Here is a 57,671-nt window from a genome sequence, read left to right on the forward strand (position 1 = left end):
ATACTGTCGTCTAGGATTAAGGTGTCAACATGGGAGTCATTGCGCGCGTCATAGCGGTCATACTCATGAATGGTGTCATTACCTTGACCTTGTCCCCAATGATAGGTGTCATTGCCTTGTCCGCCGGATAGCGTGTCATTACCGAGGCCGCCATGTAGAATATCATTGCCGTAGCCACCGTAGAGAGAATCTTCTCCTAAACCGCCATGAAGCACATCATCACCAGAACCCCCGTTAACAATGTCGTTGCCCTTGGCTGCGAGTATTATGTCATTTCCTGAGGCTGTATTTATGGTATCGTTATTGTCGGTACCCGCTAATATATCGTTACTATCACTCTCATTAAATGAATACTCAGTCGCAAGTTCTGAGTTTTTGTATTGACTGACCATATCTGACAATAAAGTGGTAACGCTATTACTATGTTGTAAGGTCACCATGTTTCGGTATATGTCGATGAAGTCAGCAACACCTGAACTAGCTTGCTTTGTTACATGTAGCTCAACTGCTTGCTCAAACTTACTCAAATCATAACTAAAACCTGATTCGGAATAATTAAGCTCTATAGTGTCTAACAGCGGCTTTAAGCGGGTTTGCGCTGCTAAGCTAAAATAAATACGGTCTTCTATCGATTGGTAAGATGTATCGATGGCATTATCTACCATTTGGGTTCGGTTGGCTCTAACTTGGTTGGTGAACCAAGTTGAATTTTGAAAGCCTTGTCCCGGAGTATACTCTACAGAGTCATATGATAATGAGCTTGATGTGCCATAAACATTTTCTAAATTGGCGCCAAATGCTTGAATGATGGAAGCTTTGATAACTTGAGCATTATTTTCTGCCAAATTTGGTAAATTGATTGCAGCATAAATTGGCGTGATGTATTGGTTACTGTTCGTATCAAAGTATCTTGGTCCCAACTGTTGGTAATGAGTCATGTCATCATTCCATTTCCAACCGCCATTTTCATCTGTATACGGTGTTGAGTGAGCTGTTTGTTTTAAGTCCAATATACGCTTGCGCCAAGTGTCGATATGTGAGGTATCACTCCACGCGACAAGTACATCTTGGATAAGGGCTTTTTGTTCATCTCGTGTTTGAGCATGGCTGAATGCTTCAACTTTATCAGCTAATTCCTCACTGAGTGTTGCGGCTTGGCGCAGATCTCGTAAACCATTGGCACCGCTTACTTCAGGTAATGCTGAAGCGCGTTCGCCGACTTCAATAGGTTCGATATGCTCTGAAATAATGGTATTTTGAGCAAAAGCTAGAGCGGAAATATGACCTGTTTCACCTGAATGCCAAGTAAAGGTACTATCAAAGTCAAAGCGGTTACCATTTTGTGTTCGCGAGCTTGCTATAGCGTCTAAGTTGATGGACTTGATTTGCCATTGCTCTAGGTTTTTTAACTCTGAAGCTTGGCTGATCCCATCGGAGTTAATGTCTTGCCATATCTTTAAGTTAGTATAGATACTATCTTGCGCATCTATGATGCCATCGCCATTGTCATCATATTGGGTGAGCGCAGCAAAACCATGCCGTGCCGTTTCGCCTGTTTCATTATTAACAACGGTGTTATCACCGAATAGTTCTCCGCCATTGTCAATGATACCGTTACCATTGAGATCAAGAACAAGTAAGCCATCATCGGCGGCTACCCAACCAGTTGAACTCTTAATGCCATTTTTATTATGATCAAAAAGAACACCAGCATCGAGACTAAGGGTATTAACTCCATCACCATTCAGATCAAAAATCAGAGGGTCAACAGGGCGAGCCGCATCTTGAATATCGGAAAACAGATCAATGAGGTTTGACCATATTGAATCACTAAAGTCACTGACCGCATCGCTCATTGCGTTAAATATGTCTGAAAATGAATTTTCAATTTGATTTAAGTTATTGTCTAACCATTGTCCTACATTATCTAGCCCATCAGAGACATCTGCCATAATCATATCAACAAGGGTATTGATGGCGTTTTGTCCGCCTGCATTTAGGAAGTCGATTAATTTGTTTCCAAGGCTACCACCGAGGTACCCTCCTGCTAGTCCTGCGATAATTGTCGCAGGCACGGCTGCAACACCCACAAAAGCAAGTGTTAAACCAATACCAGCCCCTAAAGCGGCACCAAATAGTGCCCCTGATACGGCTTTTTGTAGGGTTTCTCTTGTTGCCTCTGGTGTTGAGGTATCGCCTACCAATACGCCGACCAATACTGAACCAGCAACACCACCAAATGGCTTTGTAAACTGTTTTACGGAATCTAACATGCTCGCCGTGGTTGAGGATTTCATCGCATTCGCTAATGAAACTACATCAGATGAGTTATAGCCCAAGCGTCTTAACGAATCAGCTTCGCTATTTAAGTAAGAGGCGATACTAGCAGCTGTGGTTGGAGCTATCACTTCAGTTCCACTGGGTGCATGAGAATTAAAAGTACCCGTACCGTCCCATATTTTATGGATATACTGTAAAAGTTCATAGTAGGTAAAAGTACCAGTAGGTGTGCTGGGTTGTGTGTTCATAAAAAGTTCCTTCTCAATTTAATAAGATGCATATTATTCATTTTTGATTTAGTAATTTATACAAGATAGAAGTGGTGAAAACATGGATGATTGCTAGCAATCCAGCGTAGGTAACTATGGATGCTAAAAATGCACGTGTACCGAATACCGGGTCGGATATGCCAATGTAGCAGTAATAAAACACAGTGGCTATAAAAATGACGCCAAAGGCTTTTCTAAAAATTCTAGAGTGATCACAAAATATTTGCATGTAAATCAAGGAGGTTGGTGCAATAGATAAAGTAATAATGCTAAGCAGCCACCAACTGAACGTGCCTAGCAAGTACAGTATGATTGCGGCGGTAATAACAACAAAAAAATACCAGTTATATATTTTGTGTTCATTTCTTAGAGAGTGCTTTATCATAATATCCCTTTGTTATCGTGACTATATTGTTAGTGCTTGAGCTCAAGTAACCTCTGGGCTGTATTTATCTGATCTATAGTATTTATTTACTATAACAGCTCAACCGTTGTGGCTGTTTTCCTATGTAGTACTTGTGCAGCAGTTAATCTAGCCATTAGTGCTCCTTACTTTTATGCTTGTTGATGACATATTGCCCATCAATTTTGATGGCTACGATGTAGCCACAGTGATTATTTTGATTACAGGTTTTTGATTCTATGGTGAGCATATCGTCAGGTTTTAAGTGGGCTATGCTGTCGATATCATCATGAAATGCGTTCCATGTTTTGAGAACGTGATCGACATATCCATGAATTTCTCCACTGTAAATATTGGTAGGCCTGCGATAAGAGTGATACATCACTTGATGCGTTGTTAAGCTTCGAGTATCTTCCGGGAATAGTAACAGTGGCGAAAAAAGAATAGCCGCTAACACTAAAAACTTAATGAACTCTATGATGGTTTTTTTCATACTAACGCTCCCTCGCACCTTCATCGATATGTTGAATAATGGGTGACAACAAAAACTCGATAATACGGCGTTGGCCTGTTTTTATTTCTGCTGAAACCGTCATTCCTGCACTGAGTGGTACTGTTTTCTCCTCTACCAGGATTGTTTGTTTATTGATGGCCACTTTGACAGGAAAAATCAGACCAAGTTGCTCATGTTCAACCGCATCGGTTGATACATCAACCACAGTACCTTCTATAACGCCGTAGCGTGTAAATGGAAAACTCTCGATTTTTACTTCAGCAGTTTGGCCAATATACGCAAAACCTATGTCTTTGTTGAGTAAGCCGGCTTCGACAATGAGTTCGTCGTCAGCTGGCACGATAGTTAGGAGTTGCTGAGCCGGTGTGACAACCTCACCAAGTGTAGTTAAAGAGAGTTTTTCAACAGTACCTGATACAGGAGACACTAAATCGTGCTGCGCGGCTAAAAATTGATACTTGGAAAACTCCTGCTGCAACGAAGCGGTTTGTTGTAGTAACTCGCTTAGCTCTAATTGGGTATTTTTAATCAGCTGCGTAGTGTGTGTTTTTTGCTCTTGTTCGGCGCTTACTATACGATTCTTTAACGCGGTAATATTGGCAGCTTCAACAGGTCGCTGTTCACGCATTTGTATCATTTGCTGTTTGAGTTCTAAATAGGTGGCGCGGGCGACGAGTTTATTATTTTGTAGAGACTCTAATGCATCGGTGCGCTCTTTAAGCAAGGGCAGCACATTATCAATTTGTTTAAGCTTTGCTTGCGCTCCGATTAGTTCGGAGCGCAGCTGCTCAATTTGTGATCTTAAACCCGCTTGCTCATTTTGATATTGATTGAGTTCTGCATTCAATAGTGCTTTATGTTGGGCATTGAGTTGTATATCGTCCAGCTGAACCCCAATACCTACATTATTGAGTAAGATACGCTTACGAGCGACTTGTTGTTTTAGTTCTACCAGTTGCTCTGTGGTTTGTTGTACATTGGCTTTTGCAATCGCGGGGTCGAGGGATACCAGCAGTTGGCCTTTGTGTACCTTTTGCCCTTCACTGATATGAATGGCGGTCACTACACCCGACTCTAAAGGCTGAATGATCTTCACTTTTTGTTTTGGGATTAATTGACCTTGCGCGGTGGCAACTATGTCAATTCTTCCTAAACAAAGCCATATAATAGTCAAACACAGTAATGTCATCAGCGCCCAAATAATTGCCCGAGCGCCTTTGGGTGGAGGTGCCGCCTGAATTTCAAGAGCAGGGGCGAGAAACTCTAGCAACTGTTTATCGATAGCTTGCTTGCTCATGATGGTTGCCCCTGAATGTTTGGCTTCGTTACGTTGTTATCATGCGTGTTTTGCAAACGCATCAAATAGGCGTATTGCCCGTGTTGCTGGATCAATTCATGGTGGTTGCCTTGCTCCACAATTCGGCCTTTATCTAAAACGATAATGCGATTTGCGTGGCGTACTGCGGATAAACGGTGTGCGATAATAAACACGGTTCTTCCTTTGGCGATACGCGTCATGTTTTGGCTAATGATGCGCTCAGACTCGTAATCCAGCGCACTGGTCGCTTCATCGAATATCAAAATACGAGGGTTGGTCAGCAGTGCGCGCGCAATGGCAATACGTTGGCGTTGTCCACCCGATAAGCTAGAGCCCTGTTCGCCTATTTGTGTATCGTATGCCTCAGGCAGGGCACGTATAAACTCATCTGCTCCTGCTAGTTGTGCGACCTGTATTACTTGCTCTAATGGCGCTGACGGGTCGCTCAGTGCGATGTTTTCCCTCACTGAAGCATTGAATAAGAAGTTCTCTTGCATGACTACGCCAATTTTGGGTCTGAGCCAACTTGGACTGACCAAGCTTAAATCAACGTTGTCGATCATTACCCGGCCCGATTCGGGCAAATATAAACGCTGGAGGAGTTTGGTTAAGGAGCTTTTTCCAGAGCCTGAACGGCCAACAATCCCCACAACTTCACCCGCTTTAATGTCCAAATTAATATCAGCTAGCGCATGAGGGCGGTTTGGCGCATAGCGAAAATGAACATGCTCAAGACGTATTTTTCCGGTTAATTGTGGAAGAGTGAGGTTGCTACCAGTCCCCGTTTCTGTGGGTGTATTGAGTACATCGCCGAGGCGCTCGACAGAAATTCGCGCCTGTTGGAAATCTTGCCACAGATTTGCAAAGCGCATGATGGGCGCTGCAACACGTTGTGCCAAAATGTTAAATGCGATGAATTGCCCGATGGAAAGGTTGCCATCGGTTACGGCAATGGCCCCAAAGTACAAAATCAATAGCCCAGTTATTTTGGTAATGTAACTAGATAGTTGGCTGTAAACATTATTCAGTTGAAAGGCTTTAAAAGAGACATTGACGTAATCAGCCAGTTTTTCATCCCACTTGTTACGCATTTGAGGCTCAACAGCCATTGATTTTATCGTTTCTACCCCGTGCACTGATTCAACTAAGAAGGAGTGATTTTCAGCACTGCGTTGAAACTTAGCTTCGAGTTTTTGTCTCAGTGTAGGGCCAAATATTAATGCAACCAAAAAGTATAAAGGCAAGCTAGCCACTACAATCCAAGTCAGCGTTGGGGCGTAATAAAACATGACCGCAAAAAATACCAAGGTAAAAAACATGTCGAGTATGACAGTCAAAGATGAGCCAGTCATGAACTCTCTGACTGTATCGAGCTCTTTTATGCGAGCAACGGTGTCGCCCACACGGCGCGCTTTAAAATAGCTTATGGGCAGTTTTAGCATGTGCTGGTAAAGCTCACTACCTAGGCTGACATCAACGCGATTAGTCGTATGACTAAACAAGTAAGCGCGCAGTGCCGTCAAAAGCACTTCAAAAGTTATGATGATAAAAAAACCAATGGCCAGTACATCGAGTGTGGTCATTCCCTTGTGGACCATCACCTTATCAATCGCCACCTGGAAGAAAATAGGGGAAGCCAACCCAAGTAACTGAATAAAAAATGACGCCAGAAGAACATCGGTAAAATAGCGTTTATATTTAGCCAATGCAGGAACAAACCACTTAAAGCCAAACTGAGTCTGGCTATTCAGTATGCTTGAACGCGGAGTGAGTAAAAGCAGTTCGGGTTGATAAGACTCACTAAATTGCTCAAATGAAATAAGTTCAGGGGCTTTATTTTGGTTGATATCCTGTATCAGGCAAGTGTTTTTGTCGCATTTCGCTATCACCACAAAATGGCCATCTTGATGTTGAGCAATAGCAGGTAGCACATCATTACCGATCTTGTTGATGGGCACTGATTTAAACTTGGCTTTGAGGCCTAAAAACTTGGCTGCGCGTACAATTTGTATATTTAGTAAGTTAAGTTTCTCCATCTCTTGATGAGCGAACTCTTTGTGTAACGCATCCATTTCCACTGGTTTTTGATAATACCTCGCAATTAAAGCTAAACAAGACAGCGCGCTAGCAAATTGATTTGATTGAGATGATTCCATAGTTATTGCCTATATTTTCGGCGTTGTTGCATATCAAGCTTTTGTGTAGATATACTTTTGGCTCTAAAATGGGGAATATATAGGGAAGTATTAACTTGGTAAATAACAAGAAAAAAATTTTCTTATTATAGGGCGGTTATTTTGTGTTTGGTTTAAGGCTGCATCAACTGGTCTTAAACTCTATCTCAATTTTGTTCTCCACCAAGCTTGCGCTACAAGGGGGGTATGAGCGTGTTGTTTTATACACGCGGTCAAAAATATGTATTTCAACACCGGGGTTCAGGGCTTGGTTTGCAACCAACTTAGTGTTATCGAGCAAAGCACTGAGGTTTTTTTCAAGATCTGACATTTTCTGTTCTAGGGTATCGGCTTCTTGGCAATAGTGCATTTGCGTGGCACCGATTTTAGCCATGAGCTGTTTTTTCTTGTCTGCGTCTTTGACTTGATCCGCTTTTTCAATAGTTTGCTGTAAGGTACTTAGTTGTTCGCTGGTTTTGGTCAGTGCTTTGAGGCACTCATCTGTCTCTTGGGTTATTTCAACACCTCGGTGTGCAAGACGGATGGTCATTTTTGCACCAGACTCGGCGCCTATTTCACCAGCAATGATCATCTGCGCATCTAATACTTCACCGCCAAGTAATTTCCCTTTGGGGTTATCGTTTGCTCCCACTTGCAGTAGTCGCTTTGCCTTGATAACGCAGTGGTTACTTTGTTTACTGATGAAAATGTTATCAGCTTCGATGTAAGCGTATTGGCCGTGAGATAAATGAATGTCACCACCAGCAATAAGGCGGCAGGTTAAGCCTTGGTCATCATTTTGATGGTCAAGGTGGCCGATTGCGGCTTGTTTCACATCTATGTGCCCGCCACTAATAAGTTCACCGGATTCGACCGAGCCCATTACAGTGATATCGCCCTTTGCTTTAACCTTCATACCCGCAGATACATTGTGTGTGACAACCACGCTGCCACTGAAATCAACATGACCGCTGCGCACGTCCACATCGCCGATGGTAAATACGTCATCAACGCGCATACCGTTTTGAATATCAGATGGGCAGCCAGCAATACTCGCTATAATTTCTTGGGGGTTATTTGCCGAAATCTCAGCACCATCACCTGCGGTTAGCTCGAAAGTATCTCCATCTTTTGCAGGAATGCTATCTCCTGTTACTGTGAAACCTTCTTTACCTGGGGTAGCGGGTTGTTTAGATGCTAAAACAGTGCCCGGTGAGACGCTGGCAAGTTTGCCAAAATCGCGCATATCCACAGAGCCATCTTCGCGTAGTTTGGGTTGCTTGAGTCGCTCACGCAACGTGGTGACATGAGCTACGAGTTTTGCTGCTTGGCCATCAATGGGTGGACGGCCTTGTGCGATTATGCCTTTTACTTGTGAACCTGGTGGCATTTCTAGTTGCTTTTGAAGCACTTTTTCAAGATAAGCTCGTTTATAGCCGCGACTAACTCCTGCTTTTATGATTTCTTTCTTTGCTTGCTCCACAGTGATCATATCGCCGCCTTTGGCAGTGATCAGTTTGGCGGTAGCCTGCATTTTGTCTTCTGAAATTTCGACAAAAATTTGCGCATTCACTTTTTTAGCAACAACAAGGTGTTTTTCTGGGAAGTCGCTTTTAAAAAAAGCATTAATAGAATCGTGATCAACTTCACAATCGGCAAAAGGAGATTGCTCTAGCGCTTCAATAATAAAAGCGGCATTTGGTGGATTAAGCTGAGCAACATCTAATAGGACGTTTCCGTTATGTGCCAATTTGAACACGTTAGTCACCCTTTACTCTTAATGGCCAGAAAGCTGAACCGAGACAAAAATCAATCGTAATACTTACAGAGTGCTTAATAAATAGTATAGAGTCAAGTGCTTAAGATCAAAGAATGGACATAAAAAAAGCCACGAATGCGTGGCTTCTTCATGCTTATGGGTTAGTTTGTTGAAGGTAATTCCATAATACCGTCAATTTCAATTTGCGAGCCTTTTGGTAACTCTTTAACACCAATGGCCGCACGAGCAGGGTAAGGTGTTTTAAAATGTTGGCTCATAATTTCGTTCACAGTCGCAAAGTTACTTAAATCCGTTAGGAAAATATTCACTTTCACCATGTCTTGTAACTTACCGCCTGCGGCTTCGCACACTGCGGTAAGATTTTTGAATACTTGCTGTGCTTGTTCGGCAAAGTCATCTGAGATCATTTCCATGGTTTCTGGCACTAAAGGAATTTGACCTGAAAGGTAAACTGCCGTGCCGACTTTAACTGCTTGGTTGTAAGTACCGATAGCAGCAGGTGCCTGATCGGTAGAGATAATTGCTTTGTTCATATTATTAAATCCTATTTCTTACGATATACGCGTTGTACATCTGGCATGACACGAATTCGGCGCATAATGTTGGCAACGTGAATTCTGTCTTTTACTGTGATGCCTAAATCTATCACGTATAAGTTACTTTCTTTTTCATCAGTGGCTATTTCAACAATGTTTGCTTGTGTTGTTGCCACTACGTTTGTAAGTTTTGCCAATGCACCTTGGTGGTTGATGATTTCAACGCGCAATGCGGCAATATATTCTTTCTCAGGGTTATCTTCCCATTTTACGACAAAGTATTTGGAACGCTCATTTTCCCAGCCTTTGATATTTTTACACTCTTGGCGGTGTACATTTAGGCCTTTGCCTTGGCTTACATAAGCAGTAATGGCGTCTCCGGGCACTGGGCGACAACATTTTGAGTAGTTAACCAGCATGCCTTCTGTTCCGATTATGGCGGCCTTCGCGCGTTTTGCAACGTTTTCTATGCCATCATCGGTCTGTAGTAAGCGTTTCGCGGTCAGTACGCTCATGATGTTACCGGTGCCAATCTCTACGAGTAATTCTAGCAAGGTGCCGAGTTTGTGCTCTTCTAGCACTCGGTCGAGACTTTCTTGAGGAATATCATCGAGTTTTTTCTCACCCAATGCTGAGTCGAGCAAGCGACGGCCAAGCTGGATGGCTTCTTCTTGATGCTGGCTTTTCAGGTAATTACGAACACCTAAACGCGCTTTACCTGTGACGATAAAGTTGAGCCAAGTGGCATTTGGATGTGCGCCGGAGCTAGTAATGACCTCAACGGTTTGGCCGGTATCTAAGGCTTTACTGAGCGGGTAAGGCTTGCGGTTAACACGCGCACCTACGCAGGTATTTCCTACATCGGTATGCACAGCATAAGCAAAGTCGACGGCTGTCGCACCCATTGGTAGCTCTACGATACGACCATCTGGCGTAAATACGTAAATCTCTTCTGGGAATAACTCGGTTTTAACGTTTTCCACAAATTCAAACGAAGAACCCGCGCTTTGTTGTAGCTCAAGTAAGCTTTGCATCCACTGACGAGCGCGTTGCTGCGCGGTGTGGCCTGCGCTATCACCAGCTTTTTTGTACATCCAGTGTGCAGCGACCCCTTTATCCGCCATATGGTCCATATCATGCGTACGAATTTGGATCTCAACAGGAATACCGTGAGGGCCGACCAAAGAGGTATGCAACGATTGATAGCCATTGGTTTTTGGTACCGCAATGTAATCTTTAAAGCGCGTTTCAATGGGTTTATATAGGTTGTGGGCCACACCAAGCACACGATAACAGGTATCTAAATTATCGACATTGATCCGAAAGGCGTAAATATCCATTACTTCGTTGAACATCAGTTCTTTGTTCAACATTTTTTTGTAAATGCTATATAGATGCTTCTCACGACCACTGACTGAGGCTTTGATACCAGACTCTTCTAGTCGAGATTCTATTTCAGTTTGAATATTGCTGATGACTTCTTTGCGGTTGCCTCGCGCTTTGGCAACTTCCGATTTTAACGCGCGATGGCGCATCGGGTAGAGGGCTTGAAAACCTAAATCTTCCAGCTCATTTTTAATATCGTGAATACCCAAACGATTCGCAATAGGGGCAAAAATTTCCAACGTCTCGCGGGCGATACGGCGGCGTTTGTCTGGACGCAGCGCACCTAGGGTGCGCATGTTGTGAGTTCGGTCTGCTAGCTTGATCAAAATCACGCGGATATCTTGCGTCATGGCCATGATCATTTTGCGATAATTTTCGGCTTGAAATTGCTTTTTGTCTTTAAAGCTGAGTTTATCGAGTTTACTAACTCCCTCAACGAGTTCTGCGACAGTTTCACCAAAAATTTCAGCAAGGTCTTGCTGACTAAAATCAGTGTCTTCAATAACGTCATGCATCAATGCGGCCATGAGCGTTTCATGGTCAAGGCGCATTCCCGCTAAGATCTGTGTTACCTCAACAGGGTGAGTGATATAGGGCTCGCCACTAGAGCGAGTTTGCCCTTCATGGGCTTCACGCGCCACCACATAGGCTTTTTGCACCAGCTCTACATCTTCGGGTGACAAATATTCAGAGATCTTCTTCTTAAGGCCTTCAAAAAGATACATTCACACTCCAGTAATTCGGTGAAGTTATCGATATGTAACGAATATACGATGAATTGACAGAGAAACCAACGGCTAGTCGGGACTTTATTTTTAGGTACGGTTTTTGTTGAGCCATAAAGCAACAATGCCAGCATAAATGCTGGCATTGTTGTTTAAACCTAGACAGTTTTAGTTGTTGCCGCCTACGATAGCTGCAACAGCTGCAAGTTCAGCAGCTTCTTGGTTTTGCTGTTCTTCACGGTCGATTACATCGAGTGAAGAAGTATTAACAAGACCTTTTTCAATTTCACGCAAAGCGATAACCGTTGGCTTATCGTTTTCAGCGTCAACCATAGGATCTTTTCCACCTACAGCGATTTGACGAGCGCGGCGCGCTGCTACCAAGATTAAATCAAAACGGTTACCAATTGCATCTACTGCATCTTCTACAGTTACGCGAGCCATCGAAGCACTCCAAAGTTAAATTCATTTGCAAAAGGCTAGTTTACTGCACGAGAGCCTATTCGCCAAGTGGGTGGTTAAAATTTATCACCAATTTAGCGTAAAAGATCTTCAATTAACGGCGCATAGCGAATTTTCTGTGCGCCTAATTCCATACGAGCCGCCATAACGATGTGTTCAAGTTGGCCAAGCGTGGTATCGAAATCGTCATTAATGAGTACATAATCAAACTCATTGTAATGAGAGCTTTCAGACTTTGACTGCGCCATACGAGATGCAATTACTTCTTTTGAGTCTTGTCCGCGGCCGTTTAAGCGATTTTCCAGCTCTTCTAGTGAGGGCGGTAAAATAAACACTGTTTTTACGTCGGGTACTAGTTTGCGAACTTGCTGTGCGCCTTGCCAGTCAATATCTAGAAATACGTCAATACCACTGTTTAGTTGCTCTTCAACCGCTGCTTTTGAGGTGCCATAGTAATTATCAAACACCTTTGCCCACTCAAAAAAATCGCCTTGTTCAACGAGTTTTTCAAATTGCTCAACGGTGACGAAATGGTAGTGTTCTCCGTCATTTTCACCGGGTCTAGGGGCGCGAGTGGTGTGCGACACAGACATTTTGATATCTGAATACTTTTCTAACAACGCTTTTATCAAGCTCGATTTACCAGCACCTGATGCTGAAGAAAGAATAAAAAGATTGCCGCGAGTAGTCACTGTCATAGGTTGTTGCTCATCAACTAACTGGTGGTTGACACCAATAAATTAAACCAAACGCTTATTCTAAACGTTAGTGCGTGACGATGCCAGCCATAAAAGAAGTTGAAGATAGTGCTTGGAGCTTAAACTCTATTTTGTGAATTTTTTGGTTTGTTGCGATTGGGCTTAATGAAGTGGGAAACGCGGTTTCGGTTAACTACTAATTATCCATTTATTAACCATCAGATGTTCTGAGTGGCTGTATTTATTATTGGTTATATTTAAATTCTTTTAATAACAGTTTTTTTATATCCAAATTGGGTACGCAGGGGAGAGCTCTGTTTTATAACTAAGATTCAGATAATTTTGTATTCATGTATATTAATTGTGACAGGTACGGGGCTGTTTTTAATATTATTTTGTTGTTTTTTTGTTGGGCTGTGATAGTTTTTTATGTGGCTTAAAAGCCAGGATAAAAAAATAAAATTTGTAAAAAGGAACAACACAATGCAATTCAAAAAAACTGCGCTGTATAGCTCAATGTTAGCTGTATTGCTTCCAAACGCAGCACTCTCTGCGGAAGATACTCAACAGGTAGAAAAAATCGAAGTAACAGGTTCAAGAATACTTCGACAAGAATTCGAATCAGCCAGCCCTATCGCATCATTCGACGAAAGTGACTTGATCGCATCGGGTGTAGGTAGTGTTGATGAGTTTTTGAAAAACATTCCTTCTTTTACCGGCTACCAGATGGGTGGCAGTACCAACAACAATAGTGATCAAGGTCAGAAAAAAATCGACTTACGTGGTCTTGGTTTTGAAAGAACACTGGTACTTATCAATGGTCGTCGTCAAATTGGTGATGTAAACGGTGATGGTGCGGTTGACTTAAACGCCGTACCTATGGCGTTGGTTAAGCGTATTGAAGTACTCAAAGATGGTGCTTCAACGATTTATGGTACCGATGCGATTGCTGGGGTAGTGAATATCATTCTTAAAGATGACTTTGAGGGGGCGGAAGTTTCTATTTCATACGGCGCGGGCACGGAAGAATGGGATGCTGAAAATAAAGGTATTGCATTTACCTTTGGTGTTGCTGGTGACCAAGGTAACATCGTTGCATCACTAGAATACTCAAAGCAGGGTGAAATTAAACAGCTAGATCGTGACTTTGCAGCGAGAGGTATTTTCCCTGTATTAAACGAAGATAAAAGTGCTTTTATTTTAGGCCCGTCGGGTTCATCAAACAGTCGTCGTATTCGTGGCGTTCCCGGTTATCCGGATGATGGTTTTATCGTTGATGAACAGACAGGTAAAGTGCGCATTTTCGAAGGTGATAAAGATTTTTACGATTTCTCACCTGTAAATGCGTTGATGCAGCCTAATGAAAAGTGGCAATTTGGTTTAAATGCCAAAATAGACGTATCAGACACAGTTCAAGCATTTGGTGAAGCGCTCTATACCAAACGTACCTCGCAAGAGCGTTTGGCACCGGATGCCTCGTTTGGTGTGACGAATAGTTACATTAGTAAGCTAACTGGTGAAGAGCAGTGGAATGACTTAGTGCCAGCTTCTAACCCGTATAACCCATTTGGTGTAAACGCTGATAACGATTTTGGCGTGTCAAATGAAGCGGTGCGTGTTAATCGTCGTTTTGTTGAATCAGGTGGTCGTTTATTCCAACAATCTACTGATACTTTTAGAATCGTATCAGGTTTTAAAGGTGAGTTTTCAGATAGCTTATTCTGGGATGTATCATACACCTTTGCGCAAAATGAGAATATCCAAAACACGCGTAACTATCACCGCCTAGATAAGTGGGAAATTGCGGTAACACCAGAGCTGTGTAATGCGGATGCGGCGTGTAAGGCGGCAGGTGTATTAAACCCGTTTGCACCATACGGTAGTATCTCGCAAGAGCAAATGGACTTTTTAAGCGTTGGCTCATTAAAGAACCTCTACTTTGGTCAAATGCAATTATGGCAGTTTAACCTATATGGCGATATCAACGCCGATATCTTAGCTGGTGGTCCGATTGGTTGGGCACTTGGTTACGAAACCCGTAAAGAGAAAGGGTCATTTACGCCGGACGAATTTGCGTCAGAGGGTTTAACGACAGATGGCGCATCAGCACCACAATCAGGTAGTTTCTCGGTCGATGAAATTTACGGTGAGTTATACCTGCCAGTATTAGATAATTTGTCTATCAGTACCTCAGCACGTTACTCTGACTATGACACCAGTGCCGGCTCTGACTTCAACTACAAAATTGGTTTTGACTGGAATGTGTTGGATGGAGTTAAAGTACGTGGTGGCTTCGCGACGGGCTTTAGAGCGCCGAATATCAGTGAGCTAAACCAACAAGATACTTCAGACTTCCCTGTCGCAGAGTCACTGTGTGAGTTTGCATCGGCAATCCCAGGTCAATCTCAAGTACGTAACGATATTTCACAAACGGTGCGTGATAACTGTGCGGCAATGGGTGTATCACCAGCTGAATTGGGTTTTGCGTGGCAGTCTACTTATACAACAAAAGCGCCAACGGTGGATTTAAAACCTGAAGAGTCAGAGTCAATCACCTTTGGTGTGGTGTATCAGTCACAAGCGATTGAAAACTTAATTGTGAGCGTTGATTATTGGAACATCAGTGTCGATCAGTGGATTGGTGATATTCCATATAATGATTTATTTTCACAGTGTATGAACTCGGTCGGTTTATCTAGCCCTGCTTGTAATGCGTTCCCTGATGGCAAACCTTATGATGGTATTTTCCCGGCGGACGCAGAATCGGCGTTTGGTAACCTAGGCAAAGTGGAAACGGACGGTATTGATTTTGAAGTTCAATACGGTTTGGAGGCGCTTGAAGGTAAGTTTGACTTCTTATTCTCGGGTACTTATGTCATGAGCCGCGAAGAAAACTGGCCAAGCCTTGGCTTCCAGCGTGATGTTGTTGGCACTGCAGATGGCTTTGCGGTATTCCCTGAGTGGCGTACGAACACCACATTACGTTATAGCCGCGATGACTGGAGCGTTGCGTGGGATACAACTTATATCGATGAAACAACGGATAAGAACCGCCCTGCAAACATCACCGCGGACAACATCGCAGATGCTGTGCTCTATCATGACTTATCTGCAAACTACAACTTTGAGTCTGCTTCTGTAAGTATTGGTATCAACAACTTATTAGACAAAGAACCCCCGTACTTCCACAGTGCGTTTAACGCGAACACTGAGCCAGGTGTTTATGACGTGATTGGTCGTCGTCTATTCGCTAACGTGAAGTTTAACTTCTAATTTAAGCGGAATTTAAGACGAAAAAAGAGTGGCGTTTGCCACTCTTTTTTTTTGCTTGTTAAAGGTAATGACACATTTACTCGTCGGAATAGGCTTTACCTTGTTTTATCCACTGTGCGGCCGGTTTGCCTTTTAAGTGGTGGTCAAAGTACTCCATCATACGAATTGAGAAGTCCACTTGATTTGGGAACTTTTTCAGATGATGTGGCTCGCCTTCGTATTGCAAGAATATGGCATCTTTATTGTGGCGACGAAGCGCGAGGTAGTATTGAATACCTTCTTGCCATGGCACAGCACCATCGTGATCACCAAACATAATTAGGATAGGTGTGTTGACCTTGTCTGCATAGAAGACCGGTGAATTTTCAATGTATAACTCAGGTGCTTCGATTAGTGTTTTCCCAATACGGCTTTGCCCTGTTTCGTATTGGAACTGACGTGCTAAGCCTGATTTCAATCGAATACCACTGTAAGCCGAGGTCATGTTAGAAACTGGTGCACCAGATACGACCGCTTTAAACATATCGGTTTGTGTCACCATAAAGGCGCTTTGGTATCCCGCCCAAGAGTGGCCTTGTAAACCAATTTTATCTGGATGTGCTACACCCATATCAATCAGCTTTTGTGCTGCATTGATCATGGTTTGTGTTGATGAACGACCTGGATAGCCAATTTCAAATCGAATGTCTGGTAAGAATACTGCGTAGCCATTTGAGGTGAACATTGGGAAGTTAGGCCTATGATTTAACTCCATTTTTGGGAAGTCATACATACGTTGACTCATGTAGCGATAGAAGTAAATTACAACAGGTACCTTATCGCCCTTTTTGTAACCTGCAGGTTTGATCAGTACGCCTTGTAAATCTTCACCATCATAACCTTTGTATCGCACCAATTCTGGTTTTTCGCCCCATGCAAATTGCTGAGTTTGAGGGTTTAAATTGGTCACTTTTTGTGGCTTTTGAAATGCTGTGTTGGTGTGCCAATAGTCGGGAAACTGATGATAGGTTTGTTTGGTAAAGATGAGTTTGTCAGACTCTTTTGCCTTTTTAACTAGAGTAAAACGCGCTTCGCCGCTTAATACCGCGGTGAGTTTATTATCAGTCAATGACAAAGTAGCGACATGGGTCTGCTTGTTAGCCAAGTTGTGTGCTTCAAGCAACAATCTGTCGTCACGGCTAAAACCGAGTTTATCGTCGCCAAGTTGTTTAACACGGTATTGGGTTTGTGTTTCTTTACCTTGCGTTAAGCGCGTTGCTTGTTGCGTTTGAACATCAAAGGCCCAAATATCGTATTTAGAGTAAACATACACAACGTTGCCATCTAGCTGCCAACCCGCAAAGCCATAACCAGGTTGTGGTTGCGGGTAGTCGTGTCTATCATCGGCGAAGATTGCGTCTTTAACAGCTTTGCTGATAGCCGATTCGCTTTGCTGCGCTAAGTCTTTTAGCCAAACTTGCTGGTTTTTAAAATAAACCGCATGCTTACCTGTTGGTGACAAACTTGGCTTAAATGGAGATTCTTTGACAATGAGTTGCTTTTTGCCACTTGTAGCGCTGACCGCGTAGTAATCGTCATAAAAGCCTTTATACATGATCTGTTTTAGGTAAGGCTGGTCATTACTCGCCAGCAGAAAGTTGGCCTCAGTATTTAGGGTAATATTAGGCAGTGAGTCATCGCTCAGCTGGACAACTTGTTCGCCATTAATGTGATAAACGGCTTGATAATGGCGATGCTTATTCACATCTTTCCATGATTTTGCCTCACGAGTTTTTATTTCTGGGTCGTTGTTGTGCCAAATTTGTAGGCCCTTTTGTGCCCGGATCACATCAACATCGGTTAATGAGTTTTGCGCTTCGTATTTAAGTTCTTTTGGTTTCGCTGCTAAAGCCGGACGGTTTTCAAAATACAGGCGCTCACCTTCTTTGGACCATTTTAAAGAGGCAGTTTTACCACTTTGCCAACCTCGTTGGTGGACAATATGCTGGGTCTTATTTTCATTGATATGCCAAAGTGTCAGTTGGTAATTTCTGCGACGCTTATCATCATTAACGTAGTTACTTTGATAAAAAGCCACCCTTTGCCCCTTAGGGTGCCACGCGATTTGGCTCACCGTTATACCGGGTTCGTCAAACAAAATATGCTGCTTAGCAGTGTCTAGTTCAAGATAAGTGATGTGGTTTTTCGCCCCGTCGTCACTAACGGTATTAAACAAAATGCCGTTAGCGGCAGGACTTAGGGCATATTTTGCAACATTGTGAATGCGCTGAACCGCTTGGGTTTTGAGGTTCACCACGACTAAGGTATAAGCTTTATCCCCTTTGTCTGATGGAATGCTGACTTGCTCTTCACGGGGAGTTTCTTTACTTTTTGGCTTGTCTTTTTTATCAGTGCTTTTTTCGCGATAAGCTAACCACTGGCCATCGTCAGAAAGCTGATAGTCACTAATGTTCTCAAATGTGTGTTGTTCACCCGTACTTGTACTAACGAGGATTAGGTTGGTAGGCAGTTTTTTTTTGGCCTTTTTATCAGCGGTTTCTTGTTCTAATAATGAAGCAGGCTGCTTAAATGCCACCCAGTTTGCTGACTTATTAATGAATGGCTTGGTGCCTCTGGGGATTTGTGCAAGTAGCTGGTTGGTTTGTAAATTATATATTTGACCAATCGAGTCACCACGATAGGGCTGAGCCGATAAACTGAGGAACTGACCATCCTCGGATAGCACGGTGCCTCGTGCATACTTATAATCAAAAACATCGGTAAATTTTAGCGGGGCTTTGCCGGCAACGGCGGAGCCCGCAAACAGCATGCTTGCAGCAAGCAAAGAATAAGTGGATTTCATTTTTTAACTTTAGTTATGGGCCATGTTAGGGTTTTAACATGGAAGTAAACTTGCCTAAAGTTGCTTGCGGCAAATGTCTAAGATAGAGAGATAAAAGGTGAAAACATACGTTATCACCTTGTTTAAGATAGGGGTTAGGCGAGCCAGATCTTTTGTAGTTCGACCCATTGTTTTTCAAATTGACTGCTGGGTAATGCCTTAAAATCGCTACGAACGAATTGATTCATTTTGCCTTCAACATAAGCCAAAAATAAGTTAGCTAGTGCACTTTCCTCCGTCGCAAAGGCTTTACCTTCACGAAGTTTGCGTTCACGCAGGACTTGTTTAAATTGTGTTTCAAGCTTTTCAAATAGGCTCTGTACGCGTTCTCGTAAACGTTCTTGTTCACCTTGTAGCGCATCGCCAGTCAAAATACGGGTGATCCCAGGGTTCTTTTCAGCAAAGGCAAGGAGTAGCATCAAAATATTATAAATACGTCCTTGGGTTTCTTTTTCATTTTCTAAAATGAGGTTGATACGCGATAGCAAAGTATCTTCTATAAATTCTATCAAGCCTTCGAACATGCGAGCTTTACTGGGGAAGTGACGGTAAAGTGCTGCTTCAGATACACCCACTTCAGCGGCCAATTTTGCGGTGGTGATGCGTTGACCGGGGCTAGTTTCAAGCATTTGTGCGAGAGATTGTAGTATTTGCTCTTTGCGATTACTGCGTTTAGTCGCTGGCATGAACTTTCCTTTCGTTATCGTTATTATGGTCAGTGCAAACCCCAAGCAGCTCACACTTATTTGCTCGGGGCCTTATGTTAATGTTTTATTCAGCTTGGTGCTAGTATTTTAAAGTGGCTGAAAATAATACATTAATAATCAAAGCGCTTTGTGATCTCCAACATAACATTTAGCGCGAGTTCTTGTTTATTTGCAACAGGAAGCGCAATACTGTCGTCTTGCCAAAATAGGGTTAACGCATTGTCGTCAGCATTAAACCCAAGCCCTTCTCTTGATACATCGTTCGCGCAAATCATATCCAAGTTTTTATTTTTCAGCTTACCTTGCGCATATTGCTCTACATTTTGCGTTTCGGCGGCAAAACCAACTGTGTAAGGACGTTTATTGGTGAGTGCGGCTACTTCGGCAATGATGTCGGGATTTTTAACCATAGTGACAGTGATATCTTCACCTTGCTTTTTAATTTTTTGCTCACTCACTTGTGAGGCTCGATAGTCTGCAACCGCTGCACAACCGATAAAAATATTAGATTCTGGTGCTAATTTCAGCGCGGCATCGCGCATTTGTATTGCGCTCTCAACGTTAATGACATTGGCACCAGCTGGTGGTGTAATAGTGACCGGACCAGAAATAAGATTCACTTTTGCACCAAGCATCAGTGCGGCTTGAGCAAGTGCGTACCCCATTTTTCCTGAGCTGTGATTGCTGATAAAGCGCACGGGATCGAGCGCTTCGCGAGTTGGGCCAGCCGTGATAGTCACTGTGGTATCTGCCAAAACGGTGGCAGGTTCTGGCGCTAAGCACAACTCGACTAATTCATGGGGCTCTAACATTCGCCCTGCACCAACGTCGCCACAAGCTTGTTCTCCTTGACCGGGTCCCCAAATTTTTATGCCACGAGCAGAGAGCGTTTTTAAATTAGCTTGTGTGGCCGCATGCGCATACATTTGTTGGTTCATCGCCGGCGCAACTGCCACTTCTGCTGGTGTGGCGAGCAATAATGTAGTGAGCAAATCATCGGCGATGCCATGTGCCATTTTGGCAATAATGTTGCAACTGGCTGGTGCAACTAAGATCAGATCAGCCCATTTGGCAAACTCGATATGCCCCATGGCGGCTTCAGCACTTGGGTCTAGCAATGAATCTGATACAGGTTCGCCAGAGACGGCTTGCATGGTTAATGGGGTAATAAAGTGCTTCGCAGAGTCTGTCATCACGACCTTGACGGTACAGCCTTGCTCTTTCAAACGTCTAACCAGTTCGGCACATTTGTATGCGGCGATACCACCACTGATCCCTAGCACAATGTTTTTGTTTTGTTGGCTCATGCCCTGAAACCCAAGTTTTATTTTCGAGGCTATAAAGATAACACAGCATGCTTGGTGAGGGGAGTAACCACAGGTTTTGAATAATCAAATTTGCTCACTACACTTAAGATAAACGGATAATCACTCTAAGGATCGGAGATGCAATTACACACACTGCCTGTGCATGCACGCCCTCGTGAAAAGCTGCTAACTCAGGGACCATCAGCTCTAACAGATGCAGAGCTACTCGCAATTTTTTTACGTACTGGTATTAAAGGAATGAATGCCATTGAACTTGCCCAGTCATTGCTTGTGCAAAGTCATTCATTGGAAAACTTGTTTAATGCCAGTTTGGATGAGTTTTCAACGTTTAAGGGGTTAGGCGAGGCGAAGTATGTTCAGCTACAAGCTGTGTTAGAGCTCAGTAAACGTTATTTAAAAGAGCAGTGTCTACGAGACACCATATTCCACAGTCCACAAGCTGTGAATGATTATTTAACGATGCAGTTGCGCGGGTTAGGTCATGAAGTATTTATGGCATTGTTTGTAGATAATCAAAATCGTTTGATAAAAGATGAGGTGTTGTTCACCGGTACAATTAATGCTGCCAGTGTCTATCCTCGGGAGGTTGTCAAAGCGGCTTTAAAGTATAATGCCGCGTCGCTTATTTTTGCTCATAACCACCCATCGGGTGTTGCTGAGCCCAGCCACGCAGATAAATTAATCACCAAAAAACTACAAAATGCGCTGGCCTTAGTTGATATACATGTGCTCGATCATTTGATAGTGGCAGGTAACCAATGTATTTCATTTGCCCAGCGTGGGCTAATTTAGCGAGTTTAAGGCAACAAAGTTGTAAAAAACATCACTTTGCGCGCTTTTTTACAAATTAGTTTAATTTAAATGCAGTTTTTGCTTTCCTAAGGGGCTTTCGATCATTATAATTGGCCGCTATCAAATTTACACATGAGCTGATTAGATAGGATCAGATCCTTGATCTCTGCCTGTAGATGCTGTATAAAGAGCGCCCTCTGATTTACCCCGGGGCAACGCAGTTAAGGTCCAAGGGAAAATTAAGCTCGAGCGAAGTTATTGGAGATACATAGACATGTCTAAAGTCTGTCAAGTTACAGGTAAGCGCCCAGTGGTAGGTAACCACCGTTCACACGCGCGCAACGCTACTAAGCGTCGCTTCCTACCTAACCTACAAACACACCGTTTCTGGGTTGAAAGCGAAAAACGTTTCGTTACATTACGTACTACTACTAAAGGTATGCGTATTATCGATAAAAAAGGCATCGACGCGGTATTAGTAGATATCCGTGCTCGCGGCGAAAAAGTTTAAGGAGCTGAATCATGCGTGATAAGATCCGTTTAGTTTCAACTGCTGGTACTGGTTATTTCTACACTACCGACAAGAACAAGCGTAACATGCCTGAAAAAATGGAAATCAAAAAGTACGATCCTAAGGTTCGTAAGCACGTGGTTTTCAAAGAAGCAAAAATCAAGTAATTTTGCTTTTACAGAATACTAAAAACCCAGCCTCGGCTGGGTTTTTTGTTTTTATTGGCTTTAAAGACAACAGCTTAGTTGAGTACCAGAGCATGTATATCACCTTGTAGTGGGTTTAACTGCACGAATATAAGTTGTTGTTCATCACTGGTGATATGGTACTGATGTACAAAGCCTTCGGGCTCACTCATGACTAGCTTTTCGACTTGGCGGCCTAAATGATATTGCCAGACACCTGAGCCTTTCCTATAAAAGTAGATACTGCCATTGACAATTTGCCAGTTTAGCCAGTTGATATTGCTGAAATCTTTAATCAACATCTGTTCTTTGCCAGAGTTTAAAGTCCATAATCCTGCTTGATTACGCTTACTAAAGTAAAGCTGATCATGATAAAAATAGCCACTATACCCGCCATGGGTGGTCAGTTTTTGGTGTAATGAGGTCTTTTTATTGTATTGCCATAGCTGCCATTGACCTGATTTATTGCTACTGTAAACAATATGATTTGGATCCGACCCATAGTTAGCAGCGTATGCTTGGTGTTCACTGCCGATAAGTCGCTTTAGGGAGGCATGGTTGAGGTCATATTCATAGACGGCACCGAGCTTTTCGAACACCATAGTTTGTAATGCTGAGTTGATATGGTAACGAGAGAACCCAAATTCAAATGGGATGTTTAACTGCGATAACTTTTCCCCCTGATAATGCCAAAGCGTGTGCTCTTTTCCCATATCAGAAATAAAAACAAGGCCATCTTGGTAGCTCCGTGGTAAACGATTCAGAGCGGCGTTATTAAAAACATTCGTTATTGTTTTATTGCCCAAGTTATAGCTTTTAATTGACGAGCTAGCATGATATTGGCTAAATAATATCCTGTCTTGCATATCACGGTCGATAACTGACATTGATTCAATCGGCAAGCTCAGCTGTTTAATTAATTCAGTTTGACCGGTGTCATTATTCAGTCGGTAGATCTTCTTTTCATCAGCAAGATACAGTGTATTACTTATGGCGCTCCAAGTGATTGCATTGACCATGTGTGGAGTGGGATAAACAGCGTGTGTGTCAAAAGTGTTGCCATCAACAAGATGTATTTCTGTGGTGTTTGACTCAGTATACCGAACATAAGCGATAAGATTATTTTTGGGGTGTGCAGCCAGCAAAAAGTCCCCTCTCATTTGTGCATACTTGAGTGGCAGTGAAATTTGTTGTCGTGTTTTTGAGCCCAACATGAGTTTATAAATCACGTAAGGTGACGCGTTATTGACTCTGGCACGGATAAAAATGGCTTGCTCATCGGCTTGCCAACTCAGTTTAATATCCTGCATATCAGAGCAGGTAAAAATAGGTCGTTGAGTGTCAGAGCGCAGCTCATATTGCATTATGTTACAGCCCTCATTATTTTGGGCGACCCACATAATTGATGTGCCCGAGGGACTTAGGCTAGCAAAGGTTAAAGACTGAGAATCAATAGGAATAATTTGCTCTGAGTTATCTGTGAGAGACTTTAAAATTAGTCTTTTAGGTTGGTTATGCGTCGGTGAAGATATAAATAGTAATTGAGCGTTCCTACTGGCGCTAAGATTCCTTTCTAAACCATCGTAGGCCGAGATCCGTTCAAGTAAAACTGTCGTTTTAGTCACGCTATCCGATTGAGTTAGATTAAATAGATAGAGTGTTGCACTTATCATGATTAACACAGGGAGCAGCAAATACCGCTTATCTAATGTGCTTGTTTGAGCGTGCTTTGTGTCATCGGCAATTGGTTCAGCTTCAAAGCGAAGCTGATAGCCCAATTTGGGCTTTGTAACAATAAATACCGTATTGCGTTGGAGCTGTGCTAAGTGTCGTCTCAGTTTAGATACTGCTTTGTTTATTGCCCCATCAGAAACAACTTGTCCTTGCCATGCTAGGGCGATTAATTCATCTCTAGACAGTATCGTCTTGTGGTGAGTAATGAACGCTAGCAGTAACTCGTAAGACTTTGCTTCTAGCTGAATCGTTGTGCTTTGGAAATTCAGCGTGCGGAGTTGAGTATTAAAAACAATTCCATTTATTAAATAATTCATCTTCAAGTTTTTGATTATTATATTTTTATTTTTGGTAAGGAAAAGGTAACGATAAAATCTGCAAATCGTTATGCACCAATTTAGCAAGCAAATTAGGGTAAGGCAAAGTTAAAGGAGGAAATTATAATGAGGCTAACTTTTACCTTTCTACTTGCGATAGGGTTGTGTGCATGTGGCAGTAGCAAGTCGAACAACACAAATAGCACCGAGCCAATGACTTCTGATGTCAGTAGTGACGAGCTATCGGCTAACACGACAAAGGTCGTCTCTAGGCATGGTCGCCACTATCGGATTGCTTTTCCTAGCGTTGGATTTGATAAGCATAAGGCATATAAGTTGCTCATTGCGTTCCATGGCTCTGGTGGAACGGCCGAAGGAATGCAGCAAATGACGGGCTTTGAACTGCTCAGTGATGACTATATTGTTGTTTATCCTAAATCGAAAGAAGTAGAGTGGGATGATGGATGTGGTTGCAATGTGGCACATCGACTTAATGCCCAAGATGTAGAGTTTGTTGTGGATATCGTCAATGAGATGCATGGCGAATATAATTTACTTGAGGGAGAGAACTACGCTGTCGGTTTTTCTCAAGGTGGGTTATTTAGTCAAAACATGATGTGTAAGCACAATGAGCTATTCAAAGGGGTTGCAAGTGTTGCTTCACCCATGTCTAAACAGCTGGCGGCTGTGTGTTCGATTGCTGAGCCAACTAATTATATGATGGTGATGGGGACGCTTGATGACACCTTACCTTATGAGGGCCTAGAACATAGCAACTTTGGGCTATTGTCAGCCCACAATGCAATTGACCTTATTGCTAGACAAAACCAAATAAACAGTGAATTTGCAGAGGAAACCGTCGCAGAGGGCGTTTTAGCGAGGGTGTATCAGAACGATGAATTTATCACGAATAAACTTATCTCAATTCATGGTGGCTATCATACTTGGTCCTTTAATAACTTTAATACAAGTAAGGAAGTACTCACATTTTTTGATGAGAGCAGTGATGTAAAGCTACCATCTCATTCTGCGCTCTACCGTCTAGAGTCGGGCGATTATCATGTCAGAACAATGGGGTCCAGTAATGGTAAGAGTGACATAGTGCTTTTATCAGGGACGAATAAGTTTTTCCATAGTGACTCGGCATGGAGTGCTTTAATACAGCCTATGCTTGCAGAGCATGGCAAAGTACATGTTGTCGATCGGCTTAATAACGCATGGAGCACAGATGTTACGGAGCCCTCTTTATCTATGTTTGCGCAGGACTTACCTAAGCTGCTAGCAGCATTAAAAGTTAAATCCGTTATATTCATTGCTTTTTCGAACAGTAACTTAGCAACCTTAATGTATCAAAATCACCCTAATCAATCCGTCACGACCAAGGGGATGATTTGGGTTGATCCAGATATTTTACTGCCACACTCTATCAGTCAGTATCAGTCAGAGGACATTGCATACTTGCGCGAATATAAAAAGCAGTTTACTGAGCATGTATCAACTGGAGCGTGGACAGAGCGGACGCTTGAGAGGATCGCGCTTGAACGAACGGAAGTTCGAGGTCTCATTTCGTCTGATAATATGCCAAAAATGGATTGGGGCTACTATGATGCTGTAACTTCTCAACGCACAAGAATTAGTAGGCAAGTGACTCGTATCAAGGAGATGATGAACTACTACGATGATATAGAGGCATCGCGCTATCTTGCTGATAACCTTTCGATTCCAGTTAGTATAATCGATAGTGACTTTGAGCGGATTGATATTAGTCAGGCAGAAACCGAAGCTCAAAAGCAAGGGCTTATCAAGTGGCAAACCGAAGGAAGCACTTGGAGCAAAGCCATAGTAGCGCAGACACAAGGCGACTATTTCCCGCTAGAGCATGCGAGCCACCAAGTCCTCTTTGAGCACCCCGAAACAGTGATAGAAGCATTAACAGAGATGCTCGCTCGACAGTAACGTCGCGTTCTACCTTTACAGCGTTGAATCGCTGCTATGTTTCCCCAGTCCTAAAGCTGCTTAGGCGGCTTTTTTCACAGACAAACGCTTTAAAGGCGATACTCATCATTAACTGGAATTTTTTAAAAGGGAATGTTTCCTAGGTAGTGATTGACAATTTGTTGGTAACTATCTTCTTGCTTAAAAAGGTTTAGCTCATGATTAAAAGCATCTCGAAGCTGTGCATCTTTAAATGCAACACTTGCTTTAACGGGTGGTATAAGTGGGTGTTCTTGAAAGTGTGCTATCGAGCGCGCTTTATTGTTTTGGCGGTAAAAATAATAAAAAATATATTTATCGAGAACAGCAAAATCAAATCGGTCTTTGTGTAATAAATTGGGGATCACTGACATTCGAGGTGATTCTACATAATCAGCTTTTGCTGCCATCGCTTTAAACTCTTCACCAAAATAGCCTGGAGCACCTTGAAAAGTGATCACAGCATAATTACTAAGTTCCATAATATTGGCAGGAGACAGTTTTGCGCTTTTCAATGAAAAAACCATCGGCTTATAAGTGACAATTGGCTCACTGATAAAAAAGTTTTTACTGTCTTGTGTATGAAAAATGGGTGCCATTAAATCAGCTTCCGCTGTTTTTACTAGCACCTCAGCTCGCCCAAGCGGTACAAACATTAGCTTAACTTCGAACCCTAGGCGCTTCAATATTGCTTTAGTGACATCTAAATCAATGCCACTATGCACTTCATCATTAATTGTATGAGGTGGACCTTCGCTGCTGACCAGCGTGAGTTGCTGAGCATCGGTGAAAGTGGCAAAAAATAGTAAGCCTATGTATACACACCGACAAAGAATACTATTTAACAAATTGAATACCATAGAAAGACGCTGCATAATCTTCATCACTACTCATTCTAGCTACAAAGTAAACAATGGCATAATTGAGGCTGCCTTGTCGGTGCTATGAGCTGCTGTGATGCGTCTTTTGCCGAATTTGCACGATATTGGCATTTATAATGTGGCGTAATATCCATTGGTATAGCCATTTCTTTATCCCTTTGAGATTACTAAATTGGTCGTAGAATTGCTCAGGGTGAGCAAATACACCCAAAGATTTCATAATACTCTCTCGCTGAATATAGGTATTTCCCCCATTAAATTCATTGGCTGGTGACTGCAGGCAAGGGGTAGCAATACCATAGCCGATGAACTGCCCTTGATGGTTCAAAAAACGCTTCTGTATTGCAGACAAATATTGTTTATCAATGATATAACCCTCTAGTTCTAACCATTTTCCACTGCTATAAACCTCAACCCAGCTATGGATGATTGCTTTGGGGGCGAGTTGCAAAATCCAATTCGGCATCACGCCTTTTTTAAGCGCATTATCTATTTTGAAGCCATGCAAGCGACACGGGATCTGCACGGCGCGCAGTAACGCCATTAATAAGGTGCCTTTGGTGTTACATTGCCCATAGCCATCCTGTAATACCGTACTTGCGCACAAATCATCTCGTTCACTATAAGCAAACTTTATCTCATCTTTGACAAAGTTATAGATTGCTTGAAGTGCTTCTGGTTTACTCATCTGCAACCAGCCTTTAGTACTAATAAGTGCTTGGATATTAGGGTGTGTAAAATTTAATAGTGGTGTTTGTTTGAGGTAATGGTGCATATGTTTACTCCTAAAGTTGTGTGTAGGAGTATGCCAACAGGCTGCCAAATGAAATTGAATAAACTGGCTATTTACCTTTGAATGCCTTTAAGTGCGTGACGCAGGGTGATCCCAAACTGTTTTTTGAAGGTGCGACTGAGATGTGCGCTGTCAGCGAAACCTGCAATATAAGCGGCTTGTGTTGCGGACTGCCCCTGGCTTAACGCTTGAATGGCACAGATTAACCTGCGCCATAGTAAATAGGGTCGCCAAGGTAACTTCATATTTTCTTTGAATAAATGCAAAAATCGGCTTTGTGATAGGTTAACAATACTCGCGACCTCTTGCGCTTGCCAATGTTCTGGTTTTAAGCAGTCTTGTGTAAAACACTGATCCAATTGTTCGAGCAAACGAGCAATACGGGTATCAAGGTGAGTATGATGCGAGTTAGTGTTAGGTGGGTAAGTCAATTGAGCTTGAGCGAGTATGCTTTGAAGGGTATTGAGTGATTCATGAGGTGTAGTCAGAGGCCATGTCCGAAACTCGTGACTTGCCAGTTTTTCTTGTGCTTGCAGGCCAATTTGGCTACTTGGTTCTATGAGCACTATCCAACCCTGTTCCATCTGCAATTGATGCACTATATCGGCTTGTATGAGAGTGATACTGTTGCTTTCAACAACTGTATTCTGTTCGCTGGTAATCGACAGTGTACCGGCGCGCTCTAAAATGGTGAGCTGTATTAAGGCGTGTTGGTGCGCCTCAGTGTCAATCACTTGAGTGCGAATGGCGAAGAGTCCGGGTTCGATAAATAGCGTTTTCATCAACCTGACGATAACAAAAAACCGAAGCCAGTGCTTCGGTTTTTCAAATATGGACGTTATTTACTTGATTAAGCAAATGCGTCTTGTAGTGGTGGTACAACTTGCTTTTTACGGCTGAGTACACCGTCAAGCCAAACGCGGCTTTGCTCTGGCTTCACTCCGTAGGCTGTTTCAATGATGCCTTCGTCATCAGACGCGATAAGCATTTGCGAGCCTTCTTTCATGATGTCGGTCAACAGTAATAGTACTGAGTGACGACCACCTTCTTCTTTCAGTTTCGCGATATCCGCTTCAAGTTCAGTTTTGATCTGATCAAATACTGATAGATCAATCACTTCTAATTGGCCAATACCCACCAGCTTACCGTTCATGTTGAAGTCTTTAAAATCACGCATAACTAGATCACGAGCAGGTGTACCTTCTACTGCTGATTTTACTTTGAACATATCCATGCCCAGCTCTTTGAAGTCTTCAACACCCGCGATTTGGGCAAGCGCTTCAACACACTTGATGTCAGCTGTGGTACAGGTTGGTGACTTAAAGATAACCGTGTCGCTTAGGATTGCACACATCATCAAACCAGCAATGTTTGCTGGAATTTCAACATTGTAGAAGTCATACATCATTTTGATGATGGTGTTACTACAACCCACAGGGCGGATCCAACACTCAAGCGGTGTTGAAGTCGTTAAATCACCGAGTTTGTGGTGATCTACTACGCCTACAACCGTTGCTTGGTCGATATCATCTGGCGCTTGCGTTTTTTCTGTGTGGTCTACGATGTAAACCTCTTCACCTGCATAACTCATTTTTAGTTCAGGTGCGTCAAAGCCAAAACGGTCAAGAATGAACTGCGTTTCTGGAGAAACTTCACCTAAGCGAGTAGGGATTGCTTCTTCACCGATTTGGTTTTTTAAATAAGCCAGTGCAATTGCACCACAAATTGAATCTGAATCTGGGATCTTGTGACCCACTACGTACATTGCCATTAGACGGAACTCCTTAAAATTTGGCCGCCATTTTAGCAAAGATACTCACTAAGAAAATAGCGAATGTCCATTATTTAGACATAAGTGGTATAAATTTGGGAATGAAAAAAACTCAGCTACACAGGCGGGCTATTTTTCCGTTACACTGCACGCAAGTCATTAGTCGGAGCACACAATGGGACTGAGCCGTAAAGCGTGGAATAACGTGGTGATCTTTTCTATGTTATTGATGATCTTTTTTCTCAATGGCATTCATCACAAGCTGAACCCTGATGAATACATTGTCGGTCCTCAATCTTTGTTGCCTGAGCAGAGCTTTGTGCTTACGTTGGCATTTCCGGGATACAAAATTGAACGTATTGGTACCTCGTGGCGTATAGATGGCGCATGGCAAGTAAAGCCGGCGCAATTACAAACGCTTGTCAGCTTATGGCAAACCACACAGTTGCATGTGGCAGACGTATCCCTTAGTAGCGATAAAGCTATCAGTGTGGCGCGATTTTGGATTGCATCACAAGAGCTGCCATTGAGCTACCAATTGTATGCGGACAATGAACAATATTACTTGTTTGATAAGCAACAACAACATTGGTTGGCTTTGCCGCTAGCGCAAGCACAGCAGTTATTTGCGCCACTGTCGCTGAAGAAACCTTAATCAACCATTGAGAAAAGTATGCCTGAGTTACCCGAAGTAGAAGTTAGCCGTTTAGGTATTCAACCCCATATTGAGCATCAAACTGTCAGTCAGGTTTTGATCCACAATGCCAGTTTGCGTTGGCCAGTGCCCGATGAAGTACGTAGTATTGAAGGGTTGGTCATTCACTCAGTCCGGCGTCGCGCGAAGTATTTACTTCTAGATACCGAGAAGGGTAGTGTGATTTTACACTTGGGCATGTCGGGGCACTTACGGATTGTGTCGCAAACAGAGCCGCTGAAAAAACATGATCATATTGAGTTTCATTTTAGTAATGGCAAAGCGCTTCGGCTTAACGACGCGCGGCGTTTTGGTGCGTGTTTATGGCAAGAACCACAACAATGCCATACATTGTTTGCCAAGTTGGGTCCCGAGCCGTTAACGGATGCATTTACAGCAAAGTGGCTGTATGAGCGCTCTCGTGGCAAAAAAGTGCCTGTGAAACAATTTATTATGGATAACAATGTGGTAGTGGGTGTTGGTAATATTTATGCTAACGAATCTTTGTTCAAAGCGGGCATTCATCCAAAGCGAGAAGCAGGTAAGGTGTCACTCAAACGTTATCAAGCGTTAACGCCAATAATCAAAGACACGCTTGCGGCCGCGATTAAGCAAGGTGGCACTACACTTAAAGACTTTGCGCAAAGTGATGGTAAACCAGGTTATTTTGCGCAGCAACTGTTGGTGTATGGCCGTAAGGGTAAACCTTGTCCAAACTGTGAAAGCGAACTCAAAGAAGTGCGTTTAGGGCAGCGCAGTACAGTGTACTGCGCACTCTGTCAGAAGTAGTTCACTGAGCAAGGGCGCTATCGGCATCACTCAACTGTGACGCTACTTCATTACTAAAACACCAATGACGCAAAATAGCAGTCACTTGCTCGGTACGAAGCACAAAACTCGATTTTAAAGCCCGCTCGTGGCGTGTGTGATCTCCATCGCCAAAAGGACCAAAACCATCTAGCGTGGGTATACCAACGGACGCGACCACATTGGCATCGGATACGCCGCCACGTTGTTCTGTGGGTAACTCTTCGCCTAGTATTTGGGCAATTTCATTGAGCAGGTTCTGTTGTGATTCATTTGGCGCCATCACGCCACGTTGTAAGCCACCAGTGATGTTGATTTCAACGCCGGTTATCTCTATGGCAAAACAAATATTTTCAATGCCTTGCAGCAGCCTGTTCTGCTCTTCGATAGATGTAAAACGCGCTTCAATTAGCATAGAGGCGTGCGGAGAAATGGTATTGGCGCCAATGCCGCCTTGAATTTTGCCGACATTGACGGTACTGCCACGTTTTAGGTTGGTTAAGCTGGTCATCTCAAGCAGCATGTTCGCTAAAGCGAAATTGGCATCGATACCATCGCTGTAGTGGTTGCCTGCATGTGCAGCTTTACCTGTGATTTCAATTTCAAATGTGGCGATCCCTTTACGGCCCACGACCACTTCATGATTTTTACCAGCAGCCTCAAACACCAAACAAGCATCGTAATTCTTTGCCAACTCAGAAGTTAGCGCTTTGCTGTCATCACTACCTATTTCTTCATCGCTGACGAGTAAAAAGTCAATATTGTGTAGCGGACCAAATTCAGCGCGTAAGCGTCGTAATGCGTTTAAGGCAACAAAATTGCCTCCTTTCATATCGCAAACACCGGGTCCATATACCCATTCATCGTCTTGCTTAAATTCAGTAAAAGTATTGGGGGGGAACACCGTATCTAAATGACCAAGTAATAGTACTTTTCGACCCGCTTGTTTGGGTGTGTGAAAGAGTAAATGGTCGCCAATGTGCGCTCTTTGATATCGGGTAAGGGAAAAGCCCAGCGCACCCAGTAATTCGATCATTTGTTCGCCGTGCTGATCAACACCCACTTTGTTTTTACTGTGTGAATTGCATTCAATCAACGTTGCTAATTCGTCAAAATCTATCTCTATCATCACTGCGTTCCTTGGTTGTGTTGGCGCTCATCGTCGCTGTGCTCAGTTGCAATTCGGTGAAGCTTTTATGAACAAATTTTGTCCGCAGGTTTTGTTCAAAAATGTGTCACACAGATCCTTTTACAATAGTGGGTAAGCAACCCTCGCCTCGAAATAATGGACCAAGGAGAACACCGTGACAGCACCTCATGTTGGCATTTGGATGTACGAAAATGGTGGTGGTAAAGCCATCGAACAAAAGCTTGTGCACGCGCTTGCAGAGCGCGGTATACAAGCAACAACAGGGTTAAATTTACGAGATGCACGTGCCCAAGGTGGGCAGATCTTTTGCAATGGCACAGTAATGGAAGAGCTGGATGCGTTCTTAAGTTACAACGCAGGTCAACAAACACAATATCAGCTTTATCTTTATCAAGCGCTTAGCGAGTCAATTCCAACTTTAAACAACTTCCATTCATTCTCATTGGCGGAAGATAAGTTTAGAACATCTCATTTGCTCAGTGGCCAAGGCATCGTGACTCCTGATTATCGTTTATGCCATAAAAACGACATTGCAGGTTTAAAAGCGGCGATTCGTGATTTTGGTGGCAAGCTAGTCTACAAGCCAACAGACGGTTGGGGTGGTGTGGGTATCGTGAAAATTGATGGTGAGCACGCGCTCGATATGTTGTTGCCGTTTTTGAGTCGTACGGATCTGCGTTATTTCTATGTTGAGCGTTTTATTAACTACGATAACACGGACTATCGTATTGATATTGTTGATGGCAAGTGCGTTGGTTGCTACGGTCGAAAAGCGCCTAAAGATGATTGGAAAACCAATATTACCAGTGGTGGTTCGGTTTTTGTACGTGAACCAAATGATGAGGTTGTCAATTTAGCGATCCGCGCCACTCAAACTCTTGGTTTGGAGATCGCGGGGGTTGACTTAATTTATGACCGTGAGCGCGAAGAATATGTTGTGTTGGAGATCAATACCATTCCCGCATTTGCGACGCCAGAGCAAGAGCAATTAGGCATCAACTTCAACAGCAACAAACTTCAAGCAATGGTTGAACTCATTGATAGAACTGTACAGCAAAAACGCGAACTTCATTCAGTCAAGGTGGCCTAAGGCAATGACAGCAAAAAAATCTTTACCTAAAATCGGATTACTCTACTTAGATTATGTATTGCGCTTTTTTGATAAATCTAACTTCAAAGGCTGGCCGGATAAAATTGAGCACGTCACATATCATTGGGGTAATGATAAGGCACGTTTTATTAATGAAGTGAGACGTAAGAAAATTGATGTACTCATTGGTAATATTCCTGCTACGGCGTATGAAACATTTAGAGAAATTGCCAGAGCACTACCAAACGTGCGCTTTTTGCCTTCACTAGACAGTCAGTTCTCAAACAAGTCAAAAGAAAACGTTACGCATTTTTGTCGTAAATATAATTTACCGGCGCCTCACACTGAGATTTTTTACATTCCTGAGAAGGCAAAACAGTATTTAACGAATGCTCAATACCCAAAAATCATCAAACGTTCATATGGGCCGTCAAATTATGGTGGTTACTTCGTTCATAAAGTCGATAGCTATGAAGAGGCGATGGGTCTACTGACACAAAAACGTTATTACCCTGTTTATGTGCAAGATTTTGTGCCCATGGAAGCGGATATTCGCGTGATGTTAGTGGGTCACAAACCTGTATGTGCATTTTGGCGACGTCCTCCAGAAGGAGAGTGGTTAACGAACACGAGTCAGGGTGGTAGCATGGATTATCAAGATGTGCCTAAAGGTGTGTTGGATCTGGCTACGCGAGCATCTAAAGCGGCAAATGCCGAGTACTGGGCATGTGATATTGCTTTAGGAAAAGATGGTAAGTTACGTATTTTAGAGTGCGCAACCGCGTTTGCAGCATTCCCATATATTCGCGACTGGATAGGTCAGTATTTAATGTGGCTACTCAGCGACGGTCGCTTTAGAAAGCCTAATATCCCACTCTATAATTGGGAAGAGTTGGGCAAAATCGATTCTCGTCTTTTACGTACTATGCGTCATATCGGTTTCTCGAGTTATACACCCAGCCAAGATTGTGGCGAGTTATTCTCGCGCTTTGATGATCAACAGTACCCAATTCTTGATACTGCTTACCATTCTCAAGAAGAATGGCCCAGTGAGGTCTGGAACTTTCAAGACAACTTTGTTCTAAAAGGTAAAGTCGTACCAGCAAAAGAGGTGCTGAAAGTGCCTGGTAGCGATGAAGCCGGTGCTGAGCTAAATAGTTATTCGGGCGAGCTTTATGATGAAGTGCAGATCCGAGAGATCTTGTCACAGGTCAAAGGGGTAGGCGAAAAAATGGTTGAAGAGCTGATGAGTACGTTTGGCGCCCATGGTCTCGTTGAAGCGCTTAACACTGAACCTGAGCAATTATGTGTTGTGAAAAACCTAAAAGATAAGAAGCTTGAAAGAATCGTCAATCATTGGCAAAAAGTGGCCAAACCTTGTTTGTAAGCCATAACAGCCATGCTATATCGCCGCCTGCATTCTATACTGTCGCATTATGGACGCGACGGATGAGCAGGTAGCGCTTCTTTACCAGTTGCTCGGACAAAATATGAAAATCCAATACGCATCATATCAAGATACTATCGACTTTTTGCAGCAAAGCATGAGTGAACATCCACACTTGATCCGCCTACAAAGCATTGGCGAAACTTGGGAAGGTCGCCCCATCATGTTGGTAACCGTTTCATTGGATGTGACTTACGCAGATGATAAACCGGCTTTGCTCTATACGGGCTCAATTCACGCTCGTGAATGGATTGGCAATGAATTAGCCATCAAGTTTATCCAGTATGTTATCGAGAATTATCGATTTAACCCTAAATTACAAACGGCGCTAACGCGAAATACCTTGTATATGGTGCCTTGTTTAAATCCTGATGGTTTTGAATATTCTCGTAATCATTTTTCATTTTGGCGCAAAAATCGTCGTAACAATGGGGATGGTACTTTTGGCGTTGACCTAAATCGTAACTTTGATGCCAAATTTATGCGGAACCAAAACACGCAGTCGAATACTTATGGCGGTCCGCATGCGTTTTCGGAACCTGAAACGTCGGCGATTCGGGATTTTGTAGAGAGTCACGAAAATATTCGTATTGCACTGGACTATCACTCACAAGGTAATGTGTTTTTTCCTGCCCATAAGTTTAATCATGAAGTGGAAATAGAGGGCACCGATCTCAATGTTTTGTGTGCCAACATGAATAATGAGATCAAAAAGGTAACAGGCCGCCAATATGGAATTCATCGTGGAAAGCCTCCGGCTCAACTTATTCATGGTAGTGGGCGTGAGTATTACTATCGTAAGGGAATTATTGCCACAGTGGTCGAAGTGGGCACACGTAACATTCCCGATTACATGAAAAATATGGCGGAGAGCGTTGCTGAAAACATCCCTGCGGTGGCGTATGCTTTGAGCGAAGCAATTAATTACTCGCCTTTAGCGCCTTCTCGCGTACAGGAGTTTACGATTAAAGAAGTGGGCCATGATCATGTCGAGTTAGAGTGGCAATACCAAGAACGAGATGATATTTACTTTGAGGTGTATCGTAGCGAGCACAACAAAAGCCCTTGCACGGAAGAGAATTTAGTGGCGATCACCAAGTCATTAACCTTTGTTGACTCGCAACTTAAAAGTGGACACTTCTATTTCTACAATATTCGAGCGGTAGACAAGGTCACAAAAATTAAGTCGCCATTTAGCCCAGAGTTGCGTTTAAAAACCACGCTTGCGGATAATCAGTGTGGCCGTACTTTGTTTCCTGCGCGTGAACATGTTGGTTATTTATCGCAAAATTATCTGAGCAAAAACAAAGAGCATTTTGGTTACAACTCGATGTTTATTGGTGTCGATAAAAATCGAGGCGTATGCTTTGGTGTAGTGGCGTTTGATTTAACGGCCATTCCCGAAGGCTCACACATTGAAGCTGCTAAGTTGTTTTTGTACCCCATGAACCGTGTGGCCGCCAAAATTGAAAAGTATGGTGAGTGGTCAATTTCTATTTTGGATGCCAGCTTAATTGATGATATTTATGACTTTGCGGCAATTCAGGATGCAAAACCACTTCATACATTAGGGCAGACCATTGAGTCAGACAAAATGACACAAGGGATCTGGCTGCGCTGGGCGTTTAATGGTGTAGAGCGAGAGCTACTGGAACAGCTTTTAGCGCAACGCACCTTGTTACTGCGTATTCAAGGGCCCCAAAGTTTACCCATTGGCAACGATTCACAAATTATGCAGTTTGATATTGGCTATGGCACTTTTGGCAGTGGCTTGCACTACCGTCCTAACTTAGAGCTGATCTACCAGTTGCCAGAATTACGTTCCTGTGTGCACGCAAGTAGTTGTAATACCATCTATAAAGATAAAGTGGTTGCCGATAAGTTGGCGTCGGGCTTTGATGAAGAAGGTGAAATTGTTTATGGGCAATTAGCATTTGAACTGAATGAGCACCTAAACCCTGAGCGTACTGTGTTTACTCGTGCCTGTCTGACGCTGTTTAGTACTAACAGTTTGTCATCAGCCAAAGATGTGCGTTTTACGGTTGAGCTGGTGGAGCTGAAAGATGTCGACTTTAAACACGTCAAGGAAAGGCAAAAGATCGAATACATTGGTTATGAAGTCAGTAATGAGCTACTTAAAGAACGTACGGCACATAACTTTATATTTGATAGCTACAGCTTGAAGGAGTTGGCGCGTTTGCACAAAGCACAGAGCCCATTGTACTTCATCATACGTGCAACGGCTGAATCACAGGCACGCAATGCGCTGGTCAATTGGCGCGATTGCCAAGATGCACAGCCTGCTAAGTTGGATGTTGAATATATTGAACGACGTGTGGACGCTCTACCTGCACCAACGCACTTGCAGACACAAGTTGAAAACGGTGTTGTTAAGCTCACTTGGCTGAATACCGATAGCGCTGATTTAGTTGGCAGTTTTGTGGTACGTAATCGTTTCCACCCGCCTCGCTCACCATTTGATGGCGTGAAGCTTTATGGAGGTCAAGACCAATATACTTTAGATAATTTTGGCACTGCTGATATTGCTAAATACTATGCAGTGTTTAGTTATGATCATGTACCAAACTACTCAGAGCCGACGGTGATTTATTATCCAGGTCGAAGTAATAAGCCAGAATAATCAGGATAAAATTAAGGCCGCAAATGCGGCCTTAATAGTGTTTCGAGAATGGGTAATGTATTACGAGGGTCTAAACTGGGATGTTAAAAAAAACGCCTCTGTGTTAGTAGAATGTATGTTTTTATCTGTTTTTACAACAGGTAAAGTACGACTTTTTACTGTAAATCTGGCACTTTTTTCCAAAATGAGAAAAAAGTGCTTAGTTTACAATTAACTAATCATTTGAGTTGCAAATAAATTTATTCTGAAAAAATGAAAAATAGCTGTGAGCTTGCTTATTTTTTAGAAATAAACAGCGCATTGTAAAAAAATCTCTGTGATTTTTGCTCTGATCTTACTAAGACATTAAATTGCCAACTTTAGGAGCAGATGTTTGATTGACAGTGGTACTGGCTCCCTGAGCATCACTAGCATTGATCTTAAATACCACGGGGACGGAGCTTCGTTCGTTAATGCTTTGTGCAAGCGTTGCGGTGATAGTGGGCGTACCGCTTTTATCATCACTACTTGAAGAGCCACATCCACTCAGGTACACAATAACAGTGCAAAGCATTGAGAAATTTAAAATATTTTTTTATCACAAAAGAAATATGCTTAGTAACTTAATCGGGGACGCTGTGGCTGAGAGTACTTTTTGATGTCTATACAGCGTTCTAGTCTTTGGAAAAGTAATCTTATTACATGGGGAATGTTCACAGTGTGAGCGAGTGTAAATCGCTCACATTTTCTTTTTAAAGCTCGAATGGCGCAACACCGACAGCCTGCATGGTATAACCTGTTTGTGCAAGATCGCCTTTCCAAGTCTCGACCTTAATTATGCCAGTAACCGTGATGGCATCATAGAGGCTTTCGATTGGTACACCGCCTTCAAATTTCACATGAACGATTTGATTGGGGGGCGGTGGTGGTACGTGAATACACGCGCCAAAGTAAGGTACCAGTAAAAACTCGCTGATCAGTTCACTGTCGCCTTCTAGTGGTACAACAAACCCAGGCAGACTTACAGACTGACCATGTAGGGTTTTTACTACGGGAGCATTAAGGTTTGGCTGCACCCAATTCTGTTCGCTACCTTCATGACTCGCTGCGTTTTGTTCGTTGATTTGCACATGCCCTTGAGGGATTAAGTCTTCCCAAAAGATTTCTTTGGGAGCGGCGGCTTGCGCAAGGGTGCTTATAAACACACATGCCAGTAATGTAAAAAATCGCATATAAAAGCTCTCTATATTTTAATGCTCATGCCGTCGGCTAGGGAATAAAAGTAAGCCCGAACAGCAGGAATAACGCCCATTAAGGTACCAGCGATCATAATACCTGCTAACAAACCAAGTTCATAGCCAGAGAGCCAAGTTACGCTGACTGTCACACCAAATTGGCTTTGCACCAAAGGCGCTATGCCTAATAGTAAAGTGTAAAATAGTGCAACCCCTACCAGACAGCCAAAGAAAGTGAGTAAGATTGCCTCGACACTCAACAGGCCAAAAATGTGTCCAGGCCTTGCACCAACAGAGCGTAAAATCGCCAGTTCTCTGCGGCGTTGGTTGAGGGTGGCCAGTAAGGTGGTTAACATGCCTAATAGGCTGATAAGCACGACGACAATTGAAAACAGTAGCAAGATTTTTTCGACGATGTCTAGCATCTCCCACAGCTCTCGCAACGTGACCCCTGGCATAATGGCCAGAAGAGGCTCGTCTTTGTATTGATTGATATTGCGACGCACTTGCAAAGTGTATAGCGGTGAGTCAAAACCCATCAAAAATGCGGTAATTTGTTTTGGTGAACCAATGAGATCTGCAGGTTGTGAGTCCGGCACTTTATGAGTGTGTTGATGCTCAAGTTCGTGCACATTTTCATGCTCATGCTCATGCTCATGCTCATGCTCATGCTTATGTGCTCTTTTAAGAGGGGGTTTTCGCAATCGTGAAAACGCCCGTGTAGATGCTGAGTTTTTGTGCATATTGTCTATAGCAATCAATGGAATATGCAGAGTCTTATCAACGGGGGTGCCTGTAGGCGCTAAAATGCCAACAACGGTCATTGGGTTATCGTCATGATGATGAAAGCTGGTGTTACCCATTCCATGAGAAATAATGATTTGCGCACCAAGGTGGTAGCCAAGTTTACTAGCTACTTCACTGCCAAGCACCACCTCCTGGCCATTGTGAAAGGTGCGACCAGCCTGAAAATGTAAGTGCTGCTTTTTGCCATAGCGGTAATGTGTGAAATACTGCTCATCGGTGCCAAGCACTGCGTGGCCTTTATGGCTATCTCCAAGGCTTATTGGGATTGTCCAAGCGACACCTTTACGGTTTTTGATATCTTGATAGCTTTGCCAGCTCACGCCGTTATTGCTATGGCCAATACGAAATACACTGGCCAGCAACAATTGGATGTCTCCGGTGCGTGCACCCACAATTAGATCGGTGCCTGATACGGTATTACTGAAGCTGCTCTTTGCTTCTACACGCACGCGCTCAATGCTCAATAACAGCATGATGCTGATAGCGATAGTGCAAAGTGTCAGCGCAACGCTTGCTCGTCGATTCCAACTACTTTTAAAGGCGAGTTTTAATAAAGTCATGAGCGAACCTCATTAATACTTTCCAAACTTATTTGTCGGTCAAACACATCAGCTAAGCTTTTGTCGTGGCTTACAAAAAGAATGGTTGCTTGATACGCTTTTGCTTGTGTAAATAGCATATCAATAAATGCTTGGCGTGCATCGGCATCCAGTGCAGATGTGGGCTCATCGGCAATGATCACTTCTGGTTGACCGATAAACGCACGGGCGGCGGCAACACGTTGTTGCTGACCAATACTTAATTGCGATACAGATAACTGAAGTGTCTCTTGTTCTATGCCTAGGGACTTCAATAAATGAAGGGCTTCGGCTTCGACACTTTGCCTTTGCTTTACGGCTTTATTGGCCCGGGATATTGAGAACTCGCATCCCAGAGTGACATTTTCGAGCGGGCTTAAGTAGGGTAATAAATTAAAGTTTTGAAAAATAGTACCAATGTGATCAGCGCGAAAGCGGTCGCGTTTACTGGCACTAAGTTTTCCAAGTGATTGATTTAATATATCAATATAACCCTGTTGTATTGTATGAATGCCTGCCAACAGTCCTAACAAGGTCGACTTTCCGCTGCCACTCGGGCCATGTAAAAAGACCTTTTCTCCTTGCTTAATATTGAGCTGTTGAATGTTCAGGGTGGGTTTTTTCTGCCCAGGCCACACATAGACCAAATCACGAACTGTTATCATCAATATACCTTCAGTGCCATTATGCGCTTGATGTTATATTAGTTTTTATGTGTGCAAAACCTTAGCACGCTAAAATTGAAACTTTGCGCGACCAATGCGTTGTTGATTGTGATTTTGCTGCTGAACGATTATTATAACGCCTCCTAACCCCCTCATATTTTTGCACCCTTTAGCAAGGTGCATCCGGCCTTGGAGTAATAATGAGTAGCTACAAAGTTTTAGACGTCAATGACGATCTACCAATTCGCACTAAAGGTGCGGTCCACAGTGGTAAAGTACGTTCAGTATACTGGCTCACCGATGAAGATAGTGCCCGATTGATCTCGGAAAAAGGCTACGATGTACCGAACGGTACTGAGCTGGCGATCATGGTGATCTCCGATAGGATCTCTGCGTTTGACTGTATTTGGCAAGGTGAGAATGGCCTAAACGGTGTGCCGGGCAAAGGTATTGCTTTGAACAGTGTGGCAGCGCACTGGTTTAAGTTGTTCAATCAAGCTGGACTTGCTGGTAACCACATTGTGGATATTCCACACCCATATGTTTGGATCGTTCGCAAAGCCAGTACGGTGAGAGTCGAAGCGATTGCCCGTCAGTATATTACCGGCAGCATGTGGCGAGATTACGCCAAAGGTGAACGAGCATTTTGCGGCATTGAATTGCCAGAAGGTTTAGTGGCAAATCAAAAATTGCCCGAGCTTCTAATTACGCCTTCAACCAAGGGCATTATTACCGGTCTTGACGATGTGCCTGCGGTAGATGATGTAAACATTACACGTAAAAACATCACCGATAATTTAGCGGCGTTTAACTTCAAATCAATTGAAGATGTCAGCAAGTATGAGCAGTTATTAACAGAAGGCTTTATGCTTATCAGTGAGCAACTCGCTGCGCTTGATCAAATCTTTGTGGATACTAAGTTTGAATTTGGCTACGTCGAAGATACCGATGGCCAAGATAAGCTAATCTACATCGATGAAGTAGGTACGCCTGACTCGTCTCGAATTTGGGACGGCCCAGCTTATCGTGACGGCAAAATTATTGAAAATTCAAAAGAAGGTTTTCGTCAGCTTTTGATCAATAACGTGCCTGACAGTGACGTTTTGTTGAACAAAGATCGCATGGATGAACGTGAGGCGTTGGCGAAAGACTATAAGCTGCCTGTTGATGTGATGATGTCTGTATCAGACACTTACGTGGGAATTGCGAGTAAAATAGTCGGTGAAAGTTTACAGATCCCAGCCGATCCTCGTGGCGATGTGATTCGTATTTTAGATCAACAATATGGCTTGATCGATAACGCCTAATTCGCTTTTTTAACCAATAAACAGCAATTTGTTGCTGTTTATTGGTTGTTATATAGCAAATGCCTTGCAATTACCCGTGTGGTCATTTTTACTTAAGAGTAATGTTGCTATAAACCAAAAGGCAGGGTATGCCACTTCGTATGCTGCGTAAGCATCCAGTTTCTCTTATTAGCTACTTATTCACGAGCTTCGCAGCTTTCGGCGCTCAGGCGAACACGCTCGTTGTCGTCGACCAGTTTGACCAGCCTATTGAAAATGCCGTCGTTGAGTTGCTTAACTATCAGTCACAAACTTCACCATTAAGTGTTGCCGTGATGGATCAAGTGAATAAACAGTTCTCCCCTAGGCTGCTCACCATCGTTGAAGGGCAACAGGTTTCCTTTCCGAACAGTGATGATATTCGCCATCATGTTTATTCGTTTTCGCCAGCCAAACCGTTCGAATTAAAACTCTATGCGGGTACACCCAAGGCGCCGATTGTCTTCTCAAGCTCTGGGGTGGTGGTACTGGGATGTAACATTCACGACTCTATGGTGGGTTATATTTACGTTGCTCAGAGTCCAGCGACATTCGTGTCAAATGCGCAAGGCGAAGTGTCACTGCCGGACGATGTTGGTGATTACCTGCTTTGGCACCCTGAACAGAGCGACAATATTGAGCTGCGTCGAACGATGAGTTGGCAAGCAGGTGATAAAAAAAGTAAGGTGAGCCTTGAGCTCGTTGAACCTGCACCTCGTAATACCTTTGGTGAAAAATTTAAGGAGTATCATGGGCACTAGTTTAAAACAGCGCATTATCTTTTTATGTGTTGGTTTAGTATTGTTAAGCGCAATAGCTAGCTTAGCAAGCTTTTGGTGGTCAACAAGCCACTTTAATGAACGGCAAGTGCAGCAAGATATTCAAGTTGCTCAAAATGTTTACCAACAATATTTGAAAGCAAAAGAACGTTTATTGGTCACCGCGGCGACTGTGCTTACGGCTGATTTTGGCTTTAAACAGGCTGTAGCAACCCGTGATGCAGATACGATTAGTAGTGTGCTTTATAACCACAGTCAGCGCATCGATGCCGACCTTATGCTACTTTTCGATACTCGTGGCAAACTTATTTCTTCAAACCAAAAGAATGTAGCACTTGCTGAAGACCCTACTTTGTTGATGAAGCAACTTTTACAACAAGGGGGTAATTCGACCTTTTTGGTTATTGGCAATCAATTGTATCAAGTGATTTTGCTGCCCGTAAAAGCACCACGCACCATAGCCTACAGCATGGTGGGCTTTGTGATTGATACTAATGTTGCAAAAGAACTAAAAGCGCTCACCGGCATGGAAATGAGTTTTGTTGCATACTCTAGTGGGCTCAAGAGTACATCGATTGAGAATCTCCCAGAAAATATTTCCTTACTTGAATTTATTGAGAACGAAAAAATACGTCGCTGGTTTTGGCAAGACCCCGTTTATCTCAGTGCGGAAGTTCCGTTAACCGCTTTGCAGAACAACCCGATCAGCGTGGTTCTCAGCGCGGATCTATCTGAGCATTATCGCGAGTTTGATAAGTTAGTATTTACAGTGCTGTCTTTATCGTTTGGCACCATCATAATTGGCTTTATTACCAGTGGTGTACTGGCAAATAACCTGACCACGCCATTGCAGCAGCTAACGGTAATGGCCAAGCAATTTGCGCAAGGAAATTATCAGGCCAAAATAGCGGAATCTCGGCCAAGCAAAGAAGTGTACGAGCTAGTTGATGCATTTCAAAACATGGGCGAAGACATTCAAACCCGCGAAGAAAAAATTAGTTTTCAAGCGCGTCACGATACTTTGACTGGGTTTTACAACCGCATGGCTGCGCTGGAAATGTTGGCTGAACAACTCAATGAAAAGAACCAACTTCACTTGATTGCTATCGACATAAAAGGTCTACGGCACATCAATGATAAGCTAGGCCCGAGAATAGGTGATGGGTGTTTGCAAGCTGTTGCACAACGCATTTCCGCCTTTACGAAACAGATTGCCGGCTTTAATACTCGCTTAGGTGGAGATGAGTTTTTGCTCGTATTGGAGGCGCCTTCTGACACCTCAATTAGTCAATCGGTTTGCCAACTACAAAATGCACTCAGCGAGTGTTACGAAATCCAAAACTTAGATATTCATTTACGCTTTAGCATTGGCGCGATCAGTTATCCAGAGCAAGCGGAAGTACCAGAAGATTTAGTGCGAAGAGCGCTGATAGCAGTGGATATGGCTGCGCAAGGTGGACAGGATGTGTACTTCTATCAAGATGGAGAGGATGAGGCGCATTTAGAGCGATTGCAAATTATTGATGAGCTTAAGCAGGCACTGCAAAGCGATGATGGCCAGTTGTTTATGGCATATCAGCCGAAACTTAATATCAACAATGGACAGATAGACAAAGTGGAAGCGTTGATCCGCTGGAAAAGGGCGAATGGTCAGTGGGTGTCACCGGAGTTATTTATTGACTTGGCTGAACAGTCTGGCTTGATAGTGGAACTAACTCAGTGGGTTGTGAGCAGTGTCGTAAGACAAGTGGGTATATGGCTGCACGAAGGTTTAACCATGAAAGCTGCTATCAATGTGTCGGCACAAGACATCATCGATGAAGACTTTATACCACACTTAGAGAATATGTTGGTTATTCATCAGGTACCAGCCAATCTTATCACCATAGAACTGACCGAACGTGACATGATAGAAAATGAAGCACGAGGGATTGCTGCGTTGAATGCGCTGAAGGCGATCGGCGTGATGATCTCATTGGATGATTATGGGGTGGGGCAAACATCGTTAGGGCGCTTAAAGAGCTTACCGATTGATGAGTTGAAACTCGACAAAGTGTTTATTTTAAAGCTCAACGAATCATATCAAGATCAATGTATTGTGCAGTCAACTATCACACTTGGCCATCAACTTGGCTTTTCGGTGGTTTCTGAGGGGGTTGAGAACCAAGAGTCTCTCCATTTATTGAAACAGATGCGCTGCGATTATGCACAGGGATACCTGCTGAGTAAGCCTTTACCAGCAACAGAATTTATTAACTGGTTAGGTACTTACCATGAAGTGGGTTAGTGCATGCTTTTTATGCATATTTAGTTGGCAAGTGTTCGCTGCTGGCAAATTGATAGCCACACCTGGGGTGTCGCAAATTGAAGGCAGTGCAGGTGGAGGCATCGTGCCTTGGGCACAATTAGCTGGATATGCCAGCGAAGATGAATGGTCACTCAGCGGTTTTTGTTCTCGTGGTGATGTTAAAAACTATCGCCTTGATGTGTGTGGGGTACAAGCCAATTTTTTTGACCGTGTGGAATTGAGTTATGCCGAACAAGACTTTGACGTACCTGCACTTAATACTTCCATTGAGCAATCTATCAGTGCCATCAAGGTGAGATTATATGGCGATATTGTTTATAGTCACTGGCCACAGTTGAGTGTTGGCCTGCAACATAAATCACTCAAGGATGCGAGTATCGCCACCTTGCTTGGTGCACACAAAAGTCAAGGTAACGATGTTTACATCGCAATGAGTAAATTGCATTTGGGTGCCCTGGTAGGTTACAACTGGTTTTGGAATGTCACGTCACGTTACAGTGATGCCAATCAAACCGGACTCTTAGGGTTTGGGGGAGAACAAGGCAAAAAACAGTGGTTAGTTGAAGCCAGTAGTGCGGTCTTTTTATCTAGGCATTGGGCTATCGGCGTTGAGTTTAGAGAAAAACCAGATCATTTGGGATTAGGTGAAAACCACTGGCGTGATGTATTTATCGCTTGGTTTCCTAACAAACATTTTAATATTACCGCAGCCAAGCTCGATTTGGGTTCGATAGCTGGCGTTGATCAACAAACAGGTTGGTATTTATCTGCGACGGGGTACTTTTAGATGAAACTGTTTATGGAAGTTAAAAACAGTTGTTTGGCATTGCTGGTGCTTACGCTATTAGGGGCTTGCCAAAGCACGCAGAATACCCTTTACCAACAAGTGGGTGCACAAGCTGGGCTCAATAAGTTAGTCGATGCCTTTATCCACCAAATTGGTCAAGATGAGGTGATATTTCATTATTTTAAAAATAGTCATGTCGGCCACTTTAGAGAGGGGTTTATTGCGCATCTATGTAATGTGCTAGATGGGCCGTGCCAATATGACGGTGATAACATGGTGCAAATTCACACGGGGATGCATATCCCTGAACATGATTTTAATCACACAGTAGACTTGCTGATCAACGCAATGAACGAAGTGGGCATTGCCCACACAGTGCAAAATCAGATTTTGGCGCGTTTAGCACCCATGCGCAGTGACATAATTAAGCGCTAACTATTTTTTTGAGCATGGCACTCGCGGCTTGCGTGACTTGCTCTGGTTTGATGGCTGCTATGATTTTTTCGTCGTCTAAACTGCAACTGTTGCTAGTTAAGGCAATAAAGTGAGGGTTTTTTGGCGCAACCACGGACCAAGGCGAAGTTCCAAAACCGACCACAGCTACGCAAGGGGTATCAACAGCCACAGCCATATGCATGGGCCCTGAATCAATACTGATCATCAAATCACACGCTGCAATACAGTCAACCAGTTCAGTAAGTGAGGTTTTGCCACTGAGGTTTTCAACTGCGATATTTTCAGATGACAACGCGTCGGCTAATAACTGATTGTCACTTTGTTCCGAAGGATCGCCGAGCAAGTAGTAGTGTACCTTATGCGCTTGTGATAAAGCTGACAGTGTTTGCAGTGCCAGCGCTTTTGGGTAATGTCGAGGGCCTTTATTTTTACCGCCAAAATACACACCAATGGATAAAACGCCTTCTTGTTTGGCTACTAGTTGGGTTTCGCCATAACTCAATTGTGGCAGTATATGTTCGCTGAACGGATGACCGTGGCAGTCATTGATTAAGCGGCAATAGCGCTGAATGTAGTGATGATTGACGTTAAGTTTTAAACCATGGCTCAAAAGCGGTGCGCGACCATTTTGGCGATAGCCTAGGACTCGTTTAATCCCCGTTAATTTGCACAGAACAGCTTCGCTTAATGAGCCGCGAAATAGTACCGCCATCGAAAAATTATACTGTTTGAGAGACTTGGCCATTGACCAGATTGAATATTTATTGCTTTTGTCATAGCGCTTGTCGCTGATCACCTTGATTTGATATTGCTCGTCGCGCGCAAAAATGTCACACATGTACGGTCTAGCTAGTACATGGATCTCATTGTTGGGATAAAGCTGGTGCAGCATGGCAATGGCGGGGAGCGTATTAATGGCATCGCCAATAAACTTAGGTAATACCACTAAAATGGCACCCGTTACTTGGTTGGGATCGAGTTGTTTCAAAATAATATCGCCATTGTATTGCGCTTATGAATAGTGATTAGTATAACTTGAGCGTATTGCTAATTTCACCCCTTGCTGGCGAATAAAGGATTTAAAATGAAAAACTTGAAAAGCTGTGACTGGCTTGCTGAAAATATAACACAGGTGCAGATCTTGGATGCAGGTATTGCGCCAGTGGGCACATCTAAACCTTACGATCCGCCTGCGATTATCCAAGGTGCAAAGCGCTTTGATATTAGTGGCGCTTTTGCTGATCCTGAGAGCCCGCTTTCAAACACCATGTGCAGTGCAGGGCAGTTTCAAGCCAATGTACGTCAATTGGGCATCGATGATAGTGATACGGTGGTCGTTTATGACGACTTGGGCTTATTTAGTGCTGCGCGTGCTTGGTGGATGTTCAAGAGTATGGGGTTTAATAATGTGTATGTGTTGGATGGTGGCTTAGTACAATGGCAAAAATTGGCACTGCCTACTGCACAACACTATGCGCAAACGACAGAAGTTGGAAATTTCATAGCTAAGCCAAGAGCAGGCTACTTTATTGACAAAAGTAAAGTGTTGGCTGCGATTGAAGATGATAGCGTTTGCCTGCTCGACGCGCGAGGGGCAAAACGTTTTAGTGGTGAAGACCCTGAGCCGCGCGAGAATATGCGCAGTGGTCATATTCCGAACAGTAAAAATTTACCCTACAAGTCAATACTGGATGAAAATGCTTTGGTTAAACCCGTACACGAGTTACAAGCACTATTCGATAGTTTACATGTTGGCAATCAAGCACTGCAATTTAGCTGTGGTTCGGGCATTACGGCTTGTATGTTGGCGCTCGCTGCCGACGAATGCGGATATACCAACCTGAGTGTCTATGATGGTTCGTGGAGCGAGTGGGGGCTACCGAGCGATTTACCGGTTGAAACGGGGTATTAATTTTTTATTAGTGGATTAAACGGGCAATGGCGACAGCCATTGCCGCAGCAATGACCTCGTTTTAGATGTGTCCAACGGCTCATTACCAACATGCCGTTTTCTATGTCGTAATCTAACCCTTCGACCGCGGCTGAATGCTTATATGGGCGAGCCAAATTAAGCTGGGCTTTAATAGGCTGATCGCTTATGCACTCAATATGTGCTCTAATTGCTTGGAGCAAACAACTTCGGCATAAACATCCAGATGCTTTGCTAACTGGTAATATATTGGGCAATGCCATGCACCAACACTGCGCATCGGCGCTACACTCAAGTGTTTGACCACAATTAGAACAAGACATATTTTTCACCATGAATAACAACTCGACAGATCTTAACACAGCTCATTATCAAGATTTAGCAACATTGGCGCGTTTAGAATCTCACTACCAGCAAGTTTACGGGCGATTAAGCGCTTACTCTCAAGCGAATGTGGTCTACACCCTGAGCAATGACGATATCTGTGCAGCGCTGACACAAGTCATGCAAGGCATGGTTGATATTGATGAATTAGACATGTGGGCAAGCTTACTGGAAATGCGTGGTGATATCGATCACAGCCAAGTCGAGGGGGTGTTATACGCGCTTGCAAATCCCGATCAAATGGGGGAACTTACCCTCGAAAAAGTGAGCCAGATGCTCACCCTATTAAAAGAAAAATAAATAAGGAACATGAATTAATGCCACTCAATCCCAAAACGATTCAACACCATTATCAAGATGAACACTTTACTTTGCATGTGATGCAGCCAAAGTTTAGTGAACCGGATTATGCGTTGGTTATGCGTAACCAAGCAAGGCTTCGTCAATTTTTTGTTGGGCAAACCGATTGGCCTAAGCCGGATATGACGCTGGCTGATAATACCTCGGCGATGGAACATCATTTACGTGAGTTTAATGAAAACATTGCGTATGGTTTTTGTGTGTTTGATGCCGATGACAAAGAATGTATTGGCACGGTGTATATTGATGGCAGCGACGTTGATGGCTATGACTGTGAGCTGCACTACTGGCTTGATGAAAGCTTGCTTGCACTAGAGCCTGTGTTAGAACAACGAATGCTTACTTGGCTGAAAACCCACTGGGGGTTTGACAATCCAGCCTTGGTTGCCAGAGCAATACCACTAGAGCAGTGGCAAGCGATGAAAGCGTTGCGTGTTCCACTCTAGCAAACTTACTTGTCACAGATGTTGAACTACCATAGGATAATAGCAATAGCTAAGTCATTGATATAAAATACACAAGGAATAGACGTTGAGCGCCAAACACAGCCATAATGACCAACCTACCGCACAACCCTGTGAGTTTTTGGGCACCGCAAAATTCGTAGACAACATTGCCAAAGATATTATTCAATCTGATAGTCCCAAAACGATTGCGATTACCGGTTATTGGGGGAGTGGTAAAACTTCCTGTTTAGCTGGCGCTTATAAAGCTGTAACCGGTGCTGCGCCTGTTGAGTTTTCCAACAGTAACACTCGTCGCGCCTCAACGGGTGAATGTGTTGGTATTTGGTTTGAAGCTTGGCGCTATCAACATGAAAAAACACCGATTGTGGCCTTATTACATTGTATTCAAGCACACTTTTCGACTGACAAGCAGTTTATCAATGCAGCTGGAAAGCTTGCGAGTATTTCTATTTTGGGTGCGTTAACTGTAATTGATGGCGTAATGAAAAAGGCATCAGGGTTAGGTGGCTTTGACAAGTTACAAGCCATTGGTGAAAAGTATGAGAAAGATCATTTGCTTACTAAGCTCGCACCCGATCAAATTAATGATGCACTGACAAAGGCCGTTCAAGCGTTAATTGGCGACAAAAAGAAAAAGCTGGTTATATTCATCGATGATTTAGACCGATGCGAACCTGAAATGGCGTACAAGCTACTGGAAGGTTTGAAGCTATATTTAAATATTCCTAACTGTACGGTCGTGATGGCGATAGATCAGCAACAAATCGAACGGTTTTTGCAAAAGCAGTTTATTGAGCTTATTTCTGAGCAGCAAGAACAAGCAAAAAAACAATACAGTTATTTAGGGGTGGAATATTTAGAAAAGCTCTGCCAAGAAGCTTATCGTTTGCCTATGCCCTCTCAAGAACAAAAAACACAGTTCTTCTTACAGCACCTTAAAATGTTGAATCGGGGACGAAATAGAAATCTGGTCGCAGAGCTTGAAGTAATTCTTCAAATCTATGACTGTTTGCCTGCTAATCCTAGGCGGCTCAAAATGATCACGAATCGTTTGGCTGATTACTTACGTAAAATTGAAGCAGGCAAGTTGTCGAGAATTAATGAGGATGATCAGTTTTACGCACAATTTAAAGATATTGAAGTGCCTAAGCGAAAAGAATTATTAATGACTTGTGTGCTAATTGTCGCAAGTTTGGCGGTCAGTTATCGACGGATTTATGAAAGTGTTGAGCAGCGAAAAGATGGTGCGATGGATATATTCGCTTTTTGCTCCGATGCGGACGCAAATCTTTATGGTAGTTCGAGCTCGGTGTTTTACGAATTAAATAAAGATCATCTCAGTACAACTACCCAAGCTAGGTATGAACATCCAAGCGATTTGAGCGTATTCAAATTAAAGCCATTATTTGAAAATGAAACAGGGATCGCGGAACACTGCAATACACAACCAGAGGTAGTAAGTGGTATTATGCACCAGCTTATCTGCCACTATAATTATCACTAGGCCGTATTATGTCTTTACAAGGTTCTAAATCAACAATGTCCCGATTTGGTCAATTTCCAGACTATCAAAAACCGAATCAATCCGAGTTTATACGAGTTGGTCGCACACCGTTGTATCGCTATTTAGAGCAAGTGGTAAAACAAGAAAGTTATTTGGGCAACCAAGGTTTAGAGCTTGACGACAGTGATGGTGATAAAAAACGAGTGCATATCGACCAGCTTTATGTGCTACCCAAACTGAGCAAAAAAAGGGTCAGTACCGAAGAGTTTGTTAAGGCTGAGGCAAAGCCCGACGAGCATGAGCCGTTAACATTACTGAATGTGGCAGATGTACTTAAAGACAACCCCAGAGCGATTATTTTAGGCGACCCTGGTGTAGGTAAAACGACTTTAGTCCAGTGGTTACTGTGCTCCTTATGCCATTGGAGCGATAATTACGTTAAAAAACACCTAGGAGCATTGTTTCCGCTTAGGCTGATCACGCGTAATTTACCCACTGAACTATCACCTATATCCGATCAGGCATTTATTGAACTTATTTTAAACTCGCAAGGTGACTCTCTCGCCGCGCTTATTTTAGACAATGAGCAAGCGCAAGAAACGCTATTACAGCTCTTTAAATTGGGCCAAGTGTTACTGCTGGTGGATGGTTTGGATGAAATCAGTCAAGCGCAAAGTCAGTGGCTATCAAAACAAATTATGCAGTTGTTAACGCGCTACCCATCAACACGTTTACTTATGACCAGTCGAGTAATTGGTTTTGATAACAAAAGGCTTTGGTTTGGTGAGCAGTCAAGTAATCACGTGCTCGCCAATATTGATTTTAAAGATAAAGTTAAAAGCTTTTGGAAAAATGCTTTGTCGAATGAATCTTTTGCGGATGTCGAGAACTGGATAGAGTCCAAACAGCCCAAGCTGCCGACTTATTTTTCAGAGCAAGGTGACTTTTTACCTGCACTTGACTTGCCTAGTGTGTTTTATCTTATGCCTTTTTTGGCAGAGCAGCGCGGGCGTTTTGCTAAAAACTGGGTGGAGCAATACTTGCCACCGAATAAAGAGCAGCGCGATGAATTTGTTGAGAACATCACAGAAATTAACCAAGACTTAGCGCAATTGGATGCGCTGTCGCGTATTCCTGTGCTACTAAACTTGATTAGCTTTATTCAATGGCGCAGAGGCAGCTTGCCCCACGGTCGAGCGGAGCTTTATCGCCGCATTGTTGGCACCTATTTAGAATCGATGGATAAGGCGCGCAAACTCAAGTTTAAACCGAATACGGATTTTGACTATCAAGATATTCGTAACTGGTTGGGTAAACTTGCTTATTGCATGCATGCGGGACGGCTTCCTCTACCCAAGCAATCGCTCAAAGCGCTGAATGAGGATGAGTTGGAGCATGCCCGAGAAGCGCTACCTGAAGTCGGCAATGCGGCAATTCATAATATTTCTTATGCTCAGCTTAAGTTATTTTTTGATTTGCAGTTGACCGAGATTTTAAAAGTCGACGAAGTTGATAAATATAGTGCGCAATTGATTGAGTATCTACAGCGTCGCACTGGCTTTTTTATTCCCAAAGGCAATGACGCTGGCGAAGAGGTATTTGGCTTTAGTCATTTATCGTTTCAAGAATATTTTTGTGCTTACTATATCAGCGTGCATTATGCCGAAATTAAGGAAGAGCAAACGATATTTAACAGTCTCGTAGAATCGACCAACCAAGCCAGTTGGGAAGAGATATGGCAATTAGTGTTCGAAGAATTTGCCGCACAAGGTAAAAGCAGAAAGCAAGCAGATAAAATCTATCAAGCACTATTTCCAACACAGAAAGTTTACTCTGAAACTCGAGTTGGACTTGAGGCGAAAATCATTACCAATGTGGCAGTAAAGCTATCGGATAAATTAACCGGCACTGTGGAAAATCATATTACTTATGCTTTTTTCTCAGGAATGTGTAGCTTTTATGAGTTAAATGAAGACGCTCTAGGTATTTCTCTAGTGGTGGCAAAAGACACTAGCCGTATAACTAATCTGATGAAGGAGTCAAAGCAGTTATCTAGTCTTGGCTTTAGAGATTTATCTTGGCTAAGTAAGTTAGAGAAGTTAGAAAAGCTGTCATTATATTGCTCAGAAAAAGAGCAAATTGAGCGTCTTCCAGACTTGAATATTACAGAATTAGATCTTAATGGTACTTTTAATTCGTTGCCCAATTTAAGTCATTTTGAAAAGGTTAAACGCCTTGATTTGAATGCTCCAAACGTAATGGTTGTGAATCATGAACATCTGCCTCCTAATCTTCGCTCGGTGGTCTTAATAAAGCCCAGCGCTGATCTATTCAGCAGCCTTACGGATTTTTCTCATTTACAGTTTTGCATTGTAAGTGAAGTGAATACTGCTCACTTGGAAATAACAAAAAATAAGAAGCTGAAAGTATTTGGGCTCGCAGAATGTGATGTGGATGATTGGAAATTTGTAAATTATTTTACGGAGCTTAAAGTTCTTCTGTTTCATAACTGCACTTTTGATTCAGTGAGTGATTGGAGTCCTCTGCTAGAAATGAAGCATTTAGAAGTGCTGGATTGTCGCTATTCGTCGGTTCAAGAAAAGTTACCCCAAGAGATAATAAGTAAGCTAAGAAATAAAGGTGTAAAAGTTGAGGTAGGCCTCGAAGAAGAGTGAGCTTGAAGAGTAGCACTATGAAAGTGCCACTCTAAAATATTAATTATCTATGATAACCCAAACAGGTCTCAACTTCATTTTTAGAGCCTAAGATCACCGAAACGCGCTGGTGGATCTCTTGTGGGTTGATGTCCAAAATACGCTCTTCACCTGTATGGGCAATCCCACCGGCTTGCTCAACCAACATGGCCATAGGATTCGCTTCGTAAAGTAAACGCAATTTAAATGGTTTATTAGGGTCTTTGGTATCCGCAGGATAAGTGAATAAGCCTCCTCGGCAAAGCACGCGGTGTACATCACCGACCATGGCGGCAATCCAACGCATGTTGAAGTTTTTACCACGTGGGCCAGTTTCACCTGCCAAAAGGTCATTCACGTAGTTTTGCATGGCAGGTTGCCAATGACGTTGGTTAGACGCATTGATGGCAAACTCTTTGGTGTCTTCAGGAATTTTTGCAAACTCTTCGGTCAACATAAAGCTGCCGTGGGTTTTATCCAAGGTGAAAATACGCGTACCTTTACCAATTGTTAAAGCCAATGTGGTGCATGGGCCGTAGAGTACATACCCTGCGGCAACTTGCTGGTGGCCAGGCTGCATAAAAATCGTTTCGTCAGCTGGGTCGGCATCTTTTGGCGCTTTCATAATGGAAAAAATAGTGCCAACCAGTGAGTTAATATCGGTGTTTGACGAACCGTCTAATGGATCAAAGGCCACGATATATTCCGCATCAGGATTGCCCGCTACGGTGTAATCTTCTTCTTCCGACGCAATGGCTTTCACGTAGCCAGACTCAAGCAAAATATCTTTTAATAACTGATTTGATAGAACATCCAGTTTTTTCTGGGTTTCACCCTGAATGTTTTCATCTAGGGTTGAACCAAGTACACCAGACAGGGCACCTTGACCCACACGGAAAGAGATTTCTTTACAAGCCGCTAAAATGGTACGGATAAGAGACAATAGCTCTCGTGAGCAACCGTCTTCAATAAGCACTGGAGGGAGTCTACGCATAGTTTTTGATCCTGATAACGTTGTGGCTATCGTCATAAAATGTGAGAGGTGACAGATAGCTTCACTGAATTTCGTCTTAAAATGGCTGTGTTTTGTATACAATTTTATATACTGGGATTAGAACAGCCATAAAAACCACTAATAACAAGGTAAGAATATGCGAAAAATAGGCACACTATCTTTCATTCTCTGTACTTTGCTGGGCACTATGATAACTCAAGCTGCCGCAGCAATTAAGCCCATTGATGAGTTTACTGATAAGTTAAATCGTTTTCCGGGTTACTACTCTTTTTATGCCGATACCAGCAATGGCAAAATTTATTTAGATGTTGATAAACTCAAGCAACCTTTTCTACTTCAGCATAGCCTACCTTACGGCGTAGGTTCCAATGACATCGGCTTAGACCGAGGTCAGTTGGGGGGCACGTATATGGTTCAGTTTGAGCGTTTTGGTGACAAAGTGATGTTGCGTGCACTCAATAGCTATTATCGAGCAAGCTCTGATAACAAAGCTGAGCAGCAAAGTGTCAATGAAGCATTTGCATCGAGTATTTTGCAAGGCTTTAAAGTGGTGGCAGAGGACAATGACAGTGTGCTTATCGACTACACCCCATATTTGCTGTCGGATGTACATGCAGTGAGTCGCACTTTAGCACAGCGCGGGCAGGGCAGTTTTAGCTTAGATAAATCGCGTAGTGCAGTATTCATGGATCGCAGCAAAGCATTTGTTGAAAATACAGAGTTAGAGGCAGTGTTGACTTTTACCGGCTCAAAGCCGGGTGAGTATGTGCGTCAAGCCAGTGCCGATCCGTATGCTATCACGGTGCATCAACATCACTCGCTCGTGAAGCTGCCGGATGATAACTACCAGCCGCGCGAGTTCCACCCGCAATCAGGGTATTGGAGCATTGAGCATAAAGACTATTCAGCGCCTTTGGGTGAGTCGATGTTAGTGCGTTATATCCCACGTCACCGCTTAGCGAAAAAAGACCCTAGTGCTGAGGTAAGTGAACCGGTTGAGCCGATTGTTTACTACCTAGATCCTGGCGTGCCAGAGCCTGTGAAGACTGCATTACTCGAAGGCGGAAAATGGTGGGATGATGCGTTTGCCGCTGCGGGTTATAAAAATGCATTTCAGATAAAAATACTGCCAGAAACAGCGGACCCTATGGACATTCGTTATAACGTGATCCAATGGGTGCACCGTGCTACACGCGGTTGGTCTTATGGTGCGTCGGTGATTGACCCTCGTACCGGTGAGATCATCAAAGGCCATGTGACGCTAGGTTCGTTGCGCGTTCGCCAAGACATCTTAATTGCTGAAGCGTTAGCTGCACCATTTGTGAAAGGGGATGAAATAGTCACTCGGCTACATGATATGGCCCTAAATCGTATTCGTCAGCTCAGTGCCCATGAAATTGGTCACACGTTAGGTATTGCCCATAATTTCTCAGCGTCGATGAAAGATCGTGCGTCGGTGATGGATTATCCGCATCCTTTAGTAAGCTTTAACGAGCAGGGCCAATTAGATGTTACTCAAGGTTATGCAAAAGGCATGGGCCAGTGGGACACACAAGTTATCAAGTATGGTTACAGTGATTTCAGTCAAGCCGATGAAGCAAAAGCGCTAGCAGATATTTTGGCTGAGAATCGTGAATTGGGCTTAGAGTTTATTTCTGATAGTGATGCGCGTGCACAAGGCGGCGCACATCCAACGGCACACTTATGGGACAACGGTGCCGATCCTGCGGACGAGCTTGCGCGTGTACTGAGCATCCGCCAGCAAGCGTTAAACACTTTTGGTATTAATAACATTAAAACGGGTGTTGCGTTATCACAGCTTGAAGAGAAGCTGGTGCCGCTTTACTTATTCCACCGCTATCAAGTGGAGTCTGCTGTCAAGCTTATTGGTGGTGTCGACTACGACTATGAAGTGCGCGGTGAACAGGCAATAAAAGGTGCGCAAGTGGTGGGTAAAGAGATGCAGCAAAAAGCGCTTAATGCGTTACTTATGACGCTTGATGCACAGCAGCTGCGTATTCCCGATAGCATTTTAGCTTTGATCCCACCCAAAGCGTATGGCGAAAGCAAAACCCGCGAAAGCATTTATGGCAGAACTGGATTGGTACTTGATGCCATGGCATTGCCTGAGGTGGCGGTCAATCATAGCTTGTCGTTGTTACTAAATGCACAGCGTTTAAACCGCTTATCGCAGCAACATGCTCGCAGTAATAAATACTTAGGTTTAAATGAAGTGATGAACAGCCTTTATAGAAAAGTATTTGATGCTAATGCCAACACAGGTATGGAGCAAAAACTAACACAGCGCTTACAGTTTCTAACTGCTGCACGCATAGCTCAGTTAGCCAATTCAGATAAAGTTGAGCCTGAGGTGCAGGCACAATTACGCTATCAACTGATGCGTGTTGCTAAACAGTTTGATCAGCAGTCATTGTTTAGCGATGTGAATGAGCAAACGGCGTTTCGTCATGAACTTGCCCGACAAGTTCAGCAGTTCCTTGACAGCGGAACATGGCCAAATGGCTTTAAAGCGCTGAAAATGCCTCCTGGTTCGCCAATTTAACCAGTTGAAAGCAAGTAGAGTAGGCTCGTTACTCTGCTTGCTGATTTCATGAAGATTATGTTTGAAATTGGAACGATATCTTGATAGTTTTATTACAGTTTCAACAATGGTTATATTAAAGGATGATAATAATGAACCTAAAACTATCAAAAAAGAGCATTAAAAACCTATCTAACAAAGCTCGTACTTTACCAGCAAAAGCAACGCCTGCTGTAGCTGGAGGATTTGGATCAATGAACGTTAATAGCTGCAATTGTGATAAACCGACTACCGACCCTTTAACTTACGGCACAGAATGTGAAATGTAAGCAGTAA

At 43.2% G+C, this 57,671-nt stretch carries 46 protein-coding genes; 22 read left to right on the forward strand and 24 right to left on the reverse strand.

All coding sequences use genetic code 11. The features are described 5' to 3' along the window. The 9 genes from ACW689_RS16195 to gmk form a co-directional block, all read right to left on the reverse strand. On the reverse strand, positions 1-2,528 hold a 2,528-nt coding region (locus tag ACW689_RS16195), incomplete at its 3' end, for a calcium-binding protein (protein ID WP_476292987.1). A 560-nt stretch (positions 2,529-3,088) separates the two neighbouring features. Then, a complete protein-coding gene (locus ACW689_RS16200) occupies positions 3,089-3,445 on the reverse strand; it encodes a hypothetical protein (protein WP_476292988.1) in 357 nt (118 codons plus the stop codon). 1 nt (position 3,446) lies between these two features. Next, on the reverse strand, positions 3,447-4,763 hold the full coding sequence (locus ACW689_RS16205; protein WP_476292989.1) for an HlyD family type I secretion periplasmic adaptor subunit: 1,317 nt from the start codon (positions 4,761-4,763) through the stop codon (positions 3,447-3,449). Beyond that, complete coding sequence (locus tag ACW689_RS16210; protein WP_476292990.1) at positions 4,760-6,940, reverse strand: type I secretion system permease/ATPase; 2,181 nt, start codon at positions 6,938-6,940, stop codon at positions 4,760-4,762. The genes ACW689_RS16205 and ACW689_RS16210 overlap by 4 nt, the downstream gene beginning before the upstream one ends. Positions 6,941-7,103: 163 nt before the next feature. Further along, complete coding sequence (locus ACW689_RS16215; protein WP_476293117.1) at positions 7,104-8,717, reverse strand: DUF342 domain-containing protein; 1,614 nt, start codon at positions 8,715-8,717, stop codon at positions 7,104-7,106. 161 nt (positions 8,718-8,878) lie between these two features. Further along, positions 8,879-9,271, reverse strand: a complete 393-nt coding sequence (locus tag ACW689_RS16220) for a RidA family protein (protein ID WP_476292991.1) — start codon at positions 9,269-9,271, stop codon at positions 8,879-8,881. Between the two features lie 11 nt (positions 9,272-9,282). Beyond that, positions 9,283-11,385 (reverse strand): bifunctional GTP diphosphokinase/guanosine-3',5'-bis pyrophosphate 3'-pyrophosphohydrolase, encoded by a 2,103-nt coding sequence (gene spoT, locus ACW689_RS16225; RefSeq protein ID WP_476292992.1) that lies wholly within the window; start codon positions 11,383-11,385, stop codon positions 9,283-9,285. A 168-nt stretch (positions 11,386-11,553) separates the two neighbouring features. Continuing rightward, complete coding sequence (gene rpoZ / locus ACW689_RS16230; protein ID WP_476292993.1) at positions 11,554-11,829, reverse strand: DNA-directed RNA polymerase subunit omega; 276 nt, start codon at positions 11,827-11,829, stop codon at positions 11,554-11,556. 92 nt (positions 11,830-11,921) lie between these two features. Continuing rightward, positions 11,922-12,545, reverse strand: a complete 624-nt coding sequence (gmk, locus tag ACW689_RS16235; RefSeq protein ID WP_476292994.1) for a guanylate kinase — start codon at positions 12,543-12,545, stop codon at positions 11,922-11,924. A 483-nt stretch (positions 12,546-13,028) separates the two neighbouring features. On the opposite strand from gmk, the gene ACW689_RS16240 reads away from it, so the two are divergent. Beyond that, entirely contained in the window at positions 13,029-15,818 is a 2,790-nt protein-coding gene (locus ACW689_RS16240; protein ID WP_476292995.1) for a TonB-dependent receptor plug domain-containing protein, read from the forward strand. A 76-nt stretch (positions 15,819-15,894) separates the two neighbouring features. Here ACW689_RS16240 and ACW689_RS16245 read toward each other — a convergent pair whose 3' ends face one another. The 3 genes from ACW689_RS16245 to coaBC form a co-directional block, all read right to left on the reverse strand. Beyond that, a complete protein-coding gene (locus ACW689_RS16245) occupies positions 15,895-18,660 on the reverse strand; it encodes a S9 family peptidase (RefSeq protein ID WP_476292996.1) in 2,766 nt (921 codons plus the stop codon). A 134-nt stretch (positions 18,661-18,794) separates the two neighbouring features. Further along, complete coding sequence (gene slmA, locus ACW689_RS16250; RefSeq protein ID WP_476292997.1) at positions 18,795-19,385, reverse strand: nucleoid occlusion factor SlmA; 591 nt, start codon at positions 19,383-19,385, stop codon at positions 18,795-18,797. A gap of 131 nt (positions 19,386-19,516) precedes the next feature. Beyond that, complete coding sequence (gene coaBC / locus ACW689_RS16255) at positions 19,517-20,713, reverse strand: bifunctional phosphopantothenoylcysteine decarboxylase/phosphopantothenate--cysteine ligase CoaBC (protein WP_476292998.1); 1,197 nt, start codon at positions 20,711-20,713, stop codon at positions 19,517-19,519. Between the two features lie 138 nt (positions 20,714-20,851). On the opposite strand from coaBC, the gene radC reads away from it, so the two are divergent. From radC to rpmG, 3 genes are all read left to right on the forward strand, one after another. Further along, positions 20,852-21,526: a RadC family protein gene (gene radC, locus ACW689_RS16260; RefSeq protein ID WP_476292999.1), complete on the forward strand. Its 675-nt coding sequence runs from the start codon at positions 20,852-20,854 to the stop codon at positions 21,524-21,526. A gap of 274 nt (positions 21,527-21,800) precedes the next feature. Beyond that, positions 21,801-22,037, forward strand: a complete 237-nt coding sequence (gene rpmB, locus ACW689_RS16265; protein ID WP_058028557.1) for a 50S ribosomal protein L28 — start codon at positions 21,801-21,803, stop codon at positions 22,035-22,037. Between the two features lie 11 nt (positions 22,038-22,048). After that, positions 22,049-22,204, forward strand: a complete 156-nt coding sequence (rpmG, locus tag ACW689_RS16270) for a 50S ribosomal protein L33 (RefSeq protein ID WP_152087164.1) — start codon at positions 22,049-22,051, stop codon at positions 22,202-22,204. Between the two features lie 74 nt (positions 22,205-22,278). On the opposite strand, the gene ACW689_RS16275 is transcribed toward rpmG, so the two are convergent. Beyond that, positions 22,279-24,273 (reverse strand): winged helix-turn-helix domain-containing protein, encoded by a 1,995-nt coding sequence (locus ACW689_RS16275; RefSeq protein ID WP_476293000.1) that lies wholly within the window; start codon positions 24,271-24,273, stop codon positions 22,279-22,281. A gap of 126 nt (positions 24,274-24,399) precedes the next feature. Between ACW689_RS16275 and ACW689_RS16280 the strand changes: the two genes are divergently transcribed. Beyond that, the gene (locus ACW689_RS16280) at positions 24,400-26,229 is read left to right on the forward strand and encodes a CE1 family esterase (protein WP_476293001.1); all 1,830 of its coding nucleotides are present in this window, start codon (positions 24,400-24,402) and stop codon (positions 26,227-26,229) included. 122 nt (positions 26,230-26,351) lie between these two features. Here ACW689_RS16280 and ACW689_RS16285 read toward each other — a convergent pair whose 3' ends face one another. The 4 genes from ACW689_RS16285 to ACW689_RS16300 form a co-directional block, all read right to left on the reverse strand. Continuing rightward, a complete protein-coding gene (locus tag ACW689_RS16285) occupies positions 26,352-27,131 on the reverse strand; it encodes a substrate-binding periplasmic protein (protein ID WP_476293002.1) in 780 nt (259 codons plus the stop codon). Positions 27,132-27,189: 58 nt separating this feature from the next. Further along, entirely contained in the window at positions 27,190-27,903 is a 714-nt protein-coding gene (locus ACW689_RS16290) for a transglutaminase-like domain-containing protein (RefSeq protein ID WP_476293003.1), read from the reverse strand. A 71-nt stretch (positions 27,904-27,974) separates the two neighbouring features. After that, a complete protein-coding gene (locus tag ACW689_RS16295; protein WP_476293004.1) occupies positions 27,975-28,703 on the reverse strand; it encodes a helix-turn-helix domain-containing protein in 729 nt (242 codons plus the stop codon). A gap of 68 nt (positions 28,704-28,771) precedes the next feature. Continuing rightward, positions 28,772-29,692: a manganese-dependent inorganic pyrophosphatase gene (locus ACW689_RS16300; RefSeq protein WP_476293005.1), complete on the reverse strand. Its 921-nt coding sequence runs from the start codon at positions 29,690-29,692 to the stop codon at positions 28,772-28,774. A gap of 175 nt (positions 29,693-29,867) precedes the next feature. Here ACW689_RS16300 and ACW689_RS16305 point away from each other — a divergent pair, with 175 nt between their 5' ends. Both ACW689_RS16305 and mutM read left to right on the forward strand, forming a co-directional pair. Beyond that, positions 29,868-30,347, forward strand: coding sequence for a hypothetical protein (locus ACW689_RS16305; RefSeq protein ID WP_476293006.1), 480 nt, complete (start codon positions 29,868-29,870; stop codon positions 30,345-30,347). Positions 30,348-30,365: 18 nt separating this feature from the next. After that, positions 30,366-31,175, forward strand: a complete 810-nt coding sequence (gene mutM / locus ACW689_RS16310; protein WP_476293007.1) for a bifunctional DNA-formamidopyrimidine glycosylase/DNA-(apurinic or apyrimidinic site) lyase — start codon at positions 30,366-30,368, stop codon at positions 31,173-31,175. A gap of 1 nt (position 31,176) precedes the next feature. Here mutM and ACW689_RS16315 read toward each other — a convergent pair whose 3' ends face one another. Further along, positions 31,177-32,322 carry a M20 family metallopeptidase gene (locus tag ACW689_RS16315; protein WP_476293008.1) on the reverse strand — a complete coding sequence of 382 codons (1,146 nt, stop codon included), beginning with the start codon at positions 32,320-32,322 and terminating at the stop codon, positions 31,177-31,179. A 175-nt stretch (positions 32,323-32,497) separates the two neighbouring features. Here ACW689_RS16315 and ACW689_RS16320 point away from each other — a divergent pair, with 175 nt between their 5' ends. The 3 genes from ACW689_RS16320 (at position 32,498) to ACW689_RS16330 (ending at position 37,521) form a co-directional block, all read left to right on the forward strand. Continuing rightward, complete coding sequence (locus ACW689_RS16320) at positions 32,498-33,433, forward strand: ATP-grasp domain-containing protein (protein ID WP_476293009.1); 936 nt, start codon at positions 32,498-32,500, stop codon at positions 33,431-33,433. A 4-nt stretch (positions 33,434-33,437) separates the two neighbouring features. Then, the gene (locus tag ACW689_RS16325) at positions 33,438-34,820 is read left to right on the forward strand and encodes a hypothetical protein (RefSeq protein ID WP_476293010.1); all 1,383 of its coding nucleotides are present in this window, start codon (positions 33,438-33,440) and stop codon (positions 34,818-34,820) included. Between the two features lie 103 nt (positions 34,821-34,923). Next, positions 34,924-37,521, forward strand: a complete 2,598-nt coding sequence (locus ACW689_RS16330; protein ID WP_476293011.1) for a M14 family zinc carboxypeptidase — start codon at positions 34,924-34,926, stop codon at positions 37,519-37,521. A 731-nt stretch (positions 37,522-38,252) separates the two neighbouring features. Here ACW689_RS16330 and ACW689_RS16335 read toward each other — a convergent pair. From ACW689_RS16335 to ACW689_RS16345, 3 genes are read right to left on the reverse strand one after another with little or no spacing between them, the layout of a single operon-like run. Beyond that, a complete protein-coding gene (locus ACW689_RS16335) occupies positions 38,253-38,732 on the reverse strand; it encodes a DUF3299 domain-containing protein (protein ID WP_476293012.1) in 480 nt (159 codons plus the stop codon). Positions 38,733-38,743: 11 nt separating this feature from the next. After that, positions 38,744-40,102 carry an ABC transporter permease gene (locus ACW689_RS16340; RefSeq protein WP_476293013.1) on the reverse strand — a complete coding sequence of 453 codons (1,359 nt, stop codon included), beginning with the start codon at positions 40,100-40,102 and terminating at the stop codon, positions 38,744-38,746. Beyond that, positions 40,099-40,785, reverse strand: a complete 687-nt coding sequence (locus ACW689_RS16345) for an ABC transporter ATP-binding protein (protein WP_476293014.1) — start codon at positions 40,783-40,785, stop codon at positions 40,099-40,101. Before ACW689_RS16345 ends, ACW689_RS16340 begins: the two co-directional genes overlap by 4 nt. A 200-nt stretch (positions 40,786-40,985) precedes the next feature. Here ACW689_RS16345 and ACW689_RS16350 point away from each other — a divergent pair, with 200 nt between their 5' ends. The 5 genes from ACW689_RS16350 (at position 40,986) to ACW689_RS16370 (ending at position 46,419) form a co-directional block, all read left to right on the forward strand. Continuing rightward, positions 40,986-42,092 carry a phosphoribosylaminoimidazolesuccinocarboxamide synthase gene (locus ACW689_RS16350; RefSeq protein WP_476293015.1) on the forward strand — a complete coding sequence of 369 codons (1,107 nt, stop codon included), beginning with the start codon at positions 40,986-40,988 and terminating at the stop codon, positions 42,090-42,092. 128 nt (positions 42,093-42,220) lie between these two features. Next, positions 42,221-42,871 carry a methylamine utilization protein gene (locus ACW689_RS16355; protein ID WP_476293016.1) on the forward strand — a complete coding sequence of 217 codons (651 nt, stop codon included), beginning with the start codon at positions 42,221-42,223 and terminating at the stop codon, positions 42,869-42,871. Further along, positions 42,861-45,176: a bifunctional diguanylate cyclase/phosphodiesterase gene (locus ACW689_RS16360; protein WP_476293017.1), complete on the forward strand. Its 2,316-nt coding sequence runs from the start codon at positions 42,861-42,863 to the stop codon at positions 45,174-45,176. Before ACW689_RS16355 ends, ACW689_RS16360 begins: the two co-directional genes overlap by 11 nt. Continuing rightward, positions 45,163-45,984, forward strand: a complete 822-nt coding sequence (locus tag ACW689_RS16365) for a DUF3034 family protein (protein WP_476293018.1) — start codon at positions 45,163-45,165, stop codon at positions 45,982-45,984. Before ACW689_RS16360 ends, ACW689_RS16365 begins: the two co-directional genes overlap by 14 nt. Next, on the forward strand, positions 45,985-46,419 hold the full coding sequence (locus ACW689_RS16370; RefSeq protein ID WP_476293019.1) for a group I truncated hemoglobin: 435 nt from the start codon (positions 45,985-45,987) through the stop codon (positions 46,417-46,419). Here the strand turns inward: ACW689_RS16370 and ACW689_RS16375 are convergent. Then, positions 46,409-47,428, reverse strand: coding sequence for a glycosyltransferase family 9 protein (locus tag ACW689_RS16375; protein WP_476293020.1), 1,020 nt, complete (start codon positions 47,426-47,428; stop codon positions 46,409-46,411). The genes ACW689_RS16370 and ACW689_RS16375 overlap by 11 nt on opposite strands. 96 nt (positions 47,429-47,524) lie before the next feature. On the opposite strand from ACW689_RS16375, the gene ACW689_RS16380 reads away from it, so the two are divergent. After that, positions 47,525-48,352: a sulfurtransferase gene (locus tag ACW689_RS16380; protein WP_476293021.1), complete on the forward strand. Its 828-nt coding sequence runs from the start codon at positions 47,525-47,527 to the stop codon at positions 48,350-48,352. Here the strand turns inward: ACW689_RS16380 and ACW689_RS16385 are convergent. Continuing rightward, positions 48,349-48,693 (reverse strand): DUF5522 domain-containing protein, encoded by a 345-nt coding sequence (locus ACW689_RS16385; RefSeq protein ID WP_476293022.1) that lies wholly within the window; start codon positions 48,691-48,693, stop codon positions 48,349-48,351. The two genes, ACW689_RS16380 and ACW689_RS16385, sit on opposite strands and share 4 nt — an antisense overlap. Positions 48,694-48,703: 10 nt before the next feature. On the opposite strand from ACW689_RS16385, the gene ACW689_RS16390 reads away from it, so the two are divergent. The 4 genes from ACW689_RS16390 to ACW689_RS16405 all read left to right on the forward strand — a co-directional run bounded on the left by ACW689_RS16390 (position 48,704) and on the right by ACW689_RS16405 (position 53,760). Then, entirely contained in the window at positions 48,704-49,054 is a 351-nt protein-coding gene (locus tag ACW689_RS16390; protein ID WP_476293023.1) for a hypothetical protein, read from the forward strand. A 17-nt stretch (positions 49,055-49,071) separates the two neighbouring features. Further along, complete coding sequence (locus ACW689_RS16395) at positions 49,072-49,560, forward strand: GNAT family N-acetyltransferase (protein ID WP_476293024.1); 489 nt, start codon at positions 49,072-49,074, stop codon at positions 49,558-49,560. An 85-nt stretch (positions 49,561-49,645) separates the two neighbouring features. After that, entirely contained in the window at positions 49,646-51,085 is a 1,440-nt protein-coding gene (locus ACW689_RS16400) for a KAP family P-loop NTPase fold protein (RefSeq protein WP_476293025.1), read from the forward strand. An 8-nt stretch (positions 51,086-51,093) separates the two neighbouring features. After that, on the forward strand, positions 51,094-53,760 hold the full coding sequence (locus ACW689_RS16405; protein WP_476293026.1) for an NACHT domain-containing protein: 2,667 nt from the start codon (positions 51,094-51,096) through the stop codon (positions 53,758-53,760). Between the two features lie 43 nt (positions 53,761-53,803). Here the strand turns inward: ACW689_RS16405 and ACW689_RS16410 are convergent, their stop codons facing one another. Then, the gene (locus ACW689_RS16410; RefSeq protein WP_476293027.1) at positions 53,804-54,772 is read right to left on the reverse strand and encodes a class 1 fructose-bisphosphatase; all 969 of its coding nucleotides are present in this window, start codon (positions 54,770-54,772) and stop codon (positions 53,804-53,806) included. Between the two features lie 157 nt (positions 54,773-54,929). Between ACW689_RS16410 and ACW689_RS16415 the strand changes: the two genes are divergently transcribed. Together ACW689_RS16415 and ACW689_RS16420 are read left to right on the forward strand one after the other, a co-directional pair. Then, positions 54,930-57,356 carry a zinc-dependent metalloprotease gene (locus ACW689_RS16415; RefSeq protein ID WP_476293029.1) on the forward strand — a complete coding sequence of 809 codons (2,427 nt, stop codon included), beginning with the start codon at positions 54,930-54,932 and terminating at the stop codon, positions 57,354-57,356. Between the two features lie 131 nt (positions 57,357-57,487). Then, entirely contained in the window at positions 57,488-57,664 is a 177-nt protein-coding gene (locus tag ACW689_RS16420) for a hypothetical protein (protein ID WP_476293031.1), read from the forward strand. The last annotated feature ends 7 nt before the right edge of the window (positions 57,665-57,671 follow it).

The sequence above is a fragment of the Pseudoalteromonas sp. ABE4_541 genome, from assembly GCF_056312285.1.

What these genes read in the sequence shown, in the direction of transcription:
- ACW689_RS16290 (WP_476293003.1), bottom strand. Translation starts at nt 27,903, where the DNA reads ATGCACCATTACCTCAAACAAACACCACTATTAAATTTTACACACCCT.
- ACW689_RS16275 (WP_476293000.1), bottom strand. Translation starts at nt 24,273, where the DNA reads ATGAATTATTTAATAAATGGAATTGTTTTTAATACTCAACTCCGCACG.
- ACW689_RS16385 (WP_476293022.1), bottom strand. Translation starts at nt 48,693, where the DNA reads ATGTCTTGTTCTAATTGTGGTCAAACACTTGAGTGTAGCGCCGATGCG.
- ACW689_RS16350 (WP_476293015.1), top strand. Translation starts at nt 40,986, where the DNA reads ATGAGTAGCTACAAAGTTTTAGACGTCAATGACGATCTACCAATTCGC.
- radC (WP_476292999.1), top strand. Translation starts at nt 20,852, where the DNA reads ATGCAATTACACACACTGCCTGTGCATGCACGCCCTCGTGAAAAGCTG.
- ACW689_RS16415 (WP_476293029.1), top strand. Translation starts at nt 54,930, where the DNA reads ATGCGAAAAATAGGCACACTATCTTTCATTCTCTGTACTTTGCTGGGC.
- ACW689_RS16295 (WP_476293004.1), bottom strand. Translation starts at nt 28,703, where the DNA reads ATGAAAACGCTATTTATCGAACCCGGACTCTTCGCCATTCGCACTCAA.
- ACW689_RS16210 (WP_476292990.1), bottom strand. Translation starts at nt 6,940, where the DNA reads ATGGAATCATCTCAATCAAATCAATTTGCTAGCGCGCTGTCTTGTTTA.
- ACW689_RS16245 (WP_476292996.1), bottom strand. Translation starts at nt 18,660, where the DNA reads ATGAAATCCACTTATTCTTTGCTTGCTGCAAGCATGCTGTTTGCGGGC.
- coaBC (WP_476292998.1), bottom strand. Translation starts at nt 20,713, where the DNA reads ATGAGCCAACAAAACAAAAACATTGTGCTAGGGATCAGTGGTGGTATC.
- rpmB (WP_058028557.1), top strand. Translation starts at nt 21,801, where the DNA reads ATGTCTAAAGTCTGTCAAGTTACAGGTAAGCGCCCAGTGGTAGGTAAC.
- slmA (WP_476292997.1), bottom strand. Translation starts at nt 19,385, where the DNA reads ATGCCAGCGACTAAACGCAGTAATCGCAAAGAGCAAATACTACAATCT.
- ACW689_RS16305 (WP_476293006.1), top strand. Translation starts at nt 29,868, where the DNA reads ATGGGACTGAGCCGTAAAGCGTGGAATAACGTGGTGATCTTTTCTATG.
- mutM (WP_476293007.1), top strand. Translation starts at nt 30,366, where the DNA reads ATGCCTGAGTTACCCGAAGTAGAAGTTAGCCGTTTAGGTATTCAACCC.
- ACW689_RS16380 (WP_476293021.1), top strand. Translation starts at nt 47,525, where the DNA reads ATGAAAAACTTGAAAAGCTGTGACTGGCTTGCTGAAAATATAACACAG.
- ACW689_RS16365 (WP_476293018.1), top strand. Translation starts at nt 45,163, where the DNA reads ATGAAGTGGGTTAGTGCATGCTTTTTATGCATATTTAGTTGGCAAGTG.
- ACW689_RS16355 (WP_476293016.1), top strand. Translation starts at nt 42,221, where the DNA reads ATGCCACTTCGTATGCTGCGTAAGCATCCAGTTTCTCTTATTAGCTAC.
- gmk (WP_476292994.1), bottom strand. Translation starts at nt 12,545, where the DNA reads ATGACAGTGACTACTCGCGGCAATCTTTTTATTCTTTCTTCAGCATCA.
- ACW689_RS16240 (WP_476292995.1), top strand. Translation starts at nt 13,029, where the DNA reads ATGCAATTCAAAAAAACTGCGCTGTATAGCTCAATGTTAGCTGTATTG.
- spoT (WP_476292992.1), bottom strand. Translation starts at nt 11,385, where the DNA reads ATGTATCTTTTTGAAGGCCTTAAGAAGAAGATCTCTGAATATTTGTCA.
- ACW689_RS16335 (WP_476293012.1), bottom strand. Translation starts at nt 38,732, where the DNA reads ATGCGATTTTTTACATTACTGGCATGTGTGTTTATAAGCACCCTTGCG.
- ACW689_RS16285 (WP_476293002.1), bottom strand. Translation starts at nt 27,131, where the DNA reads ATGAAGATTATGCAGCGTCTTTCTATGGTATTCAATTTGTTAAATAGT.
- rpoZ (WP_476292993.1), bottom strand. Translation starts at nt 11,829, where the DNA reads ATGGCTCGCGTAACTGTAGAAGATGCAGTAGATGCAATTGGTAACCGT.
- ACW689_RS16200 (WP_476292988.1), bottom strand. Translation starts at nt 3,445, where the DNA reads ATGAAAAAAACCATCATAGAGTTCATTAAGTTTTTAGTGTTAGCGGCT.
- ACW689_RS16220 (WP_476292991.1), bottom strand. Translation starts at nt 9,271, where the DNA reads ATGAACAAAGCAATTATCTCTACCGATCAGGCACCTGCTGCTATCGGT.
- ACW689_RS16280 (WP_476293001.1), top strand. Translation starts at nt 24,400, where the DNA reads ATGAGGCTAACTTTTACCTTTCTACTTGCGATAGGGTTGTGTGCATGT.
- rpmG (WP_152087164.1), top strand. Translation starts at nt 22,049, where the DNA reads ATGCGTGATAAGATCCGTTTAGTTTCAACTGCTGGTACTGGTTATTTC.
- ACW689_RS16325 (WP_476293010.1), top strand. Translation starts at nt 33,438, where the DNA reads ATGACAGCAAAAAAATCTTTACCTAAAATCGGATTACTCTACTTAGAT.
- ACW689_RS16370 (WP_476293019.1), top strand. Translation starts at nt 45,985, where the DNA reads ATGAAACTGTTTATGGAAGTTAAAAACAGTTGTTTGGCATTGCTGGTG.
- ACW689_RS16345 (WP_476293014.1), bottom strand. Translation starts at nt 40,785, where the DNA reads ATGATAACAGTTCGTGATTTGGTCTATGTGTGGCCTGGGCAGAAAAAA.
- ACW689_RS16390 (WP_476293023.1), top strand. Translation starts at nt 48,704, where the DNA reads ATGAATAACAACTCGACAGATCTTAACACAGCTCATTATCAAGATTTA.
- ACW689_RS16315 (WP_476293008.1), bottom strand. Translation starts at nt 32,322, where the DNA reads ATGATAGAGATAGATTTTGACGAATTAGCAACGTTGATTGAATGCAAT.
- ACW689_RS16410 (WP_476293027.1), bottom strand. Translation starts at nt 54,772, where the DNA reads ATGCGTAGACTCCCTCCAGTGCTTATTGAAGACGGTTGCTCACGAGAG.
- ACW689_RS16205 (WP_476292989.1), bottom strand. Translation starts at nt 4,763, where the DNA reads ATGAGCAAGCAAGCTATCGATAAACAGTTGCTAGAGTTTCTCGCCCCT.
- ACW689_RS16405 (WP_476293026.1), top strand. Translation starts at nt 51,094, where the DNA reads ATGTCTTTACAAGGTTCTAAATCAACAATGTCCCGATTTGGTCAATTT.
- ACW689_RS16360 (WP_476293017.1), top strand. Translation starts at nt 42,861, where the DNA reads ATGGGCACTAGTTTAAAACAGCGCATTATCTTTTTATGTGTTGGTTTA.
- ACW689_RS16300 (WP_476293005.1), bottom strand. Translation starts at nt 29,692, where the DNA reads ATGGCAATGTACGTAGTGGGTCACAAGATCCCAGATTCAGATTCAATT.
- ACW689_RS16340 (WP_476293013.1), bottom strand. Translation starts at nt 40,102, where the DNA reads ATGACTTTATTAAAACTCGCCTTTAAAAGTAGTTGGAATCGACGAGCA.
- ACW689_RS16330 (WP_476293011.1), top strand. Translation starts at nt 34,924, where the DNA reads ATGAAAATCCAATACGCATCATATCAAGATACTATCGACTTTTTGCAG.
- ACW689_RS16395 (WP_476293024.1), top strand. Translation starts at nt 49,072, where the DNA reads ATGCCACTCAATCCCAAAACGATTCAACACCATTATCAAGATGAACAC.
- ACW689_RS16420 (WP_476293031.1), top strand. Translation starts at nt 57,488, where the DNA reads ATGAACCTAAAACTATCAAAAAAGAGCATTAAAAACCTATCTAACAAA.